We start from the raw sequence: 49,729 nt of genomic DNA on the forward strand, positions 1-49,729 counted from the left end.
ATGATCAGCGTCAAAATGATGAACATCATGCGTTTTTCAATCTGAACGGCTGAGAACCAGGTCTTGTTCTGCTGCGTCCAGTCGCGGATATAGAGGTCGCCAGTCAGCGTTCGCGACAGTTGCCGCGCGACTTCCGGCGCGCGCTGCATGTCCTTCAGCTTCAGGCGCACGCCCGTTGGAGCCGGCAGCCGGAACAGCGCCTGGGCGTCGGCGATGGAAATCAGCGCCAGCGTGGAGTCGTATTCGTAGTGCCCCGACTCGAACACGCCGACCACGGTGAACTGCTTGAGCCGCGGCAGCATGCCCGCCGGCGTGATCGTGCCTTCGGGCGCGACCAGCGTGATCTTGTCGCCGGTGGTCACGCCCAGGTTGGTCGCCAGATCCGCGCCCAGCACAATGCCGAAGCTACCCGGCACGAGATCGGTGAGCTTGCCGCCCCGCATCTCCTTGCCGATATCCGAGACCTGCGGTTCCAGCGATGGCTCGACGCCGCGCAACGCCACGCCGCTGACCGCGCCTTGCCGCGTAAGCAGCGCCTGGGCGTCCACGTAGGGCGCCGCGCCGATCACTTCCGGATTCTTGCGCGCCTCCTGTGCGGTCAGTTGCCAGTTGGGCATGGACCCGGTCGGCGAAAATACTTCGACGTGCGCGAGCACCGACAACATGCGGTCGCGGACCTCTTTCTGGAACCCGTTCATTACCGAGAGCACCACGATCAGCGCCGCGACGCCAAGGGCGATACCCGCCATGGATACCAGCGCGATAAACGAGATGAAACCGTTGCCGGTGGTGCGTTTGCCGGCGCGGGTATAGCGCCAGCCGATCTGCCATTCGTAGGGAAGTTTCAAGCGATTCCTTTTCAGCGTTCTAACGTTCTTCGATCTTTACATCGCACAGGCGGCGCGGCTGTTTGTTTGTTTCAATCCACGCGCCCGTGAAGAGCGCGACCGATGACTTGCGCCATTGTCTAACCCGAGCCAGTCCGCCCGGGTGGCAATCACAACATCTTCTCAATCCTTACCGCATCGATCTGGCGCGAGCGGGACGCGCCGATCCGCACCGATCCGTCTGCGATCAAGCGCGAAGTTTGCCACACAATTCTTAGCCGAACCTTTAGCCGAACCTTTAGCCCGGACGACGCGACCGAGCGAAAAACCACGGCGTGAGCCGCCATGCTGGCCATTCGGCTGACTTCACGCGCCGATCCCGCAGTTCATACTCGCCTGACTCACCCACGCGGCAATATCCCGTCAAAACTCAGCCCCTGCCGCCGCGATGGCTCATGATTGCAACTCTTGACGTATTACGCAAAACGTTATACGATAAACATAATGATCCTAACGTTCCGGTGCAAGGACACTCAAGCACTTTATGAAGGCGAAACACCGAAGCGGTTTCGGGCAATCGCCGATGTCGCAATCAGAAGACTCTCGGCGCTGGACTCTGCGGTGGAAATACGCGATCTGAAGTCGCCGCCCGGCAACCGGCTCGAGTCCGTTGCCGGTGACAGACGGGGTCAGCTCAGCATCCGTATAAATGGCCAGTGGCGCGTTTGTTTCAAATGGACGACGAAGGGTCCTGTCGACGTCGAAATCATTGACTATCACTGAAAAAGGAAAGCACATGTCCAAGAACGGCATGCGTCCGGTTCATCCGGGCGAGATCTTGCGGGAAGACTATCTTGTTCCGCTCGAAATGAGCGTGAATGCTCTGGCGCTGGCGCTTAACGTGCCGGCTACGCGTATGCATGAAATCGTGAAGGAACGGCGCGGCATCACGGCCGACACCGCTTATCGCCTTGCACGCTATTTCGACTCCACGCCCGAGTTCTGGCTGAATCTCCAAGCCATGTATGACCTGAAAACATTGCCAACGCGTAGTGAAATCGATCGGAAGGTCGAGCCGCGCGAGTTGGTGCGCACGTGAAGCCGCACGCGACGCATCAAGCCGGGCATTTGCCGTTGCTCTGGCTTCATATGTCGTTGCACAGCCTTGAGGCAAAACCTTCGAAGAGGGGTTAGCGAATTTTGTTCGCGAGCGATGGAACCCATGCCGACGTGCAACAGGCGTATCTCTAACGCTCCGACGTCGCCCAGCTTTGACGCGCTCAAGGGTTCATTTTCGTATCCGGCAGCTGTCCGGGCGTTACGTAGAGCACACGACGCAAACGGCAAGCCCCCGGAAAAGGTCGGGACCTTTGCCCTACAATGCGCAGCATCATGCCCACGTCCAAGCTCCCAGATCTTCACCTTCTCTTGCCGTTCGCGCTGCCATCGGCTGCGGATGCCGCCACCGCGCTGCACAAGCTGGACCGCCCCGCGCTCGACCGGCTGCTGGCCCGCGCGACGCTCAATGAGCGCGTGGTCGGCGAGGATTTCCAGCGCACGCTGCCGCACGAGCGCTGGATTGCACGGCAGTTCGGCGTGGTGAACGAGACGCCCGGACAAGCCGCCGACGAAGCGCCGCTCGCGCCCTATATGTTGCTTGCCGACGGCGGAACGCCAGGCGACACCATCTGGGCATGCGTCGAACCAGTGCACGTACGGATCGCGCGTGATCATCTGGTCCTGATCGATCCGGCAACGCTCGGAGTGGACGAGCACGAAGCCCGCACGTTATTCGATGTCGCCAAGCCGCTGATAGAAGACCTCGGACTGACCATTCAGGCGCCGCAGCCGGTACGCTGGTACGTCGCTGGACCGAATCTCGGCGCGCTGGCGGGGGCGTCGCCGTTGCGCGCGAGCGGGCGCAACATCGAAATCTGGTTGCCGCACGAAGCGGGCACGGGCGAACGCTCGCGTTCGTGGATGAAGCTTCAGAACGAAGTGCAGATGGCGTGGTTCGAGCATCCGCTTAACGAAGAACGTGAAGCGCGCGGCTTGCCCGCAATCAACTCCATCTGGTTGCATGCGCAAGGCGCGCTTCGCAGCGTGACGAGCCCGTTCGGGCAGGTGATGTCGAACGCGCCGGCCACGCGCGGCCTCGCACTGGTAGCCGATATCGCTCCGCAAGCGCCGCCGGCATCGTTCGCCGCTTTCATGGCTTCAACAACCAAGGCAACCGATGGCCGCACGCTGATCGAACTCGATCCGTTTTCCGCGCCGTTCATCGAACAGGACTGGGCGCGCTGGAACGATGCCCTCGGTACGCTGGAGCGCGACTGGTTTGCGCCCGCTTTGGCTGCATTGGAAAACGGAACGCTCGGCACGTTGCACCTCACGTTGTGCAGCGATACCGGCTCTGTTTCGCTGACCGTCACGCGCGGCGCGCTACGCAAATTCTGGCGGCGGCGTCCGATCGCGGCGCTGCTTATCGAATGAGTGACACACATAATGAAACAAGTAATCACCGGCCTGTCCGCATGACCCGAATCGTCACCCGCGCGCCCTCTCCCGTCGACGCTGCCGTCCTCATGCGGCATGGCGTTCATCCTGTCATCGCGCGTTTGTACGCGTCGCGTGGCGTGTGTTCGCCGGAAGAGATCGAGACCGAACTCAAGAAATTGCACGCGCCCGTCGGGCTGAAAGGTTGCGATGAAGCCGCCATCGTTCTCGCCGATGCGCTCGCCGCCAACCGTCGCATGCTGGTCGTCGCTGACTACGATTGCGACGGCGCCACCGCGTGCGCCGTCGCCGTGCGCGGCTTGCGGATGTTCGGCGCGCAGATCGATTACCTGGTGCCGAACCGGTTCGAATATGGCTATGGCCTGACGCCGGAGATTGTCGGGCTCGCTGCCAGCCGTGCGGGTGGGAAACCGGATCTGCTGATTACCGTCGATAACGGCATTGCCAGCGTGGATGGCGTTGAGGCCGCGAATGCGTTGGGTATCGATGTACTGGTGACCGATCACCATCTACCCGGCGACGATCTGCCGCCCGCGCGCGCGATCGTGAATCCCAACCAGCCAGGCTGTACGTTCGAAAGCAAGTGCATCGCGGGCGTGGGGGTGATTTTTTACGTGCTGCTCGCGTTGCGCGCCGAGTTGCGTCGTCGCAATGCTTTCACCACTGACTTTCCTGAACCGCGTCTGGACGGCCTGCTCGATCTGGTCGCGCTCGGCACCGTCGCCGACGTCGTGAAGCTCGATCCGAACAACCGCATCCTGGTCGCGCAGGGCCTGAAGCGCATTCGCGCGGGACGCATGCAACCGGGCATCGCGGCGCTGTTTCGCGCAGCTGCACGCGACGCGCGCGCCGCGTCGGGCTTCGATCTCGGTTTTGCGCTGGGGCCGCGGCTGAATGCGGCGGGACGCTTATCGGATATGTCGCTCGGAATCGAATGCCTGATCACCGATGACATCGGCCGTGCATGGGAACTGGCGCAGCAACTGGATTCGATCAATCGCGAGCGGCGCGAGATTGAAGCCGGCATGCAGGAACAGGCGCTCGAAGAGTTGGCGAGTATCGATCCGGCGGACTCCGCCACGTTGACGTTGTTCAATCCGGCGTGGCATCAGGGTGTGATCGGGATTGTCGCGGGTCGGCTGAAGGAGAAGTTTCACCGGCCATCGTTCACGTTTGCTCACGCCGATGGCAGCGGGGTTTTATCGAAGGGATCGGGGCGCTCGATTCCAGGATTCCATCTGCGTGACGCCGTCGATCTGATTTCCAAGCGCGAACCCGGAATGATCGTGAAATTCGGCGGCCACGCGATGGCCGCGGGGATGACCATTGTTACCGCCGATATTCCCCGCTTTACCGCGGCGTTCGAAACCGTCGGGCGGGAGTGGTTGACGTCGGACGCGTTGTCACGCGTGGTTGAAACCGATGGCGAACTCGAGGACGCTTATTTCACGCCGCAGTTTGTCGAGTTGATCGATGGCGCGGTGTGGGGGCAAGGTTTTCCGGCGCCGGTGTTTTCCGGGGAGTTCGAAGTGGCGTCCCAGGCGCTGGTCAAGGACAAGCATTTGAAGCTGCAATTGCGGCGCGGGCAGCAACGATTCAACGCCATCTGGTTTAATCACACGGATACGCTGCCAGCGCGCACCGTCGTGGCGTACCGGCTGGTTTCCGATACCTGGAACGGAGTCGCGCGGGTGCAGATGATCGTCGAGCACGCTGTTGGGTGAAGAAACGCCGGACTAGTCAACGCGCTCGCCCCTAACCACGCGCCAATACGCCGCGCCCGCTAAGTTATAATTTCCCTCTTAGCCAAAAAACCTGAAAACGATCAAATGGAAGCGGAACGTCTAAACGCAATCGAGAACCTCCTCGCCGACCTGCGCCGTCGCGCTGGCGAGCTCCGGGGGTATCTTTGACTACGACGACAAGGCCTTGCGTCTTGAAGAAGTCAACCGGGTACTAGAAGACCCGAACGTCTGGAACGACTCGAAAAACGCCCAAGCCCTGGGCCGCGAGAAAAAGCTGCTGGACAACGTCGTCACGACCATCACGGACCTCGATAACGATCTTCGCGACACGCAAGATCTCTTCGACATGGGCCGCGAGGAAAACGACGAAGACACGCTCGTCTCATGCGAAGCAGACGCGGCGGCGCTCGAAAAACGCGTTGAAGACATGGAGTTCCGCCGGATGTTCTCGAACCCGGCCGACCCGAACAACTGCTTCATCGATATCCAGGCCGGCGCCGGCGGCACGGAAGCGTGCGACTGGGCAGCCATGCTGATGCGCCAGTACCTTCGCTACTGCGAACGCAAAGGCTTCAAGACCGAAGTTCTCGAAGAATCCGACGGCGACGTCGCCGGCATCAAGAGCGCGACCATCAAGGTGGAAGGCGAATACGCCTACGGTTTCCTGCGCACCGAAACAGGCGTTCACCGCCTCGTGCGCAAATCGCCCTTCGATTCGTCGGGCGGACGCCATACGTCGTTTTCATCGATCTTCGTGTATCCGGAAGTCGATGATTCCATCGAAATCGATATCAATCCGGCCGACATTCGCACTGACACGTATCGCGCGTCCGGCGCGGGCGGACAGCACATCAACAAGACCGATTCGGCTGTGCGACTGACGCACGCGCCAACCGGGATTGTCGTGCAGTGCCAGAACGACCGCTCGCAGCACAGGAACCGCGCCGAAGCCATGCAGATGCTGAAAGCGAAGCTGTACGAGTTCGAAATGCGCAAGCGTCAGGTTGAGAAAGACAACCTGGAAAACAGCAAGACCGACGTGGGCTGGGGTCATCAGATCCGTTCGTACGTGCTCGACAACAGCCGCATCAAGGATCTGCGCACGAACGTGGAAATCAGCAACACGAAGGCCGTGCTGGATGGCGACCTGGACGACTTCATCGGCGCCAGTCTCAAACAGGGCGTGTAAGCAGACGCGAGCGAACGGCAAGCAAACGGCTCGGCTTTGGCAACAAGCGAGCCACGCCAACCGTCTCGCTTTGTTCGCTTCGTTCGCTTCGTTCGCGGCAATTCATTTCAGTAATGTATTGCAGCATTGCATGGCTAAAAATTAGCGACCCTCCGTGAAGCCTGTGCTTCGACACTCAAGACGCAGCAGCAGGCCCAAGACCCAAGCCGCATTCATCGCATTCAAAGCCAAACACATCATGACCGAACCGACTCAGCCGGACGTCGCTCCCGAACCGGAAGAAAACCAGATCCTCGCCGAGCGTCGCGACAAACTCCGTGCGCTGCGCGAGCAGGGAATTGCGTATCCGAACGATTTCCGGCCGACGCACCAAGCCGCCGCGCTGCAATCCGATTACGCCGATAAAGACAAGGAAACGCTCGAAGCCGAGCCGCTGCAAGTCGCGGTCGCGGGCCGGATGATGTTGAAACGCGTGATGGGCAAAGCGAGTTTTGCGACGGTGCAAGACGGCAGTGGCCAGATCCAGTTCTTCATCACGCCCGCCGACGTCGGCCAGGAAGTCTACGACGCGTTCAAGAAGTGGGACCTGGGCGACATCATCGCGACAAAGGGTGTCTTGTTCCGCACGAACAAGGGCGAACTGTCCGTTCGATGCACGGAACTGCGCCTGCTGACCAAGGCGCTGCGCCCCCTCCCCGATAAATTCCATGGCTTGGCCGATCAGGAAATGCGTTATCGGCAGCGTTATGTCGACCTGATCGTGACGCCGGAAACGCGCCAGACGTTTATTGCGCGCACGAAGGCGTTTGCATCGATCCGCAGTTTCATGGCGAAGGCGGATTTCATGGAAGTGGAAACGCCGATGCTGCATCCGATTCCCGGCGGCGCTGCGGCGAAACCGTTCGTCACGCATCACAACGCGCTCGACATGCAGATGTTCCTGCGTATTGCGCCGGAACTGTATTTGAAGCGGCTGGTGGTCGGCGGCTTCGAACGCGTGTTCGAAATCAACCGCAATTTCCGTAACGAAGGCGTGTCGCCGCGACACAACCCCGAGTTCACGATGATGGAGTTCTACGCCGCGTACACGGATTACACGTGGATGATGGACTTCACCGAAGCGTTGATCCGTCAGGCGGCCGTCGATGCGCGCGGCAATGCGAACATTGTGTATCAGGGGCGTGAACTGGATTTGTCGAAGCCATTCCATCGGCTGACAATCTGCGAAGCGATCCAGAAATACGCGCCGCAATACACGGACGAACAACTCGCCGATATCGCGTTCCTGCGCGTTGAGTTGAAGAAGTTCGGTGTCGATGCATCGCAGCCGCAGTTCCTGAACGCGGGCGTTGGCTCGTTGCAACTTGCGTTGTTCGAAGAAACGGCTGAGTCGCAATTGTGGGAGCCGACGTTTATTGTCGACTATCCGCTGGAAGTCTCGCCGTTGGCGCGGGCATCGGATACGGCTCCAGGCATCACGGAACGCTTCGAGCTGTTCATCGTGGGACGCGAAATCGCGAACGGTTTCTCGGAGTTGAACGATCCGGAAGACCAGGCCGCGCGCTTCCAGAAACAAGTCGACCAGAAAGATGCCGGTGACGAAGAAGCCATGTTCTACGACGCTGACTACATTCGCGCGCTGGAACACGGCATGCCGCCGACCGGTGGCTGTGGCATTGGTATCGACCGGCTGGTCATGCTGCTGACCGATAGCCCAAGTATCCGCGACGTGATCCTCTTCCCGCATCTGCGTCGCGAAGACTGAGCGCACGCGGTTAAGGGAAGTTTGTAAAAAAGGCGCGAAAGCGCCTTTTTTTCGTCCTTAAGAAACGCTGATTTTGTAACTTTCGGTAAAAGCCGCCGGCCAAGGCTACCGCTCGACGCGGGTCTTATCTGGAAAACTCTTACGAAACAAGGCGGCCCGGTTGGTGTTCAAGCCGGTGCGGTTCTTGCATCACATGGATGCCTGGAAACGTTACAAATTGACAAACCTTACGCTTCAGATTGTTCGACACTGCTCCTGTGAACGTGTGAACAAAATCACGTCACGAGCAATGTCAGACCCGTAACGCCACACTCTGCCTAGAGACGGAGGTCCAAAAATGGATAACAGCACCAACAACATGACCACATCGAACTCACCGAATCCTGACGCGCCACGCCAGCGCAAGATCCATCCGCTCGTGGCTACCGCAGCCGGCGCGGTGATCATTGCCAGTCTCGCGGCTACGGCCGCGGTCACTGGTCTGTTCCCGAAAGCGTCGAGTACATCGTCGACCAACGATCAGACCCAGACGGCGCAAGTTGCCATGCAACCGGCCGCGCAATCCGCTGGACCGACCGCTGCCCAGCAACAGCAGGCGCAGCAGGAGCAGCTTGCTCAACAGCAAGCCGAGCAGCGCGCAGCAGCCCAGGCTGCCCAGCAGGCCCAACAGCAGCAACAGCCGGCGCCCCAAGTGGCTCAGCAGCCCGTACCCGTGCAGCAGCCCAACTACGCGCAACAAGCCCCCGCTCAGCCGGCTTATTGCTCGAGCTGCGGCACGGTGGAAGCAATCTCGGCCGTACGGCATGAAGGGCAGGGAACCGGCATTGGTGCGGTTGGCGGCGCGGTGGCGGGTGGTCTTATCGGCAATCAGTTTGGACGTGGGGGTGGTCGTACCGGCATGACGATTCTCGGCGCGCTCGGGGGCGGTCTCGGCGGCAATGCGGTCGAAAAACATCTGCGCAGCAGCACCGACTATTCGGTACGCGTGCATATGGAAAGCGGCAAGACGCGTTACTTCACGTATCACCAGGCGCCGCCATTTAACCAAGGTCAGCGCGTGCGGATCGAAAACGGTACGCTGGTCGCAGGCTAAGTTGTAAGCCGCGTTCAAGCGCACGCATAAAAGCAAAACGGCGATTCCTGTGGAATCGCCGTTTTGCTTTATCTGTCACGTATTTCAATAATCCGCGTCTTCAATCCACGCCGCCTGGATCGCTTCGAGAATTTTCTCGTTGGAACGCTCAGGGTCGTCGTCGAATCCGGGCAGCTCCGTCACCCAGCGATGCAAATCCGTAAATCGCACGAATTGCGGATCGACGTTCTGATGCGCGTCGGTCAGTGCCATCGCGATATCCTGCGTGTCTGTCCACTTCATGGCGAGCGCTCCTGTCTCAATGGTCGCTGATTTAAGTTCAGTGATTCTCTTTGGCATGATTGATGGTGTAGCGCGGGAGCTCGACAACCAGATCCTCGTCTGCGGGCACCATCGCCTGACATGATAACCGCGACGTCGGCTCAAGTCCCCAGGCCTTATCGAGCAAATCGTCCTCGTCTTCTTCCGACGGCACAAGCGCGTTAAAACCCTCGCGAATGATCACGTGACACGTCGTGCATGCGCACGATTTTTCGCACGCATGTTCAATCTCGATGCCGTTGTCCAACAAGTTGTCGCAGATGCTCTTCGACGTATCCGCGTCGATCACCGCACCGTCAGGACACAATTCCACATGGGGTAACACTACGATCTGAGGCATGAATTTCTTTCCGTTCTTTATACGTGAGAGGCTCGGCGCGTCCGTGGCAAGCCGTCAGACTTCATCGAGCCTGCGGCCGGCAAGCGCGCGGCGAATGCTTTTGTTCATGCGGCGGGCGGCGAATTCATCGGTGGCGGCGGCAAGCTCTTTCGTCGCTGTTTCGATTGCATCGACGCTGTCGCCGCCCGTGACTGCCGCGAGCTTCACGATCAGCGCGTCGATGTTGACCCGCTCCGCTTCGTCCAGCAGTTCACCGTCCACGCCGAGCGCGGCCTGCGACGCTTCCACCAGCCGTTGCGCGTCGACCTGCGCCTCGCGCAACGCGCGCGCGCGCATATCGACTTCGGCGGTCGTGAAGCTTTCTTCCAGCATGCGCGCGACGTCGTCATCGGCAAGACCGTAGGATGGCTTCACCACCACCGACGCCTCGACGCCCGACAACTGCTCACGTGCAAACACCGACAACAACCCGTCCGCGTCCACCTGGTACGTCACGCGAATGCGCGCCGCGCCGGCGGCCATCGCGGGAATGCCACGCAATTCGAAACGCGCGAGCGAACGGCAGTCCGAGACCAGCTCACGCTCGCCTTGCACGACGTGGATTGCCATCGCCGTTTGACCGTCTTTGAAGGTCGTGAAATCCTGTGCACGCGCAACCGGAATGGTCGAGTTGCGCGGAATGATCTTCTCGGTCAATCCGCCCATGGTCTCAACGCCGAGCGACAGCGGGATGACATCGAGCAGCAGCCAGTCGTCGCCTTCACCGCGCCGATTTCCAGCCAGCAAATCCGCCTGGATCGCAGCACCGAGCGCGACGACCTGATCCGGATCGAGATTCGTCAATGGCGGCTGGCCGAAGTACGTTTCCACCGCGCGACGGATCACCGGCATGCGGGTCGCGCCGCCAACGAGCACTACGCCCTTGATCTCGGCGGGCGCCACTTTGGCGTCACGCAGAGCCTTGCGTGTGGGCGTCAAGGTTCGAGCAACCAGCGCCTCAGTCAGCGCGGCAAAGTCGGCTTCGGTGATCGTGAAATTGATTTCTCGATCATCGGACAACGTTGCCTGAATGGTTGCCTCAGACGCCTCCGACAGCGCTTCCTTAGCCGTTCGCACGCGGTCGAGCAGCAGGCGTACGTCTTCCGGCGTAGCGGGCGTCAGCTTGGATTTCACCAGCACGTGCCGATACAGCACCGCATCGAAATCGTCGCCGCCGAGCGCTGAATCGCCGCCCGCCGCGAGTACTTCGAATACGCCTTTGGTGAGCTTGAGAATCGATAGGTCGAAGGTCCCGCCGCCCAGGTCATACACGGCGTACAAACCTTCCGACGCGTTGTCCAGTCCGTACGCAATCGCGGCGGCGGTTGGTTCGTTCAACAGGCGCAGCACGTTCAAACCGGCGAGTTTCGCCGCGTCTTTCGTGGCTTGCCGCTGGGCTTCATCGAAGTAAGCCGGCACCGTGATCACCGCGCCGACCAGTTCGTCAGCGAGCGTGTCTTCCGCGCGGTATCGCAGCGTGGCCAAGATTTCCGCCGATACTTCCACCGGACTCTTCACGCCATCGACGGTGCGAATCTGCACCATGCCCGGCGCATCGACGAAATCGTACGGCGCGTTTTCCGCCCCTTCCACTTCGCTCTTGCCGCGGCCCATGAACCGCTTCACCGACACAATCGTATTGCGCGGATCGAGCGCCGCTTCTTCCTTCGCCACGCGGCCGATACGCCGGCCGCCCTTCTCCAGATACCGGACCACCGACGGCAACAGGTAATGGCCGTCTTCGTCGGGCAGCACTTCGGCCACGCTGTTGCGCACGGCGGCAACCAGCGAATTGGTCGTACCAAGGTCGATGCCCACGGCTACCCGCCGCTGATGCGGCGCCGGAGCCATGCCGGGTTCTGAAATTTGCAGTAAAGCCATCGTTGATCTATTGGGGGTTGGTGACGTCTGTTTTGTCTGGAATGCAGCACCTGGGCGCACTCAGTCGAGCTTCTCGATCTGCACGCCGATCTCGCTCGCCACGCGTTCGATAAACATCAGCTGGCGCACGGCTTCGCTCGCCGCCTGATCCGAGTGGCTATCGATCAGCGCCGCCAGTTTTTCAAAGCGGATGCGTTCCTGATCGCGCAGTTCATGAAGCAACGCTTCGAGCGCGCCAAGATTTTTGGCGCCGGCCGCGTCTTCTATATTTTCGCGCCATTCCATTTGCTGCATCAGGAAGGCGGGTTCCATTGCGGTGTTGTTCTCTGCATCGGCCTGCACGCCGCGCAATGACAACATATACGTTGCCCGTTTCAGCGGATCGCGCAGCGTCTGGTACGCCTCGTTTGCCCGCGTGGCCCACTGCATGGCGACCCGCTTTTGCGCGTCGCCAGCGGCCGCGAAACGATCGGGATGGACCTGTGCCTGCACCGTGCGATACGCGTCATCGAGCTTGTTTGCGTCGATAGCGTAGGTCGGCGGGAGGTCGAACAGATCGAAGTGACTGTCGTTGAGCGTTGCCATGGTGGAAGAATGAGCAGGAACAAGAAACGTTGAAAACTGGCGGTGCTAAAGAAAAAGGCGGCACGCGCCGCCTCTTTGCTGTTCTTTTGCGAAGCTATACGCGAAACGATTCGCCGCAACCGCACTCGTCTTTCACGTTCGGGTTATTGAACTTGAAACCTTCGTTCAGCCCCTCGCGCGCGAAATCCAGCTCGGTCCCGTCGATATAAGCCAGACTCTTGGGATCGACAATGATCTTCACGCCGGCCGACTCGAACACCTTGTCTTCCGGTGCGAGCTCGTCCACATATTCGAGCTTGTAAGCGAGGCCCGAGCAGCCGGTCGTGCGCACGCCAACGCGCAGGCCAACGCCCTTGCCGCGTCGAACCAGATACTTCTGCACGTGCTGTGCTGCTTTGTCCGTCATCGTGATTGCCATAGTCTCTCTTCAGCAGCCGCTAGTCCGGAGTCAGTCGTTTCTCCGGTCGCAAACTGCAGCCTTGCTTTGAATCGAAAACCAGAACGCTCGATCAACAACATACTGGAGCGCCCTTCCCGAATAGTGCGATGTTGCCGAAACCCGCGTTTAAGTCGCTTAAGCCGCGTGTTGCTTGGACTCAACCGGAGCAGCTTCCGCCGTGCCCGCACCATGACGTTGCTTGTAATCAGCAACGGCGGCCTTGATTGCGTCTTCAGCCAGGATCGAACAGTGAATCTTCACCGGCGGCAAAGCCAGTTCTTCAGCAATGTGCGTATTCTTGATCGTCAGCGCCTGATCCAGCGTCTTGCCCTTCACCCACTCGGTCACGAGCGAGCTGGATGCAATGGCCGAACCGCAGCCGTACGTCTTGAACTTCGCGTCTTCGATCACGCCATCCGCGCCCACGCGGATCTGCAGCTTCATCACGTCGCCGCATGCCGGTGCGCCGACCATGCCGGTGCCGACGGTGTCGTCGTCCTTGCCGAACGAGCCGACATTGCGCGGGTTTTCGTAGTGGTCCAGAACCTTGTCGCTATAAGCCATGATCAACTCCTTGAATTTCGTATGCGTGTGCGTTCTAACATGAGCGCAAATGAGCCGCCGTCAAAAGCGGCCAGACAAGCGCTTAGTGCGCAGCCCACTGGATCGACGAAATGTCGATGCCGTCTTTATGCATTTCCCACAGCGGCGACAGATCCCGCAATTTCTGAATCTTGCTCTTGAGCAAGTTAATCACGTAATCCACGTCCTGCTCGGTCGTGAAGCGGCCAACCGTGAAACGGATCGAGCTGTGCGCGAGTTCGTCATTACGGCCGAGCGCCCGCAGCACATACGACGGCTCCAGCGAAGCCGATGTACAAGCCGAACCCGACGACACCGCCACGTCCTTCACCGCCATGATCAGCGACTCGCCTTCGACAAAGTTGAAACTGATGTTGAGGTTATGCGGCACACGCGTGTCCATGTCGCCGTTCACATAAACCTCTTCCATCTCCTTCAAGCCGTTCAGCAAGCGATCGCGCAACATTCGGACGCGCTCGTTTTCGACAGCCATTTCTTCACGCGCGATCCGGAAAGCCTCACCCATGCCGACGATCTGATGCGTCGCCAGCGTGCCCGAACGCATGCCGCGCTCGTGACCGCCGCCGTGCATTTGCGCTTCAATGCGAATGCGCGGCTTGCGACGCACGAACAACGCGCCGATACCCTTCGGACCGTACGTCTTGTGCGCCGAAAACGACATCAGGTCGACCTTCTGCTTTTGCAGGTCGATCTCGATCTTGCCGGTCGCTTGCGCTGCATCGACATGAAAAACGATGCCCTTCGCACGCGTGATTTCGCCGATCGCAGCGATGTCTTGGATCACGCCAATTTCGTTGTTCACGCTCATCACGGAAACCAGGATGGTGTCCGGGCGGATAGCAGCCTGGAACTTGTCCAGGTCGAGCAAACCGTCATCCTTCACATCGAGGTACGTGACGTCAAAACCTTCGCGTTCAAGTTCACGGCAGGTATCGAGCACGGCCTTGTGCTCGGTCTTCACCGTGATAATGTGCTTGCCCTTGCTCTTATAGAAATGCGCCGCGCCCTTGATGGCGAGGTTGTCCGATTCGGTGGCGCCCGACGTCCAGATGATCTCGCGCGGATCGCAGTTGACGAGCTTCGCGACGTTCTCACGCGCTTCCTCGACGGCCCGCTCCGCATCCCAGCCGTATTGGTGGCTACGCGATGCCGGATTGCCGAATTGCTCGCGCAAATACGGAATCATCTTGTCCACCACGCGCGGATCGACCGGGGTCGTTGCGCTGTAGTCCATGTAAATGGGCAGGTGGGGAATGGCGTTATTCATCTGTTGCTCCGGGGATTTAACTCAATTGGCTCGTTCAAGGCGAGACGGCCGCGTTATTGACTAGACACTCAATAAAGCGGCAGCCGTCAGCCGGCCAGGTTGAAAACGGAATTCGGTCCTTTTGGCGCTACGCGCACTGGCTCGACGCCCGCCGATTCGGTGCGCCGGTCGCGCAATACTGCTGGCGATCCTTCGCGTGCGCGCTGCTGGTCGACGAGATCTTTCAGCGAGACCGAGTCGAGATACTCGACCATCTTCTGATTGAGCGTGGACCAGAGTTCGTGGGTCATGCAGTGGCCGTCGTGCTGCTTCGTACCTTCGCAGGCACCCTTGCCGCCGCATTGCGTTGCGTCGATAGGCTCGTCCACCGCAATAATGATGTCCGCGACCGTGACGTTCTCGGCACGGCGGGCAAGATTGTAGCCACCGCCCGGACCGCGCACTGATTCGACAATCTCGTGCCGGCGCAACTTGCCGAACAACTGTTCGAGATAGGACAGCGAGATATGCTGGCGCTGGCTGATTCCTGCCAGCGTCACCGGGCCCTGCTCCTGGCGTAAAGCCAGGTCGATCATCGCCGTGACGGCGAAACGGCCTTTCGTGGTGAGTCTCATAATTTGTAAGCTACCGGGGGCTACCGCTAATACTGGATGATTTTGGTCAAGTATAAATAGCCTACGGATTTAGTCAAGTATCTGCAGCCATTTTCTTAGGAATTTGCTGAGAACATTGCGCTGGATGAAACTCGCTTTCGACCGCGCTGTTCGACTCGATCGTTCACGCTACCAATTGCGTGCGAAGCGCTCTCAGCAAGCCTTCGCACGCATCCTCGCACTGATCGAGCACGCGTTCGAAACCTTCTTCGCCGCCGAAGTACGGGTCGACAACCACCCGTGTGTCATCACGCGTCGCGAATTCCATCAGCAGCCGGATCTTGTCGCGATACTCCGGCGGGCACGCTTTGGTCAGCGCGGCGGCGTTGGCATCGTCCATCGCGATCAGCAGATCGAATCGTGCGAAATCTTCGTGGCTGACTTGCCGGCCACGCAGCGGCGACAAGTCGTAGCCACGTTTCCTGGCCGCGCGCTGCGCTCGCTCGTCGGGCGGCTGGCCGATATGCCAATCGCCGGTCCCTGCGGAATCCACCACGATCTTGTCAGACAGCCTGGCCTTGCCCACCTGATGCAGCATCACCGCTTCGGCACTCGGCGAACGGCAGATGTTGCCCAAGCACACGAAACAGACGGCGACAGTGTTCATCAGATCCCAGCATTGATTTAGCTATGGTTTGGCTCGGCCGCGAACCTGCAATTGACTCGCGGCATGCTTGCGGCGCCTCAACCAGACGAGGCCACGCAGAACAGCTCCGAATTATACAAAGGACGGCGTTTGTGCGCCCGAGCGGCCTCGCTGCCCGCGTGGTGGCTGTGACTCCTACCTAATCGCGCTTGCTTAGAACGTCTGCGAAACAGCCGTAGCCGATGTCGCATTAGCCGGTCGATATGCATTGCTGGCGCTATCGGAGTCGACAAGTCCAAGCGAAATTGCACGAGCAAATTCGGCGCTGACGCTGGCGGCACTTTGCGGATGGGGCGCTGCCCCAGAAACCGGGTGGATCGCGTGACAGTAGCCGGCGAGTGCGAGCGGCACGAGCATCGTGATGGGCCAGTAGGTCGATATTGTCTTTTTCATTTTCAAACCCCTTCTCAGGTCCAGTGGGCTGACGGGCCCACTTCCGGACATTTGTAATTTTAAGGGTTTCTCCTAAGTCGATAAAGATGCCCCCGGACAAAGCATTGTTGCAGTCCTGTCAACAGCGTGTGCCGCATCCGCGTTGTGTCTGCTGGCCTGCGAGTAATTCCTGCCACTTTCAGTCTGTAACCGCGGAGATAAAACTTTACAAACTTCTTGCGACATCCGCTCCGCGAAACTGTCAGATACGGTAATCAGTTTAAGGAATGCCTTTCCAGCTCATGATGAAACTCACAATTACAAGCCTGATCCTCGCTTCGTCCGCGCTGGTAGCAGGCTGCGCCGTTTATCCGGACGGCACTCCCGCGTACGCAACTGACGGCGGCTATTCCGCCTATCCCCCGGGCTACTCCGGCTATCCCCCAGGCTATGAAGCCGGTTACGGCTATGGCGGACCGGTAGTTCAGTCGGGCGTGATCATCGGCGGTGGCGACGCCTATTACGGCGGCCCGGGCCCTCGCTATTGGAACGACGGTCCGGGTTATCGGCGCCCGCCGCCACAGGGCGGCTGGGGCGACCGGGGCGGCGGAAATCGCGGAAATCGCGGCGACCAGGGAAACCATGGAGGCGGAGACCGGGGTGGTCATGGCGGACCGCAAGCCGGTGGCCCTCAAGGCGGCAGGCCGCCACAACAGGCAGGCAACCCCGGCAGGCCGCCGGCGCCAGCACCCGCACCGCAGGCGCAGCAGTCGCGCGGGTCGGTGCCTTATATCGGCAAATCTAATTGGGGCAAAGGGTCAGCACAACAGCCTGAGCATAACCACTAGCCCTCTACCCGCTCGCTTGCAGTGACGCCCCCCGAACGCCTTCAAGGTTTCGGGGGGTTTTATTGTCTGCAGAAAATCTGCATTGCCGCGCCGACCATTCCGCAGAGCCTTTCGCACTTTTCACAATACGAGATACAATCATTATTCCGCTGTTTGACGTATCAACTGATTTTCTCCATGAGCGATACAAACCCGGAATCCAGAACGTCCATACAGGTGATCGAGCGCATGATGCGCTTGCTCGACGCGCTCGCCGCGCACACCGATCCCGTCAGCCTGAAAGAACTCTCGCAGAGCACGTCGCTGCATCCATCCACCGCGCATCGCATCCTGAACGACATGGTGACGTGCCGTCTGGTGGACCGGTCGGACCCCGGCACGTATCGGCTCGGCATGCGTCTGCTCGAACTCGGCAATCTGGTCAAAGCGCGGCTTTCGGTGCGTGAAGCCGCCATGCCGCCCATGCGTGAACTGCATCGGCAGACAGGCCAGACGGTCAATCTCTCGGTACGCCAGGGCGATGAAATCGTCTATATAGAACGCGCTTATTCTGAGCGATCCGGCATGCAGGTCGTGCGGGCGATCGGTGGCCGTGCGCCGCTGCATCTGACGTCGGTGGGCAAACTCTTTCTCGCCGCCGACGAATCCGCCCGCGTCCGCGCGTATGCCACGCGAACCGGCCTCTCTGGCCACACGCAGAACAGCATTACGGATATCGGCAAGCTCGAACGTGAATTGTCATTCGTGCGCAGCCAGGCATGCGCCCGCGATAACGAGGAACTGGAGCTGGGAGTTCGCTGCATCGCTGCCGGGATCTATGACGACACCGGACGGCTCGTCGCCGGGCTCTCGCTGTCGGCACCCGCCGACCGGCTGCAAGACTCCTGGTTGAATCAACTGAGCGGCACTGCGCTGGAGATATCGCGCTCGCTTGGTTATCGTCCGGAAGCTAGCGCAGATTCGCAGCAGCGCTGACATTCTCCGCGTGAGTCCTAAGGATTCGCAGCGCTCGTAAGGCGATAAAAAAACCGGCCTTATCGTTCGATAAGGCCGGTTTTTTATTGTTGAGACTGAAACACGATACTCAACTGCTTCAGGTACCGCCGCCGCCCGCATCAGCGCTAGTAATATGCGGCTCGCCCGCACCAGCAGTTTCGCTCTCAAGAAAACCGCGCAAACGGCCGGCATCGGCGAAACGCGAATACTTGCCTGACGAATCGAGCAGCACCATCACGACCGGACGGCCATGAATGGTCGTCTGCATCACCATGCATTCGCCTGCTTCGTTAATGAAACCGGTCTTCTGCAAGCCAATATCCCAGCTCGGATTACGAATCAGCGCATTCGTGCTGTTGTAGGCAATATTGCGCTTGCCGGTAAACACGTCGTAGCTGCGATCCGTCGAGAACCGGCGAATCAGCGGATATTGATACGCCGCGTTCACCATTTTCACGAGATCGCGGGCGCTCGATACATTCTGACTCGTCAACCCGGTCGAGTTTTCGAAGTGCGTGTCGGTCATGCCAAGCATCTTCGCTTTGGCGTTCATTGCAGCGATAAACCCAGGACGCCCATTCGGGTAATAACGCGACAACGCCGCAGCCGCGCGATTTTCCGATGCCATCAGCGCGATATGCAGCATGTCTTCGCGGTTGAGTTCGGAGCCGACCGAAAGACGCGAACCCGTGAATTTCTCGTAATCACGATCTTCGTCGGTGACCGTGATGTCTTCGGTCAATGGCGCTTTCGAGTCGAGCACGACCATGGCCGTCATCAGCTTCGTGATTGAAGCGATAGGCACCACGGCGCGCGAGTTTTTATCGAAGAGGGTTTCTGCTGTGTTCTGGTCCACCACGTACGCAACGCTCGAGCGCAACGCGAGGCTGTCTGGCGTCTCATGCAGTCCGAACGCCTGGCCGACGGTCGGCGGCCGGGGCTGGAACGCCACTGATCGTACAGCGGCACGGCGGCCGCGCGCGTCCATCCGGTAACTCACACGATGCCGGCGCGTGGCGCGCGGCGTCTCGTCGTCCTGAACCGCGGCGACTTGAGCGACCTTCGCGCCCTTGGCGGCGCGTGCGGCAACTTTCGATGACTTGACGGATTTAGCTTGCGGCGCAGCAACTGCGCCCTTGGCCAGCTTCTTGGTGGATTTTGAGGTTGTCGTCTTGGCAAAAGCGTCGACCGGTGCGGCCGCGAAAGACGTCGCGAGCGCCACCGACACGGCAACCGACAGCGCAGTGCGGACTGCAACGCCGTGGATCACCCTGAGCGACGAAAACATTTCGGTTTTCATTAGTGTTCTGTTCTGGACCGGCGGGAGAGTGTCGCCAGTGTAGTAAAGCTTCGAAAAATTAGCAATATTAAGCACTTAACCGCGCTACTTAAACCGGTTTGTAAGACGCGATTTATTGGAGCGAACAAATTCTGAGTTCCGATCGTAAAAAATCATCGCCCATGGTGCAATCGTTTTAACTGCCACACTTCGTTGCCAAACTTAGCTATCAGCCTCTTATCGGCAATAGTCGGTAAAACTTGAGGAAGAATTTTTGATCCCGCCCTCAAGGCAAAAATTTCACTAATGGTGTGGACGGCGACAGAAAAACGAAGCTTTTCGGCAAGCCATGCCGAATCTCAACCGGCATTTCGACTGGTATCGACAGTTTTTGTTCAACAAATTTTGACGAAAACAGGCGATCTCGAATGTTAACGTTGAGTTAACACATTTGGTTTACTGCGTTTCAAACCGTTTCAAATGAAATTTTCCGAACGCAGTGTACCGAGTGCTTTCGAATCGCGCCGAACACCGAATGCGACGGCGGCAAGCTGAATGGTCTGGAGATGAATGTCGACGGTGACGTGAATATTGTGGCCGTAGCCGCCCGCCATGGTTATAGCCACAGGTAAATTTCGGGCGGCAGCGGCGCTGAACACGAGGGAATCGCGCCGCGCGAGGCCATCGACGCTCAGCGCAAGGCGCCCCAGGCGGTCATCGACGTGCGGATCGGCGCCCGCCAGATAAATGAGCATGGCAGGTTCAAAACGCTCGAACATCGTCGACAAAGCCTGCGTCAGCGCTTCTATATAGGCGTTGTCACCGCAGCCGTCGGGCAGCGCGACATCGAGATCGCCCATCTCCTTGCTGAACGGGTAATTCGACGTGCCATGCAGCGACAGCGTGAAAACACTCGGATCGTCCTGGAAGATGGCGGCGGTTCCGTTGCCCTGATGCACGTCGAGGTCGATGATCGCAATGTGCGGCTTAGGCTCATCGCGCTGCAGGGCCTCGGCCTGCAGCGCCCGCGCGGCGACCGCCGCGTCGTTGAACACACAGAACCCCGCGCCGTGCGACGCATATGAATGATGCGTGCCTCCCGCCAGGTTTGCCGCGAAACCATCCAGACGAGCGGCATGACACACGGCGATGGTCGCCCCGACAGAGCGCCGCGCACGTTCCACCATTTCCGGCGACCACGGAAAGCCGATCTCCCGCTGCTCGCGGGCATCCAGCGCGCCAGCCACCACCCGCTCGATGTAATCGACCGCATGAACGCGCGCCAACTCGGAATCGGCTGCGATAGGTGCTTCGTTCAACACGACATCGGGCAGTTCGGCCTGAACACGCTCGCGCAAAAGGTAATATTTCTGCATGGGAAACCGATGCCCGGGCGGCAGCGGCAACACGAATTGATCGCTATAAAAGGCTTTCATTCGAAACGAAATTCCACTTTTCCAGAATCGTGATCCGCGCAACGACAGCGTTTGCGACTTACGCCCCAAGCTGGTGCAACGTATCTCGAAATGTAGTTCCACTACAAAGAAGCGTGCTCGTAAGCCATTGTTTAATAAGCATTCATCCGATGTTGCGTCGCACAAAAAGATGCTTGACATCTTTAGGAATATGCCTAGAATAGGCTCCATGTTGCGACGCACCAATAGCTGATCGCCTCATACGGTTTCCGGATTTCCGGTCTCCGCCAAAACCCACGACCCGCACTGATGATGGGTCGACTCTTTCAGGAGCGTGACATGACCCTTTTGACCCCGGAACAAATCGCCGCTGCAAACAAAGCTCAATTCGACACCCTCTTCGGCCTGACGAACAAGGCATTTGAAGGTCTGGAAAAGCTGCTTGAACTGAATCTGCAAGTTGTGAAGTCGACGCTGGCTGAAAGCCAGGAAAACGCGCAACGCGTGTTGTCGGTGAAGGATGCGCAAGAACTGCTCGCACTGCAAGCCAGCCTGGCTCAGCCGGTCGCGGAAAAGGCGCTGTCGTATGGCCGTCACCTTTATGAAATCGCATCGTCGACGCAAGCTGAATTTGCCCGTGTTGCTGAAGAGCAATACGAAGACCAGAACCGCAAGGTGCAAACACTCGTAGACAACGTCGCGAAGAATGCCCCGGCAGGTTCGGAAACGGCTGTCGCCGTGATGAAGTCGGCCATCACCGCCGCCAACACCACGTACGAAACGATCCACAAGGCTAGCAAGCAAGCTGTCGAGATCGCAGAAAGCAACTTCAACGCAGCCGCTACGGCCGCCACGAAGGCTGCTTCGCAAGCTACGGCTCAAGCTTCGCGCGCTACCAAGAAAGCGGTCTAAGCGAATTCATTCGCACGCGGTGGCGCCGGGAAATACGGTGGTGCCGCGAGACAAGCAAGCTGCATAAGAAACCGTTCCAACGAAAGTTGGGACGGTTTTTTTGTACTTTCTTTTCGTGCTTTTTCACCGTCCGGCTGCCAAATCTAACGAGTCCAACGCGCAAGCCCGCAAAAAACAAAGCGGCGCGTTCCTGACAGAACGCGCCGCTTTTTCAACCAACCAACCGCTCTTTACTTCTTGCGCTGCGGCGGCAAGTCCGTACATACGCCTTCGTACAACTCAGCGGCCATGCCGATCGATTCGCCGAGCGTCGGGTGCGGATGAATCGTCTTGCCGATATCCTCCGCGTCCGCGCCCATCTCGATCGCCAGACATACTTCGCTGATCAGGTCGCCCGCATTCAATCCGACGATCCCGCCGCCGATGATCCGGTGCGTTTCTTCATCGAAAATGAGCTTGGTGAAACCTTCGTCGCGGCCGTTTGCAATCGCCCGGCCCGATGCAGCCCACGGGAACGAGGCCTTGCCGTACTTGATGCCTTCGGCCTTGCACTGGTCTTCAGTCTTGCCGGCCCACGCCACTTCCGGATCGGTGTAAGCGACCGACGGGATCTGCAACGCGTCGAAGTAGGACTTTTCGCCATGCGCCGCTTCTGCCGCAACGTGGCCTTCGTGCACGGCCTTGTGTGCGAGCATCGGCTGGCCGACCAGATCGCCGATGGCAAAAATATGCTCGACGTTCGTACGCAACTGCTTGTCGACGTTGATGAACCCGCGATCCGTCACCGCCACGCCAGCCTTGTCCGCGCCGATCTTGCCACCATTCGGGCTGCGGCCGACAGCCACGAGCACGAGGTCATAACGCTGCGCTTCGGCCGGCGCTTTTTCGCCTTCGAAGCTCACGTAAATGCCGTCGTCCTTCGCTTCCGCCTTGGTCGTTTTCGTCTTGAGCATGACGTTCGCGAACCGCTTGGCGTTGAACTTCTCCCACACCTTCACGAGGTCGCGATCGGCCCCAGCCATCAGGACATCGAGCATTTCGACCACATCGATTTCCGCGCCCAACGACGCATACACCGTTGCCATTTCCAGGCCGATAATGCCCCCGCCGATCACGAGCATGCGCTTCGGGATCTGGCGGAGTTCGAGCGCGCCGGTTGAGTCGACGACGCGCGGATCTTCCGGCATGAACGGCAACTTCACGGCTTGCGAACCTGCCGCGATGATCGAGTTCCTGAACTGCACGACCTTCTTGCCGTCCTTGCCTTCGATCTCCATGTGATTCGGGCCGACGAACTTGCCGACACCCGTCACCACCTGGACCTTGCGCGCCTTCGCCATGCCGGCCAGCCCGCCGGTCAGCTTCTTGACGACGCCCGACTTGAAGTCGCGGAGCTTGTCGAGATCGATCGTTGGTTCACCGAACGAGATGCCGTGGTGCGCAAGTTCCTTCGCGGCGTCAGTGATCGATGCAGCGTGAAGCAAGGCTTTCGACGGAATACAGCCCACGTTCAGGCACACGCCGCCAAGCGTTTCATACCGTTCGACGATAACCGTCTTCATGCCGAGATCCGCTGCGCGGAACGCGGCCGAATAACCGCCGGGACCGGCGCCGAGCACGAGCATGTCGCATTCGATATCGGCGGAACCGGAGAACGAGGCAGGCTTCGGTGCCGGTGCGGCAGTGGCTTTTTCGGCTGGTTGCGGCGCGGCGGCCTTCGGCTTTTCCTCGACCTGGCTGACACCGCCGCCCTGGCCTTCGAGCGTGAGGATGATCGAGCCTTCGGATACGTTATCGCCGATCTTGACCTTGACTTCCTTGACCGTGCCCGCTGCAGGAGACGGCACGTCCATGGTCGCTTTATCGGATTCGAGCGTGACGAGCGATTGCTCCTTCTCGACTGTATCGCCGGCCTTCACGTGAATTTCGATCACCGGGATGTCGGTAAAATCGCCGATGTCCGGCACCTTCACGTCCTGCGATCCACCGCCCGCGGGTTTTTGTTCAGCGGGCTTGGCAGGCGCAGTTGCTTCTTTTGCCGCAGCGGGCTTTTCAGCGGGCGCAGCCGGCTTTTCGCTGCCGGCGTCGGCCGTTTCCACCAATGCGATCACGGTGCCTTGCGAGACTTTGTCGCCGGCTGCGATCTTGACTTCCTTGACCGTACCCACGAGATCGCTGGGCACTTCGATGGAAGCTTTATCCGATTCGAGGGTGAGGACGCCTTGTTCTTTTTCGATGGCGTCGCCGGCTTTGATATTGACTTCGACGACATCGACGTCTTTGAAATCGCCGATATCGGGTACTTTAAGTTCGGTGAGACTCATGGTGTCCCCTAAGAAGGAAGCGGGCAGAACCAAAAAGCAAGAACGCAACGCGTAGCCCTTGGTTCTGCCGTCGGCAGACTTGCCTTTCTTTGCTTACTTTCTTTGGCAATTCAAAGAAAGCAAGTGCCGCCCCGCACAGGGGCGACTCGCAAGATGCAGTGCAAAGCAAGTTCAACGAGGAAACAGGCAAGCCACAAAAAGCGGCCCGCCAAGCAAAACCCTCAAAGACTCACGCGACGAAAATCCGCCAGCACAGCAGAAAGGTAGGCATTGAACCGCGCGGCCTCGGCGCCATCGATAACCCGATGATCGTACGACAGCGATAGCGGCAGAATCAGGCGAGGTACAAACGCCTTGCCGTCCCATACCGGCTTCATCGCGCCGCGCGATAACCCCAAAATGGCCACTTCAGGCGCATTGATGATCGGCGTGAAATGCGTCCCGCCAATGCCACCCAGCGACGAAATCGAGAAACAGCCGCCTTGCATCTGATCGGGCTTGAGCTTGCCTTCGCGCGCCGCCTTCGACAGATCGGCCATCTCCTTGGCGACATCGACGAGGCCCTTCTTGTCCGCATCACGAATCACCGGAACCATCAAACCGTTCGGGGTGTCGGCGGCAAAACCGATGTTGTAATACTGCTTGAAGACGAGGTTATCGCCGTCAAGGCTCGCATTGAACGTCGGGAATTTCTTCAACGCGGCAACGACCGCCTTGATCACGAACGCGAGCATGGTGAACTTCACGCCGGCCTTTTCGTTTTCCTTGTTCAGCGTCACACGCAGCGCTTCGAGGTCGGTGATATCGGCTTCGTCGTTGTTCGTGACGTGCGGAATCATCACCCAGTTGCGATGCAAATTCGCACCCGAAATCTTCTTGATGCGCGACAGCGGCTTCGGATCGACAGGACCGAACTTCGTGAAGTCGACCTTCGGCCACGGCAGCAGATTCAACTCGCCGCCACCAGCCGGCGCTGCGGCAGCTGCCGCCGGCGCTTTACCCTGGCCGCTCATCACGCCCTTCACGAACGCGGTCACGTCAGCTTGGGTGATGCGGTTCTTGGGACCCGAACCCTTGACTGACGCGACATCCACGCCGAGTTCGCGCGCGAATTTGCGCACGGACGGCGATGCATGGCTCGACGTCCGCGAACCTCCGTCGCCTGCCGGAATAGCCGGGGCGAGCGCGAGTGCGGATGGCGCTTCTGCCTCTCTCCGAGCCGGCGCGGACTTCGCCGGTGCATCCGAAGGTGCTTCTGCCTTCGGTGCTTCCTGCTTCGGTGCGGCAGCAGCCGCTGCGGGAGCCGCTCCTTCACCGCCTTCCAGCACAAGAATCAATGTGCCTTCCGAGACGTTGTCGCCGACCTTGACTTTCAGTTCCTTGACCGTGCCCGCTGCGGGCGACGGCACGTCCATGGTGGCTTTATCGGATTCGAGCGTAACGAGCGATTGCTCCTTCTCGACCTTGTCGCCGACCTTCACGTTCACTTCGATGACCGGAATGTCCTTGAAGTCGCCGATATCCGGCACCTTCACTTCAACCGATCCGCCGCCCGACGATGCAGCCGGAGCCTTTTCCTGCGCAGGTGTTTCAGCGGCCTTCGGTGCAGCGGCAGCGCCGCCCGACTCAGCCGCTTCCAGCACGACGATCAACGCACCTTCCGACACATTGTCGCCAACCTTGACCTTCACTTCCTTCACGACGCCGGCCGCCGAACTTGGCACGTCCATGGTCGCTTTATCGGATTCGAGCGTGACGAGCGATTGCTCCTTCTCGACGGTGTCCCCAACTTTTACCAGCACTTCGATCACCGGAATGTCCGTGTAATCGCCGATATCCGGTACTTTGACTTCGATCGCTTGACTCATTGTTTATTGTCTCCTGGGTCGCGACGCGAAAATCGCCCTGCTGACAAGCAAGGCGACTTCGCGCAACAACACTCGGGGGCCGATGCGTTAAACCGTCATCGGGTTGGGTTTAGCAGGGTCGAGCGCGTACTTCTTGATCGCGTCGGCGACAATCTTGCGGTCGATCGTGCCTTCGTCGGCCAGCGCATTGAGCGCCGCGACGGTGACCCAGTAGCGGTCGACTTCGAAGAAATGACGCAGCTTTTCGCGCGTGTCCGAACGGCCGTAACCGTCGGTGCCGAGCACGACAAACTTGTTCGGCACGTAACCGCGAATCTGATCGACGAGTGCACGCACATAATCCGTCGATGCAATCACCGGGCCTTTCGCGTCCTTCAGTAACTTCGTCACGTGCGAGACCTGACGCTCTTCAGCCGGATGCAGCAGGTTCCAGCGCTCCACTTGCGCACCTTCGCGCGCCAGTTCCGTAAAGCTCGGGACGCTCCAGAGATCGGCGGCGACGTTCCAGTCGTTCTTCAGCAGGTCAGCAGCGGCGATCACTTCGTTGAAGATCGTGCCCGCGCCCATCAATTGAACGCGCGGCGTTTTTGCGTCGGCATCCGATTTGCGGAACGAGTACATGCCCTTGATGATGTCGGTCGCTACGCCTTCACCTTGCGGAATCGCCGGGTGCTCGTAGTTCTCGTTCATCACCGTGACGTAGTAGTACACGTCTTCCTGATCCGCCACCATGCGACGCAAACCGTCCTGCATGATGACCGCGAGTTCGTAACCGAAGGTCGGGTCATAGCTCACGCAATTCGGCACCGACGCCGCCCACATCAGCGAATGGCCGTCTTCGTGCTGCAAGCCTTCGCCGTTGAGCGTGGTACGTCCAGCCGTGCCGCCCAGCAAGAAACCGCGCGAACGCATGTCGCCCGCTGCCCACGCCAGGTCGCCAATACGCTGGAAGCCGAACATGGAATAGAAGATGTAGAACGGAATCATGATCTCGCCGTGCGTCGAATACGACGTAGCGGCCGCGATCCAGTCACACATCCCGCCGGCTTCGTTGATCCCTTCCTGCAGGATCTGGCCGGTTTCCGATTCACGATAGAACATCAGCTGGTCGGAATCTTCCGGCACGTACTTCTGGCCGTCCTGATTCCAGATACCGATCTGGCGGAACAAACCTTCCATACCGAACGTACGCGATTCATCCGGCACGATCGGCACGATGCGTTTGCCGAGCGCCTTGTCCTTCAGCAGGATGTTGAGAATCCGCACGAACGCCATGGTCGTGGAGATCTCGCGGCCCGGACCCGTGCCCTTCAGCACCGGCTCGAATGCCGACAGATCCGGCACCGGCAGCGACTCGGCCTTCTGACGACGCGCCGGCAGATAACCACCGAGTTCCTGGCGGCGAGCACGCATGTACTCGAGTTCCTTCGATCCTTCTTCGAACTCCAGATACGGCACGTCGGCGATCTTGTCGTCGGGGATCGGCAGCTTGAACTGATCGCGGAATTTCATCAGCTGATCAGTGTGAAGCTTCTTCTGCTGGTGCGTGATGTTCATCGCCTGACCGGCTTCGCCCATGCCATAACCCTTGATGGTCTTGGCGAGGATGACGGTCGGCTGACCCTTCGTCTTCGATGCTTCCGAATACGCTGCGTAGATCTTGTGCGGATCATGGCCGCCGCGATTCAGGTTCCAGATGTCTTCGTCGGACCATTCCGCCACCATCGCCTTGAGTTCCGGCGTGTTGAAGAAATGCTCGCGCACATAGGCGCCCGACTCAGACTTGTAGGTCTGATATTCGCCGTCGACCACTTCCATCATGCGGCGCATCAGTGCACCGGTTTTATCGCGGGCGAAGAGAGAGTCCCAGCGGCTGCCCCACACCACCTTGATCACGTTCCAGCCGGCGCCGCGAAATTCGCTTTCCAGTTCCTGGATGATCTTGCCGTTGCCGCGCACCGGGCCGTCGAGACGCTGCAAGTTGCAGTTGATCACGAAGACGAGGTTGTCGAGCCGCTCACGGCCGGCCATGCCGATCGCGCCGAGCGATTCCGGTTCGTCCGTTTCGCCGTCGCCGAGGAATGCCCAGACCTTGCGGCTGCCCGCCTTGATGATGCCGCGCGCGTCCATGTACTTCATGAAGCGCGCCTGATAGATCGCCATGATCGGGCCGAGGCCCATGGATACGGTCGGGAACTGCCAGAAATCCGGCATCAGCCACGGATGCGGATACGACGAAATACCTTCGCCGCCCACTTCCTGGCGGAAGTTATCGAGCTGGCTGGCTTTCAGCCGGCCGAGCAAAAACGCGCGCGAGTACACACCCGGCGACGAATGGCCCTGTACGAACACGAGATCGCCGCCATGCTCGGGCGACGGTGCGTGCCAGAAATGGTTGAAACCAACGTCATACAGCGTGGCCGCCGACGCAAACGACGCAATGTGCCCGCCCACGTTCGTTTCCTTGCCGGCGCGCAGCACCATGGCAATGGCGTTCCAGCGCGTGTACGAGCGGATCTTGTGTTCGATGTCCTGGTCGCCGGGAATCTTCGCCTGAGCTGCAACCGGAATGGTGTTGATGTACGGCGTGTTCGCGGAAAACGGCAGATGTTCGCCATGAACGCGCGCGAATTCGATCTGCTTTTCGATCAGGTAATGGGCACGATCCGGGCCTACTGCCGAAATCACGCCGTCGAGGGCTTCCAGCCACTCGCCTGTTTCCTGGGGATCTTCGTCGTCCTTGGCGTTGGCGACATATTTCATTACTTCGTCGGGTACAGCTGACATGCTCGTCTCCTGATTTGAGGAACGCTCTGTGAACAGACGACGCGAGCCTTTAAGCCATCCGCAAGACATAGTTGCGGAAAACAATGAGGGACAAGCGCGCGTGCGGCAATTCTAAAGAGCCTCCGAACTGTAGTGCAAGCAATATTTCGAATCATGAGACTCAATCTCATAATGCGGAAAAATGCTGCAACGCACCGTGGGACAAGGACTTTTTGATGGTCTCGTTGGTGTCCTTGCGATCAATTGCGGGCCTTTTCAAGACTTTTTACGCCATTTAACAGTGTGGCGCTGCGTTACAATTGCGCGCATGTTGACCGAACGGCTTTTCGCACGCTCGGCGCGATCGCGGGGCAAACCCAACGACTCGGCGCCGACCCGCTGGCACCACGGACCGTGGTGGTCGAACTCGTACTTGCTGACCCCACTGATCTCGATCCTGGTGTTCCTCGTCGTGATGAGCCTGATCTTGTGGAGTCTCAACCGGCGCGAACAGCAACAACAGGAAGACACGCTCTACCGTAACGTGGCTTGGGCGCAGCAGCAAATCAGGCTTTCCATGACTGGCGCGCAGGAGCAGATCCAGGCACTGGCTCGCGACATCGCGAGTGGCCACGGAGACCCGGCGTCGTTCCAGAGTTCCACGGGCGACATCATGCAGGGGCATCCCGAGATCCTCTACATGAACTGGTACACGGCGCAACATAAGCCGCGCTGGCCCAATACGCCGCTGCCTATCCTCGGTTCACGGCTTGCCAAGCCCACCGACGCGCAGATGGACGACGCCGTTCAGTCAGCCTTCGATGAAGCCCGCACCAGCCGCCGTCAGGTTTACTCCCCGCTTCTATACGACGATTTAGGCAACGGCTACATCACGTTGCAGACGCCGGTTTATCGCGACCGCGATTTCCTCGGGTCCATTGCGGCGGTGTTCTCCATCGAAGGGATTCTGAAGCACGACATCCCCAGCGAACTCTCCGCGAAGTACAAGATTTCGATCACCGACCTGAACAATCGCGAGCTCGCGACCACTTCCAGCCGGCCGCGTCTGCCGCGCGACATGTTCTACGACCTGCCGCTCGATCCGCCGGGCCAAGGGGTGTCGGTACGCGTTTATTCGTATCCGCAACTCACGAACTTCACCAACAACACGCTTGTCTGGCTCGTCGCCGGTTTGTCATGTTTTGTGTTGTGGAGTTTGTGGAGCCTGTGGAAACACACGCGGCAACGCTTTGAGGCGCAACAAGCGCTCTACGCCGAGGCGTTCTTCCGCCGCGCGATGGAAAACTCCGTGCTGATCGGCATGCGCGTGCTCGACATGCACGGCCGGATCACGCACGTGAATCCCGCGTTTTGCCGGATGACCGGCTGGGACGAAAGCGATCTCGTGTCCAAAGTGGCGCCCTTTCCGTACTGGCCGAAAGACGCGTATCCGGAAATGCAGCGGCAACTGGACATGACCTTGCGCGGCAAGGCGCCCTCGTCCGGCTTCGAATTGCGCGTGCGCCGCAAGGACGGTTCGTTCTTCCACGCGCGGCTTTATGTGTCGCCGCTGATTGATAGTTCGGGCCGCCAGACCGGCTGGATGTCGTCCATGACCGACATCACCGAGCCGCGCCGCGCCCGCGAAGATCTCGCCGCCGCGCACGAACGCTTTACCACCGTGCTCGAAAGTCTCGACGCGGCCGTATCCGTGCTCGCTGCCGACGAAGCCGAACTGCTGTTTGCAAACCGCTATTACCGGCACTTGTTCGGGATTCGCCCGGACGGTCATCTCGAACTGGCTGGTGCGGGATTCGATACCGCGCAGACGTCGTCGGACTCCATCGATATGGTCGATACCTACGCCGGCCTGCCCGCTACCGCGTTGACCGAAAGCACATCGGATGCGCAAGAAGTGTATGTGGAGAGCATCCAGAAGTGGTTCGAAGTTCGCCGCCAATACATTCAGTGGGTGGACGGTCACCTCGCACAGATGCAGATCGCCACCGACATCACCACGCGCAAGCAGGCGCAGGAACTCGCCGATCAGCAGGAAGAAAAGCTGCAGTTCACCAGCCGTTTGATGACGATGGGCGAAATGGCCTCGTCGCTGGCGCACGAGCTGAACCAGCCTTTGGCCGCAATCAACAACTATTGTTCGGGGTGCGTCGCGCTGGTCAAATCGGGCCGCATGACGCAGGAAGCGTTATTGCCGGTGCTTGAAAAAACGGCGCAGCAAGCGGTGCGCGCTGGCATGATCATCAAGCGCATCCGCGAATTCGTGAAACGCAGCGAACCGAAACGGCAGCCTACTCGCGTGGCGGATATCGTTGCGGACGCCGTTGGCCTGGCGGAAATCGAAGCGCGTAAACGCAAGATTCGCATTCTCACCGAGATCCGCTCGCGCATGCCCGTGATCCATGTGGATCCGGTTCTGATCGAGCAAGTGCTCGTGAACTTGCTGAAAAACGCCGCGGAAGCCATGCACGATGCCAAGCCGAACGCCGTCGATCCCGTGATCCGCGTGGTCGTGCAGCGCGTGGACGGCGGGTTTGTCTGCGTGAGCGTGGTGGACCAGGGGCCGGGTGTGGACGAAGCCACGGCGGAACGCCTGTTTGAACCCTTCTACAGCACCAAGTCCGATGGCATGGGCATGGGCTTGAACATTTGCCGATCGATCATTGAATCGCATCGTGGACGTCTTTGGGTGGTGAACAATATCGATGCCTCGGGCAACGTTACGGGCGCCACATTCCATTGCAGTTTGCCAATCGGAGAAGCCGATGGTCCAGGCAGTAGCGGATCGGAAGCTCTCAGTCATCAACCCACACAACAAACTGTTACGGGAGAGCTATGAGCACAGTCACCACTCAGGAAACCGTCTTTGTCGTCGACGACGATGAAGCCGTGCGTGATTCTTTGCGCTGGCTGCTTGAAGCCAATGGCTACCGCGTCTCGTGCTTTGCGAGCGCTGAAGCGTACCTCGATGCGTACCTCCCGATCGCCCATTCAGGCGCGATCTCGTGCCTGATCCTGGACGTTCGGATGTCGGGCATGAGCGGTCTCGAGTTGCAGGAACGGCTGATCGCGGAAAATTCGCTGCTGCCGATCATCTTCGTGACGGGTCACGGCGACGTGCCCATGGCCGTCTCGACCATGAAGAAGGGCGCGATGGATTTCATCGAAAAGCCATTCGATGAAGCCGAGTTGCGCAAGCTGGTTGAACGCATGCTGAACAAGGCGCGTACCGAGAGTTCCAGCGTGCAGCAGCAGCGTGCTGCGGCTGAGCGGCTGGGCAAGCTGACGGCGCGTGAGCATCAGGTTCTGGAGCGCATTATCGCGGGCCGCCTGAACAAGCAGATCGCCGACGATCTTGGTATCAGTATCAAGACGGTTGAAGCGCACCGCGCGAATATCATGGAGAAGCTTTCCGTGAACACGGTTGCGGATTTGCTCAGGCTGGCACTGTCCAACAAGCCGCAGGCGCAAGCTCAGTAAGATCTCATCGTTTTTTCTCTGCGCCGGGGGCATAGTTTGTCCCTCGGCCGTACGTGTTTTCGTTTCGGCCGTACGAGCGCGGAGTCATGGCTCATCCGCAACGCTTCTTTGCCGCTCGGCCGCAAGCTGAACCGGTTATTCCTCCAAGTACCTCCCCCGCTCGTCCGCGCCAGCAAAAATCCCCGTCCGGTATAATTAAAAACCGACCGCAACGCCGCGCCACGCTGGCGCAACAGGCCTCCTGCGACCCTGCGCCCTCAAGAAAATCAGCGGATTTCTCCTCCGCCCAGACCTCCTATGACTGCCCAAATCATCGACGGCAATGCCCTCTCCAAGACCCTTCGCGCCGATGTCGCCACGCGTGCCGCCGCCCTGACCGCACGTGGCCAGCAACCCGGCCTGGCAGTCATTCTCGTGGGCGAAAATCCGGCCAGCGAGGTTTACGTCCGCAATAAGGTAAAAGCCTGTCAGGACAACGGTTTGCATTCGGTATTCGATCGTTTCCCGTCCACGCTGACCGAAAGCGAATTGCTGACGCGGCTCGACGACCTGAACAACGACCCGAACGTACACGGCATCCTGGTGCAACTTCCGTTACCGAAACATATCGATAGCCACAAGGTGATCGAAGCCATTGCTCCCGCCAAGGACGTCGATGGTTTCAACGTCGAAAACGCCGGTGCGCTGATGACCGGAAAACCGCTGTTCCGCCCGTGCACGCCCTACGGCGTCATGAAGATGTTCGAAGCGCATAAGATCCCGCTGGAAGGCGCGAATGCTGTCGTGATCGGGCGCTCGAACATCGTCGGCAAGCCAATGGCCATGCTGCTGCTCGAAGCCGGCGCCACCGTCACCATCACGCACAGCAAAACGCGCGATCTGGCCGCGCTGACGCGCAACGCGGATGTAGTCGTCGCGGCAACCGGCCGGCGCAATATCCTGACCGCCAACATGGTCAAACCCGGTGCAACCGTGATCGACGTCGGCATGAATCGCGACGAGAACGGCAAACTCTGTGGCGATGTGGATTTCGCGGGCGTGAAAGAAGTGGCCGGTTTCATCACACCCGTGCCGGGCGGCGTCGGGCCGATGACCATTACCATGCTGCTGGTGAATACCATCGAAGCGGCTGAACGCGCGATGCAGCAAGATCGGGATTAAAACCGTCGGGCGAACACGCCGATCGGGTAAATCACCGCCTTAGCCAGAATCGATTTGAGAATCGGCAAAGGCGTCCCCACAATAGAGAAAGCGCATTCGTTGAAATCGCGCGCTGCGTCAGACGCTATGTCGGGCGCGGCGTTACATTCATCGTCGCATCCACTTTTATCCGAGACCGGGAGAGTCATGTCCAGTTCGACACCATCGAATACCGCGAATCCAGCGAATCAGGCTCAGACCCAAGCCACAGGCAACCCCCTGCTCGACTTCTCCGACTTGCCCCGTTTCAACGACATCAAGCCGGAACACGTCACGCCCGCGCTCGACGTCCTGCTCGCCGATGCAAAAGCCGCCGTCGATCACGCCAGCGCACCCGAAACGCCGGCTACGTGGCGAGACATTGTGGAAAGCGTGGAACGCGCGAGCGAGCGGCTGTCGCGTGCGTGGGGCGTGATCGGCCACCTGAATGCCGTCGCCGACACCCCCGAATTGCGCGCCGCGCACGCCGAAAATTTGCCGCGCGTGACGGAGTTCTCCGCGAGCGTCGGGCAGAATCTGGCGCTCTATGAGAAATACAAGGCGATTGCTGCGGGTGAAGAGCACGCGTCGCTGTCCGTCGAGCAGAAGAAAATGCTCAGCAACGAGTTGCGCGGTTTCCGTCTGTCGGGCGCCGAGTTGCCCGAAGATAAAAAACCCCGTTTTGCGCGCGTTCAGGAAGAACAGGCGGCGTTATCGAAGGCATTCTCCGATCACGTCCTCGATGCCACCAACGCGTTTTCGTACGTCGTCACCAAGGAAAGCGAACTTGCGGGGTTGCCGGAAGACGTAATCGAAGCGGCACGCGAATCCGCGCAGAAAGAAGGCGTTGAGGGCTGGAAGTTCACGCTGCATTTCCCTTCGTATTTCCCGGTCATGCAGTACGCGGAGCATCGGCCGCTGCGTGAAGCGATGTATCGCGCGTATGTGACGCGCGCGTCCGAACTGGGCGCGAACTACGGCAACGGCAAGGCCGAATGGGACAACACGGCGAACGTCGTCGAACAGTTGAAACTGCGTGCCGAAGAAGCGCATGCGCTCGGGTATCAGAACTTTGCTGAAGTATCGCTTGCGCCGAAGATGGCCGAATCGCCGGCGCAAGTGGTCGCGTTCCTCGAGGACCTCGCCCTGCGCGCGCGCCCGCACGCGGAAAAAGACTGGATGGAATTGCGTGCGTTCGCCGCGACTGAGCTTGGCATGCCGGAATTGCAGCCGTGGGATTCGACGTTCGCCGCCGAACGCCTGCGCCAGCAGCGATATTCGTTCTCGGAAAACGAAGTGAAGCAGTATTTCCCGCAAGAGGCCGTGCTGAAGGGTTTGTTCAAGGTCACGGAGACGCTGTTTGGCGTGAGCATCCGTCGCGATGAAGCAGCGGTCTGGAATCCGGAAGTACGTTTTTTCCGCGTCGAAAACAAGGACGGTTCGCTTGTCGCGCAGTTCTATCTGGACCTGTACGCGCGCGAAGGCAAACGCGGCGGCGCCTGGATGGACGACGCTCGTTCACGCCACAAACGCCGTGAAGGCGGTGTACAGACGCCCGTCGCGTATCTGACGTGCAACTTTTCTGCACCCGTTGGCGGCAAGCCCGCGTGCTTTACGCACGACGAAGTCATCACGCTGTTCCATGAGTTCGGCCACGGCCTGCATCACATGTTGACGCGCGTCGATGAACTCGGAGTGTCGGGAATTAACGGCGTGGAGTGGGATGCCGTTGAACTGCCGTCGCAGTTCATGGAGAACTTCTGCTGGGAGTGGGACGTACTCACCGACATGTCCGGGCACGTGGACACGGGCGCCACGCTGCCGCGCGAACTCTTCGACAAGATGCTGGCCGCGAAGAACTTTCAGAGCGGTCTGGGCACGTTGCGCCAGATCGTGCTTTCCATGTTCGATATCCAGCTTCACAGCGACTACGATCCGGCCGGCGCGACTAACGTCAACGACTTTGCTCGTGAAATCAACGAGCGCTTCCACGTTGTGCCGCAAGCGCCCTTCTCCCGTTGGACCAATACCTTCACGCATATTTTCGCGGGTGGGTATGCCGCCGGGTATTACAGCTACAAATGGGCGGAAGTGTTGTCGGCGGATGCGTACGCGGCATTCGAAGAGGCCGCGAAGCTTACCGGTGGATCGGTGCTCGATGCGACAACGGGCATTCGGTATCGTCGGGAAATTCTCGAGGTGGGCGGCAGCCGGCCAGCGATGGACTCGTTCAAGGCATTCCGCGGACGGGAACCGAATATCGATGCGCTGCTGCGGCATAACGGCATGTCGCCAGAGACTGCACATTGAGGTCAGGATGGCGGCGACGCTGTTTGCATGATTGAAGAAGACCGTTCCAGCGCGAGTTGGAACGGTTTTTTTATGCGGCTATCTTGCGGTCTTATCAGGCCGCTCTTTACCGATCCAGCCGAAAATTCACTTCCTCCGGCCGCCCTTGCAGGCTGAGTTTCGCCCGCATGGCAGGCGCGCGGCTAACTACCTTGCCTCGACGAAGCACAGCCGTACGCGCTGCACGCAATCGAATGGCTTCCACAGGATCACGGGCATCCAGCAGCACGCAATCCGCATTGTTGCCCACGGCAATTCCGTACCCTTCGATACCCAGGATCTTCGCCGGCGTTGTCGTGACCGCCTCGAACGCGGCGCGCATTGCGTCAATGCCCGTCATTTGCGCGACGTGCAATCCCATGTGCGCCACTTCCAGCATGTCGCCGGAGCCTAGGCTATACCACGGGTCCATCACGCAGTCGTGGCCGAACGCAACGTCCACGCCTGCAGCGATTAACTCCGGCACGCGCGTCATGCCTCGACGTTTTGGGTAGGTATCGGCGCGACCTTGAAGCGTGATGTTGATCAGCGGATTCGCGACCGCGGCCACGCCGGAATCGCGAATCAACGGGATCAGCTTGCTCACGTAGTAGTTGTCCATTGAATGCATCGACGTGAGATGCGAACCCGTGACGCGTCCCTGTAAACCCAAGCGATGCGTCTCCGCCGCCAACGTTTCTATATGACGCGACATCGGGTCATCTGACTCGTCGCAATGCATATCCACGCGCAGCCCCTTCTCCGCCGCGAACTCGCAAAGGATACGCACGGACTCGGCGCCATCGGACATCGTGCGTTCGAAGTGCGGAATTCCGCCGACAACATCCACGCCCATCGAGATAGCACGCTTAAGGTTCTCAAAAGCGCCCTTGCTGCGCAAAACACCGTCCTGCGGGAACGCAACGAGTTGCAAGTCCAGATACGGCTTCACGCGCCGCTTCACTTCCAGCAACGCTTCGACGGCAAGCAGACGCGGATCGCACACATCCACGTGCGAGCGGATCGCGAGCAGGCCACGCGCGACGGCCCAGTCGCAATACTGCATCGCCCGATCGATCAGTGCTTCCTGCGTCAGCTCGGGCTTCAGTTCACCCCATAACGCGATTCCCTCCAGCAGCGTGCCCGACGCGTTCACGCGCGGCAATCCGTAGGACAGCGTGGCATCCATGTGGAAATGCGCATCGACGAACGGCGCGGTGACAAGACAGCCCGCTGCATCAATTTCCTCCGGAGCGCTCGCCGCGAGCTGCGGCTCAATGGCAGCAAAACGGTCTCCTTCAATTCCGATGTCCACCAGATCGCGGGAATGCGCAAGCGCTGCGCGTCGAATGATCAGGTCCATGGGGTTGTCCTCTTTCCAAGTGTTTCGATGATTGTAGCGGGACAGAAAGCACGATTTTCGGTGTGCTGGCGACGTTAGCCATTTGGTCGACTGCACCAAGCTTCGCCGATCGATCACAGTTGACACTCCATTCGACCGAAGGACTGCGTGTATTGCACCGTTCGAGTCTCTCCGATGCTGAGTTGCGCGTGACCCAGTTCGAGTCAGATCAAATCAACCCGCTCCATTGATGTCTTGAGTTTTCGTATCCAATAGGATACAGTTCATCAAGGCATCCCATTTAACGCTCTTTGGGATCCACACGCATGACGAACACAATCAATCAAACGCACGACTTTTCGGTCTGGCTGTTGGGCGTGACTGATGTGTTGGCAAGAGCCGCCATCCTGGTTCGGATCAAACGCGCCGCGTTGGGAAATTTCGGCGATTGTCATGACGTCGGCGGCAGTGTGTGGGAAATGCGAATACACACCGGCGCGGGCTATCGTGTCTATTACGTGCGTGACGGCTTGACGGTTTATCTACTGTTGGCCGGAGGAAGCAAGCAAGGGCAGGCATTGGATATCGCCCGAGCGAAGGCCATGTGGCAACGAATCAGACAGGAACGGAAATGAACCCGACTCACATTTCAGCTTTCGACGCATCCGACTATCTCGATAGCGAAGAGGCCATCGCGGCCTATCTGAACGAGGCGCTCGCCACGGGCGACCCCGACATTCTCCTGGCGGCTTTTGCCGATATCGTGAAAGCGCGCGGCATGTCCAAAGTTGCCTCCGAAGCCGGCGTGCAACGCGAGAGCCTGTACAAGTCGCTGGCTGAAGGCGCGAAGCCCCGATTTGAAACCATCCAAAAAGTTGCCGCTGCGTTGGGAGTGAAACTGGTCGCCGTACCTGTGCATCAATGACGCCCTTCGCGTTGCGGGCTCATGATCTGCGGCTCAGGTAAGCTTCGCCCAAGCCTTAATTAATCGGGCCTCGGCTTATAGCGCTGAAAGGCCAACAACCGGCTACAGATCCACGCCTATGGCTCATCACTGACGAGAGTCAATCTCTGCACTAATCAAATGAAAATTGCCACTTGGAACGTCAACTCTCTCAAGGTCCGCCAACAGCATGTCATCGACTGGCTGGCAACGAGCGGCGTCGACGTGCTGTGCTTGCAGGAACTCAAGCTCACCGACGACAAATTCCCCGTCGCTGAACTCGCGGCCGTTGGCTACAAAAGCTGGTTCGCCGGGCAGAAGACCTATAACGGCGTCGGCATTCTCGTACGTGACAGCCTGGCGGTCGACGAAACCACGATCGTTCGCAACATTCCGGCATTCGAGGATCCGCAGCAACGCGTGATTGCCGTGACCGTCGGAGGCGTGCGAATCATCTCGGCCTATTTCCCCAACGGCCAGGCGCCGGGAACCGAAAAGTTCGCCTACAAGATGCGATGGCTGGAAGCACTTCGGGACTGGATCGAAGGCGAGATGAAGACGTATCCGCAACTCGCGCTTCTAGGCGACTACAACATTGCACCGGAAGATCGCGACGTCCACGACCCGAAAGCGTGGGAAGGCCAGAACCTCGTCTCGCCTGACGAGCGCGCGCATTTCGTGCAGTTGATCGAACTCGGTCTCACTGACACCTTCCGTATGTTCGAGCAGCCTGAGAAGCTTTACACGTGGTGGGATTATCGGATGCTCGGGTTCCGGCGTAACGCGGGACTGCGCATCGATCACATTCTGGTCACGGCGGAACTCGCCGCGCGGTGCACAGCGTGCGAAGTGGACAAAGTGCCGAGAAAGTGGGAACAGCCGTCGGATCACGCGCCAGTGATCGCAACGATTAACTGAGGAGTCGGGAACGGCGAGTGATCGCGGAAACTATGCCAAGCGCGTAGGCGACTGCGTTATGCCTTGCCTGCAACTTGGGGCTTGAGGCTGCTGTCTGGAAGAACCGTTGCGAGGGCGTCGTCAGACGCCCTCCGCTACTCACCTCAAGCGTCCAGATGCAGCTCCTGAATCTTGCGCGTGATCGTATTGCGCCCGATCCCCAGCCGCTCGGCCGCTTCCACCTTCCGGCCCCGCGTGAAGTCCAGCGCCTCGCGAATCACGGCAGCTTCAAAGCGGCGCGCGAGTTCGTCCATGACATCGGCGGTATTCTCGCGCAGTAATCGTGCGACTTCGGTCCGCAAGCCATTTTCCCAAACGCTCGCGGGAACGCCCGCAGGCGGCGTACCAAGCGAAGCCGGCAAACCGCCGACACCACCCGAAAGCGCCGAATTCGACCCGCCGCCGTTTTCCGCCGCAGACGCCGTCAACGCAGTGCTTTCGCCAGCGTATTCCTGAGTTGGTGTGAGATCCGGCGGCAAATCCTTTTGCTCAATCGTTTGCGCCGGCGCCATCACAGTCAGCCAGTTACACAGGTTTTCGAGTTGCCGCACGTTGCCGGGAAACGGCAGCGATGCCAAAAACCCAAGCGCATCTTCCGATACACGCTTCGGCTCCACGCCTAGATCACGTGCGCTTTTCTGCAGGAAATGTCGCGTGAGTAGCGGAATGTCTTCACTGCGCTCGCGCAACGCGGGTAAGCGCAAGCGAATCACGTTAAGCCGGTGATACAAGTCCTCTCGAAACAGCCCTTGCCGCACGCGCGATTCAAGGTTCTGATGCGTCGCCGCGATCACGCGAACATTCGCTTTCAACGGGTTGTGGCCGCCTACGCGATAAAACTGCCCATCGGATAACACGCGTAACAGACGCGTCTGCAGATCGAACGGCATGTCGCCGATTTCATCGAGAAACAAGGTTCCGTTTTCAGCTTGCTCGAAGCGCCCCTGCCGCATTGCCTGCGCACCCGTGAACGCGCCGCGCTCGTGACCGAACAGCTCGGACTCAAGCAGATCCTTTGGGATCGCGGCGGTGTTCAATGCTATGAACGGGCCGTTCGCGCGCGGGCTATGTCGGTGCAGCGCGCGCGCAACAAGCTCCTTTCCGGTGCCTGATTCGCCCGTGATGAGCACAGTGGCGGCGGAATGTGACAGACGGCCAATTGCGCGAAACATGTCCTGCATCGCTGGCGCCTGCCCGAGCATTTCAGGTGTTTCGGTGACGCTATTGTCGTAGGCCGCTTCACCGCGCATGCTTTCATCGACGGCGCGGCGGATCAGTTCAACCGCCTTGTCGACGTCGAACGGCTTCGCCAGATACTCAAACGCGCCGCCTTGGAACGCAGCCACGGCGCTGTCGAGATCGGAGAACGCCGTCATGATGATGACCGGCAAACCGGGCAACTTGTCGCGCACGGTTTGCAGCAATTCGAGTCCGGAACCGCCTGGCATGCGGATGTCGGACACAAGTACTTGCGGACTCTCCTGTTCGAGCGCAGTCAGCGCGTCCCGGACGCCGGAAAAACTGCGCGTAGCGAAGTTCTCTCTTGCGAGCGCTTTTTCAAGCACCCAGCGGATGGATTGGTCGTCGTCTACTATCCAGATCGGCTTCATATAGTTCGGCGAGATGTCTTCGTGTGGTTCGGTTTAAGCCCGTCGAAACGGTCAGGCGCTCTAGCGCTTTTCAAAATGTCGATGAACCCTCGTAATCGATCCTTAACTCCATGCTTCGGTGCGTCGATCGTTCATCGGTGTCCGGTCAGCCTTCGAACGGCAACAAGATGGTGAACTCGGTGCAACCGGGCTTGCTTTCCACTTCGATCAACCCATCGTGCTGCTGCACGAAAGTCTGAGCGAGCGTAAGACCCAGTCCACTTCCATCTTCCCGCCCGGACACGAGCGGATAAAAAATCCGGTCGCGTATCTCTTCCGGGATGCCGGGACCGTTGTCAGTGATATGCAAGTCCAGTGCCAGTTTGTGCAGGCGCTTGCCGATTGTCACTTTGCGCGCAATGCGCGTACGTAGTTCGATACGCGCATCGCCTTGTGAAATGCGTTCGCGCAACGCTTCCGCCGCATTACGCACGATGTTTAGCAATGCCTGGATGAGCTGCTCTTTGTCGCCTCGCAAGTCGGGCACGCTCACGTCGTAATCGCGATCAAGCGTAAGGCCACGCGGAAACTCCGCGAGAATCACAGCGCGCACGCGTTCGCATACTTCGTGAATGTTCACGTCACCAACAATATGCGGATGCCGATGCGGCTCAAGCAATCGGTCCACCAGTGTTTGCAGCCGATCCGATTCCTTGATGATCACCTGCGTGTACTCGCGCAACTCGTCGCGTTCACGCGCGCCTAACTCAAACTCGAGTAGTTGCGCTGCGCCTCGAATGCCGCCAAGCGGATTTTTGATCTCATGCGCGAGGTTGCGAATCAGTTGCTTGTTGACCGCGGTGAGATCATGAATACGCTCTTCGCGGTCGGTCTTCAAATGCCGCTCGTTCTCGAATAGCTCGAGCAGCACGTAATTCGGTGCAACTTCCAGATACGCGACTATCGCGTGAACATGCAGCGGCTCGCGGCCGGGACGTTCGAGCACGGCGTCAAGATGCGTTGCGTTGAAACGATGATCGGCAATCGACGCAATGGTCGTCACCAGTTCGTCTGCATTGGCGAACAGTTCGGGCCATGAGGTTTGAGCCAGTTGCTTGCGCGAGCGCTCGAGCATGGCTTCGGCCGACGGATTCGCGAATGCGATCTTGAGGCTCGACTTGTCGAGCACAAGTACGACCGTGGGCAGTGCTTCCATGCCCGGCAGCAAATGCGTAGCGACGAGCGTGGCGTCGTCGGACAACGAATTGTCGGGAGGACTCTTTCTCGCCTTGATGAGATTCTTGAGAACCATCGTGCAGTGAGACCCCGTCTTGAAACTTGTCAGGAGAAGTGCCGGCGATTAAAAAAAGGGACGGCACGCCGTCCCTTTTTGATCATCCGATACTCCTGCTTCGCGTCACGCAACGCACTTCTCCGTAAGACAGCGAACGAAGAAGCACGTGCGCCATGCAACGCGCTTTACAGCGAGTAGTACATTTCGAACTCGATCGGATGCACAGCCTGGCGATAGCGCTGCAATTCATTCGTCTTCAGTTCGATATACGCGTCGAGCATGGAGTCGGTGAACACGCCGCCGACCGTCAGGAACTCACGATCAGCGTTGAGCGCGTCCAGCGCTTCGTCGAGGCCGGCACACACGGTCGGGATCTTTGCATCCTCTTCCGGCGGCAGGTCGTACAGGTTTTTATCGGCAGCTTCGCCCGGATGGATCTTGTTCTGCACGCCATCCAGCCCGGCCATCATCAGTGCCGAGAAGCACAGGTACGGGTTCGCCATCGGATCCGGGAAACGCGTTTCGATACGGCGGCCCTTCGGGTTGGACACGTGCGGAATGCGGATCGAAGCCGAACGGTTTTTCGCCGAGTAGGCGAGCTTCACCGGTGCTTCGAAGTGCGGCACGAGACGCTTGTACGAGTTCGTCGACGGGTTCGTGATTGCGTTCAGCGCGCGAGCATGCTTGATGATGCCGCCGATGTAGAACAACGCGAATTCCGACAGGCCTGCATATCCGTCGCCGGCAAACAGGTTCTTGCCGTCCTTCCAGATCGACTGGTGAACGTGCATACCCGAACCGTTGTCGCCCACGACCGGCTTCGGCATGAACGTAGCCGTCTTGCCGTACGTGTGCGCCACGTTATGGACGATGTACTTGAGTTGCTGCGTCCAGTCGGCGCGTTGAACCAGCGTCGAGAACTTCGTGCCGATTTCGTTCTGGCCCTGGCCCGCCACTTCGTGGTGGTGCACTTCGACCGGAATGCCAATTTGCTCAAGCAACAGGCACATTTCCGAACGGATGTCCTGGAACGTGTCAACCGGGGCAACCGGGAAATAACCGCCCTTCGTGCCCGGACGATGACCCGTGTTGCCGCCTTCGAATTCCATCGACGAAGACCACGGTGCTTCTTCCGAACCGATCTTGACGAAGCAACCCGACTGATCTGCACTCCAGCGAACCGAGTCGAAAATGAAGAATTCAGGTTCCGGACCGAAGAAAGCGGCGTCGCCCAGACCCGAGCTCTTCAGATAGGCTTCAGCGCGCTTTGCCAGCGAACGCGGATCGCGTTCGTAGCCTTTGCCATCCGCCGGTTCCACCACGTCGCAGGACATCACGAGCGTCGACTCTTCATAGAACGGGTCGATGAACGCGGTATCCGCATCCGGGATCAGCAGCATGTCCGACGCTTCGATGCCCTTCCAGCCGGCGATAGACGAACCATCGAAAGCGTGGCCGCTTTCAAACTTGTCTTCGTCGAATGCCGAAACCGGCACCGAAACGTGTTGTTCTTTACCGCGCGTGTCGGTGAAACGGAAGTCGACAAACTTGACGTCCTCGTCCTTGACGAGTTGCATGACGTCGGCCACGGATTTGCTCATTACCTATCTCCTGATTAACAAAAGTCGACGAACTCAATTCGCCGCCTAACCGATTCGAAACCATCGGTAGAGTCAAAAGCAGCTTCCATGCCAAGTGCACCAGTATTGCGCTAAGCAGTTGAAGCTGCGCGCTTTTTCGGGGAAGCACCACCACCCTTCAAGGGGCTTACTCGATCAAAACCGCATTGTCATGCACATATTCGGTGCATCGGAAACTGAGACCCGTAACGTTAGCACCGATTCGGGGCAATTCAAATGCCTCGCACCAGTCCGATGCGTTCTATCACCCAGCCGACCACGCATGATCGAAGCGCCAACAGCACGCTAGAATGCCTGATTAAAATGTCCGATTGGAGACCTCGTCCATGAGCACGCTCGAGCAGTTGTACGCCCAGGCCACGCAACGCGCCGTTCAAGACCAGTTGCCCTACGCGGGCGCCATTCTGCCCGCGGAGGCTTTCGAACTTCTTCAGCTCGATCCTTCCGTTCGCCTGGTCGATGTGCGCACGCGTGCCGAGCTCGATTGGGTTGGCCGTCCGGCCATTGACACCGCCCAGTACTCGCACGTTGAGTGGATCCAATACCCCGGCTCTGTCCCAAACGCAGCGTTTATGGAGCAGTTGCGCGAAGTGACCTCGCCCGACACCCCCGTCCTGTTCCTCTGCCGTAGCGCCGCGCGGTCGAAACTCGCCGCAGTCCTGGCTCACAAGGAGGGTTTTACCAAAGCTTTCGACCTGCTCGAAGGCTTTGAGGGCGACAAGGACGGCCAGGGACATCGCAAAACCGTATCCGGCTGGTGCTTTCGTGGCCTGCCCTGGATCGGCGCTTGAATCCTCTGAATGCCGGGGCGACTCCGTGACTTGAGTGGCTTAAGCCGCTGCGCCCGGTTCAATCCCCACTATCTCGCCGCCGAGCGCCGCCACACCCTCACGTAACCGGGCAAACGCGGCGTTCGCCGCTTCCGGCTCACCTTTGACACCCAGATCAATGTGAGCACGCCCGTAAATCTCCCCGCGCGTCGCGTCACCGACGCTTGGCAAGCTGAACACGCGCACCCCCTCGAAATCGCGCTCGATTGACTCCATCAACGGCGTGATGCGTGATTCCGGTAGACCGAACACCAATACTGAACGCTCTACATAAGGCGTTGCGTGGTGAAGGTCCGCGAATTTCGTGTCCAGCACCCATTCAATCATTGGCCATGCCATGACAGGAAAGCCAGGGACGAAATGAATGTTCCCGACCGAGAAACCAGGGATCCGGTTATAGCTGTTCGGGATAATGCTCGCGCCCTTCGGGAACGTGCCCATGTTCAACCGATGCAGGTTCTCCGGCAAATTGAGATCCGCCGGTTTGTCACCCGCTGTTTCCCTGATCCGCGCCCGAATCAGTTCGGCTGCTTCCGGATGCAACTCAAGCGGCACGCCAAGCGCTGCGGCCGCGCATTGACGCGTGTGGTCGTCGGGCGTCGCACCAATCCCACCCGTTGAAAACACGACATCGCCCGATGCGAACGCGCGCTTGAGCGTAGCCGTGATGCGTTCACGGTCGTCGCCAATATATTCGGCCCACGCCAGCGACAATCCCCTCGCCGACAATAATTCGATAACTTTTGGCAGATGCTTGTCGGTCCTTCGACCGGACAATATCTCGTCGCCAATGATGATCATGCCAAAGCCCATGAATGCTCCCTGATCTTGAAATTAGCCGGAAATTCGGAACGTGGCCGCCGCGCCCGAACCGTTCAATGGAGGCGGCGCAGCGGTAGTTTCCGTCCGCAGGCGCTCCAGCGCATGCAGGCAATAGTGCGCGAACCAAAGCGCCGAAAAAACGAGAATGAATGCGTAGATCCAGATGGTTGCCGCCGCGATGACCGGAAACAAGGGCAGCAGCCACACCGACCACGCCCACAGCATGGTTGGCAACGAACCCAGCAGCCCGCTGATCACGCCGATCCCGAACAACGGCCAGCGCGCACGACGCACGATAGCCCGGCGCTCCTCTGCGCTGGCATGCAACGCGAGTGCGTCGTAAGTCATGACGCGATAAGTCAGCCAGCCCCACAAAACAGGCGGAATGATCGCGAAAAAAGGCGGGATCAGCCACAGCGGCAACGTCACAACCAGCAGAACAAGACATACGCCCGTGGTGATCACTGAATGCCCAAGACTCCCGTACCAGGAACCCCCGCGCCTCATTTCAAGCGACGCGTACTGACGCCGCGTCAGCAGCTTGATCACAGAAGGCATTGAAAGCGTCGCGATGAGCAGCAAAATGGTCACGACAATCAACGGAATCGCCATGATCACAATAAAAAACGGTGCAATCACCGCGTGCAGCGCCGAAAACCCGATCGAATCGAACAAGCGGTACATGGCGGAAGTGAGCGCCCAGCCATCAAGCCAGTTACGCGCGGCGCCTGTCAGCGTTTGCCAGAAAAACCACAGGAGAGCGCCCCATGCAACGGTCGCCACAGCGAACGGCATGAATGTCAGCCACAGCATTCTCGGGTGAAAAGCGTTCGCGAGCGCGCGCACGAACGAACGCAGCAAGTCATTCATGCAAAGGTCGTCTGAAAGGGAAAGAAGACAGGATAAACCACTGAGCGCATGGCGCGCTGCTCGTCCGTTTGGCTAACGCTGCCAGTCAAAACAACTTCGCCGGCTGGAAGCCGGCGAAGTTGTTTTGACGAGGACGGAGACGCAAAAAACTGAGCAGGTTCCAACAAAACACACCCGCTCAGACAGGAGCGCCTGAACGAGCCGGTTTTGATCAAGTATGGCTGCTTAAACGGCGGCTGTGTCCGAATCCGAACCCGGTGCGCTGGTTGCCCGATGTGACGCGATGCGCTCGCCAATGCGCTTGAACGCTAGCCAGTGCTGCTCGAAGAAGCCATCGCCGTAATTGCGTCCGGGTTTGTCGGCAACCGACAGTTGATCGCGAATGCCGGTCGGCTCAAGCTCCCGATTCCACGACACGCTTCTGAACATCATGTCCCACCACGGTAGCAGGACGCCAAAGTTGCATCCGTACGTGGTGCCCTCGTGACCATAGCCAATTGCATGGTGCCGCCGATGGAACGTCGGGCTGACAAGCAAGCGCTCGCCAAGCCAGCCGAAGTGCATCCGAATATTCGCGTGCTGCACGCTTTGCATCAGATTAGTGATGGCGACCAGCACCACGAACTGCGACGGTTGTACACCGATCACCAACGCCACAGCGGCGAAAAAGCCTGCTTGCATGATGTTGTCGAGCAGATGATTCCGGTCGTCAGTCCACAGCGACATCTTTTGCTGGCTGTGATGGACCGCGTGCAATTCCCACCAGATGCCAATCCGGTGTTCCATACGGTGATACCAATACCCGGCGAAATCGAGCACGACCAGGTAAATAGCGAACGCGATGATCGGCTGGGAAGTCACGCCCGGCCAAAGATTGTCGAGTTCGATATTGGCGATGTTGTGCAACCGCAGCCAACTTTGAAAGCCATCGAAGAATGGCTGGAACGTGAAGAAAAAGAACAGGTTCAGAATGCCCAGTTTGACGATCCATGTATATAGCGCGTCCACTCGCACGCCTTTCCTGTTCTGCCACTTTTCGGCAGGCCGCAAGGCTTCAAGCGGTCGCAGGATCGCGTACATGACCAGCACTTCGAGCACGCCCACGATCACCCAGTAAAGCGCGTCATAGGTGTCTTCGTCGTAACCCATCAGGCCGGCCTTGAACAGAAAAGGCTGCACGATGTCGATGTACAGCCACGTCTGCAGCGTTGAGACGAACGTGTCGAACAGGGAAAAAATGGAATGAAACATGGTGCTCCGTTACTGTTACCAGGTGCCGCCGTTTCCCTTGCGGCACCTCAACCTTCAATTCAAGCGCTTCTTCGTCCGTCGATCTCAGCCGCCATTCGGGCCTGTCACCGGCGCGCGGTCGAAAAAGTAGATGCCATGCGGAGAACGGCCCACAGCGATTGTCTGGATAAGCTTGCGATTTGTCAGATCAATAATGCCAATCTTCTTCGCAAACCGGAACGTAACCCAAAGATAACGCTTGTCAGCGGAAAGTTCCATATCGTCCGGACCGGGCAGCAAACCCGTGATGTCGCCGACATTCGTCAACGAGTCTTGATCGATGATGCTGATCGTACTCGCAACCCGGTTTGACACCACGACGTGTTTACTGTCCGCCAGCGAGCGGAAGTTGTGCGCGCCATTGCCCGTCTTGATCGTCTTCACGATCTTCTGGTTACGCCAGTCCACCACCGCGACGTAGTCAGCGCCCGTCATGCCCACCAGCAGGTATTTGTCACCCGGGGTCATCCACAGGCCGGCAGGCACTGGCCCGACCTTCATCTTCCATTTCACCGTTTGAGTTGCCAGGTCGATCGCCGCAACTTCGCCGGATACCTGCAGCGAGATGAGCGCCGTCTTGCTGTCATTCGTGAATGCAATGTGGCTAGGCATGACCGCCAGCGGTATGCGCTTGGCGATCGAGATATTCGCGCCGTCGTAACGGTAGATATCCAGCCTGTCGAGTCGCAAGCCGGTCGACACGAACCACTTCTTGTCTGGCGAAAATCCGACTTGATACGGATCCTCGATGTTTTCAACCCAGCGTTGCGGCTTGCCCGTCTTCGGGTCGATGAACATCAGATTGTTCGACACCGAATTCGCCACGATCAGCGACCCGTTGTCGGGCGTCGCCATCAAATGGTGCGGTTCCTTGCCGGTCGGAATGGTCGACACAACCTGGCGAGTCGCTTCGTCGATGAGGCTCAGGGTCGCCTCGCCGGAATTCAGCACGATCACGTTGTTGGCGTAAACCGGTGCGGTGACAGAAAAAGCAACGATTGATGCAGCGGTGGCAGCAGTGGCGCGCGAGAAACAAGTACGGAGAGAATTGCTCATGAAAACCCAGGTCGGAAAACAGCCGTCATTGTAGAACGTTTGCACTGGCCAGAGTGTTGATCCAGAACGGGTTTTTGGCATTTTTCGACATTGACGCCGCAAATGCCCCGGAAGCCGGTCCGAAGCATTTATCGAAGCTGTGTTCCCGGTCCTTCTTGACACAGAATCACATACAAATGGAGCGCGCTGGAATGGAAAAAATACGCGACAAAAAATGACCGTTTTTTAGTTTACTTTGCAATCCAAATTATATTTTCTTCACTGCGATCACTTTAGGAAAGATCGTGTATTTCGAAAACACGATAACCGCGATCATCCCGACCTTCTGAGTCCGGACGTAGCAATGCAGGAAGGCTGTCCGACGCCCGAGCGGGCCAGAACTTACGAGGCGGGAGATCCTCGTTCCAAGGAACGATCGCGTCCAAATGCCTCCCTTTACAGCAGGCAGGCATTCACGTGATCGAATCCACCGATCAACCCGACATGTATTTGTCAAATTGTTAGACATCCTTCTTTCATGAATAGAATCTTTAAAGCAGTCTGGAACGAATCTACAGGCACGTGGGTCGCGGCTTCCGAAACGTCGAAGTCGAAGACCAAGCGGTCGTCGGCGCGCAAGCTTGCGATAGTGCAGGCGTTGATAATTGGAGTTGGCAGCCTTGCTGTTGCGTCTGGCGCTCATGCTGCTGACGACTGGGCAGCTGAGGGCACAGGTGCTAACTCCACCATCGTTGGACCTAATGCCTCCACGAATCCGGACAATGCTTCGGGCGAAAATTCGGTCGCGATTGGCTACGCCACGCGCGCGAAAGCTACTGGCGCGACAGCCACCGGTTCCTTCGCTAACGCAAATACGGGCGCCAGCGCGTACGGCATGGGGGCAAATGCGTCGGCAAATGCATCCACGGCTTTGGGTGGCGGAACCTACGCGAGTGGCGACAGCAGTGCCGCAATAGGGACAAAGGCAACAGCAGGCGGCGCCCGGTCCGTCGCGGTTGGTGCAGAATCGACGGCCGCCGGAAACAGCGCAACAGCGCTCGGCGACACGGCTTCGGCCGTCGGCGAACAATCGACCGGTATTGGCGCAAACGCGGTTGCAACAGGTGATGGTTCAAATGCCATCGGTGCATCCTCACAGGCGCAGGGAAGCAATGCTATTGCTTTCGGCACGGGTGCAAACGCACAGGCCACTGATTCGGTCGCTATTGGCACCGGTTCTGCTTCAGCGGCAGCAAACGCGGTAGCGCTCGGCGCATTGGCTACTGCTTCGGCAGCCGATGCAATTGCCATTGGCACGTCTGCACAAGCACAGGGCGCAAACTCGATTGCTGCCGGTTACAAGGCTGACGCTCAAGGCGAAAGCGCAGTCGCAGTTGGCAACTCCTCCACGGCGTCCGGCGC

The 49,729-nt window shown here is 59.0% G+C and carries 43 protein-coding genes (1 of these 43 only partly in view); 19 read left to right on the top strand and 24 right to left on the bottom strand.

All coding sequences use genetic code 11. The annotated features are described in order from the left end of the window. Positions 1-848 carry the 5' portion of a lipoprotein-releasing ABC transporter permease subunit gene (locus ACSQ83_RS25755; protein WP_436230073.1) on the bottom strand. 406 nt of this gene lie to the left of the window's left edge, so the window shows 848 of its 1,254 coding nt (coding positions 1-848); the start codon lies at positions 846-848; its stop codon lies off the left edge, out of view. Positions 849-1,331: 483 nt separating this feature from the next. Here ACSQ83_RS25755 and ACSQ83_RS25760 point away from each other — a divergent pair, with 483 nt between their 5' ends. The 7 genes from ACSQ83_RS25760 to ACSQ83_RS25790 all read left to right on the top strand — a co-directional run bounded on the left by ACSQ83_RS25760 (position 1,332) and on the right by ACSQ83_RS25790 (position 9,136). Continuing rightward, positions 1,332-1,610 (top strand): type II toxin-antitoxin system RelE/ParE family toxin, encoded by a 279-nt coding sequence (locus ACSQ83_RS25760; protein ID WP_436230095.1) that lies wholly within the window; start codon positions 1,332-1,334, stop codon positions 1,608-1,610. Positions 1,611-1,623: 13 nt separating this feature from the next. Then, on the top strand, positions 1,624-1,926 hold the full coding sequence (locus ACSQ83_RS25765) for a HigA family addiction module antitoxin (RefSeq protein ID WP_436230074.1): 303 nt from the start codon (positions 1,624-1,626) through the stop codon (positions 1,924-1,926). A gap of 281 nt (positions 1,927-2,207) precedes the next feature. Continuing rightward, positions 2,208-3,320, top strand: a complete 1,113-nt coding sequence (locus ACSQ83_RS25770) for a regulator (protein ID WP_436230075.1) — start codon at positions 2,208-2,210, stop codon at positions 3,318-3,320. A gap of 41 nt (positions 3,321-3,361) precedes the next feature. Then, positions 3,362-5,068 (top strand): single-stranded-DNA-specific exonuclease RecJ, encoded by a 1,707-nt coding sequence (recJ, locus tag ACSQ83_RS25775; RefSeq protein WP_414948182.1) that lies wholly within the window; start codon positions 3,362-3,364, stop codon positions 5,066-5,068. 105 nt (positions 5,069-5,173) lie between these two features. Further along, positions 5,174-6,278 (top strand): peptide chain release factor 2 gene (gene prfB / locus ACSQ83_RS25780; protein ID WP_414948181.1). Its coding sequence is split into 2 segments (ribosomal slippage): positions 5,174-5,254 and positions 5,256-6,278, totalling 1,104 coding nucleotides; the frame shifts between segments, so codons are not numbered across the junction. Positions 6,279-6,516: 238 nt separating this feature from the next. Beyond that, positions 6,517-8,043: a lysine--tRNA ligase gene (gene lysS, locus ACSQ83_RS25785; protein WP_414966928.1), complete on the top strand. Its 1,527-nt coding sequence runs from the start codon at positions 6,517-6,519 to the stop codon at positions 8,041-8,043. A 337-nt stretch (positions 8,044-8,380) separates the two neighbouring features. Beyond that, entirely contained in the window at positions 8,381-9,136 is a 756-nt protein-coding gene (locus ACSQ83_RS25790; protein ID WP_436230076.1) for a glycine zipper 2TM domain-containing protein, read from the top strand. Positions 9,137-9,220: 84 nt separating this feature from the next. On the opposite strand, the gene iscX is transcribed toward ACSQ83_RS25790, so the two are convergent. The 10 genes from iscX to ACSQ83_RS25840 form a co-directional block, all read right to left on the bottom strand. After that, complete coding sequence (gene iscX, locus ACSQ83_RS25795) at positions 9,221-9,418, bottom strand: Fe-S cluster assembly protein IscX (RefSeq protein WP_031363898.1); 198 nt, start codon at positions 9,416-9,418, stop codon at positions 9,221-9,223. Between the two features lie 37 nt (positions 9,419-9,455). Continuing rightward, positions 9,456-9,797 (bottom strand): ISC system 2Fe-2S type ferredoxin, encoded by a 342-nt coding sequence (fdx, locus tag ACSQ83_RS25800; RefSeq protein ID WP_031363897.1) that lies wholly within the window; start codon positions 9,795-9,797, stop codon positions 9,456-9,458. A 54-nt stretch (positions 9,798-9,851) separates the two neighbouring features. Beyond that, entirely contained in the window at positions 9,852-11,717 is a 1,866-nt protein-coding gene (gene hscA, locus ACSQ83_RS25805) for a Fe-S protein assembly chaperone HscA (protein ID WP_414948177.1), read from the bottom strand. Between the two features lie 60 nt (positions 11,718-11,777). Continuing rightward, the gene (gene hscB / locus ACSQ83_RS25810; protein ID WP_414948176.1) at positions 11,778-12,302 is read right to left on the bottom strand and encodes a Fe-S protein assembly co-chaperone HscB; all 525 of its coding nucleotides are present in this window, start codon (positions 12,300-12,302) and stop codon (positions 11,778-11,780) included. A gap of 94 nt (positions 12,303-12,396) precedes the next feature. Then, positions 12,397-12,720 (bottom strand): iron-sulfur cluster assembly protein IscA, encoded by a 324-nt coding sequence (gene iscA, locus ACSQ83_RS25815; protein ID WP_299714671.1) that lies wholly within the window; start codon positions 12,718-12,720, stop codon positions 12,397-12,399. 156 nt (positions 12,721-12,876) lie between these two features. Next, positions 12,877-13,305, bottom strand: coding sequence for a Fe-S cluster assembly scaffold IscU (gene iscU / locus ACSQ83_RS25820; RefSeq protein WP_436230077.1), 429 nt, complete (start codon positions 13,303-13,305; stop codon positions 12,877-12,879). Between the two features lie 82 nt (positions 13,306-13,387). Continuing rightward, the gene (locus ACSQ83_RS25825) at positions 13,388-14,611 is read right to left on the bottom strand and encodes an IscS subfamily cysteine desulfurase (RefSeq protein WP_436230078.1); all 1,224 of its coding nucleotides are present in this window, start codon (positions 14,609-14,611) and stop codon (positions 13,388-13,390) included. An 86-nt stretch (positions 14,612-14,697) separates the two neighbouring features. Next, the gene (gene iscR / locus ACSQ83_RS25830) at positions 14,698-15,225 is read right to left on the bottom strand and encodes a Fe-S cluster assembly transcriptional regulator IscR (protein WP_213763320.1); all 528 of its coding nucleotides are present in this window, start codon (positions 15,223-15,225) and stop codon (positions 14,698-14,700) included. Positions 15,226-15,388: 163 nt separating this feature from the next. After that, on the bottom strand, positions 15,389-15,871 hold the full coding sequence (locus ACSQ83_RS25835; RefSeq protein WP_414948174.1) for a low molecular weight protein-tyrosine-phosphatase: 483 nt from the start codon (positions 15,869-15,871) through the stop codon (positions 15,389-15,391). Between the two features lie 192 nt (positions 15,872-16,063). Further along, positions 16,064-16,303, bottom strand: coding sequence for a hypothetical protein (locus tag ACSQ83_RS25840; protein ID WP_414948173.1), 240 nt, complete (start codon positions 16,301-16,303; stop codon positions 16,064-16,066). Between the two features lie 281 nt (positions 16,304-16,584). Here ACSQ83_RS25840 and ACSQ83_RS25845 point away from each other — a divergent pair, with 281 nt between their 5' ends. Together ACSQ83_RS25845 and ACSQ83_RS25850 are read left to right on the top strand one after the other, a co-directional pair. Then, positions 16,585-17,130, top strand: coding sequence for a hypothetical protein (locus ACSQ83_RS25845; protein WP_436230079.1), 546 nt, complete (start codon positions 16,585-16,587; stop codon positions 17,128-17,130). 177 nt (positions 17,131-17,307) lie between these two features. Then, positions 17,308-18,105, top strand: coding sequence for an IclR family transcriptional regulator (locus ACSQ83_RS25850; RefSeq protein WP_299708754.1), 798 nt, complete (start codon positions 17,308-17,310; stop codon positions 18,103-18,105). Positions 18,106-18,223: 118 nt separating this feature from the next. Here ACSQ83_RS25850 and pbpG read toward each other — a convergent pair whose 3' ends face one another. Both pbpG and ACSQ83_RS25860 read right to left on the bottom strand, forming a co-directional pair. Next, positions 18,224-19,426 (bottom strand): D-alanyl-D-alanine endopeptidase, encoded by a 1,203-nt coding sequence (gene pbpG, locus ACSQ83_RS25855; protein WP_414948170.1) that lies wholly within the window; start codon positions 19,424-19,426, stop codon positions 18,224-18,226. Positions 19,427-19,881: 455 nt separating this feature from the next. Continuing rightward, on the bottom strand, positions 19,882-20,841 hold the full coding sequence (locus ACSQ83_RS25860) for a histone deacetylase family protein (RefSeq protein ID WP_436230080.1): 960 nt from the start codon (positions 20,839-20,841) through the stop codon (positions 19,882-19,884). 318 nt (positions 20,842-21,159) lie between these two features. Between ACSQ83_RS25860 and ACSQ83_RS25865 the strand changes: the two genes are divergently transcribed. Continuing rightward, the gene (locus ACSQ83_RS25865) at positions 21,160-21,732 is read left to right on the top strand and encodes a phasin family protein (RefSeq protein WP_414948168.1); all 573 of its coding nucleotides are present in this window, start codon (positions 21,160-21,162) and stop codon (positions 21,730-21,732) included. 230 nt (positions 21,733-21,962) lie between these two features. Here the strand turns inward: ACSQ83_RS25865 and lpdA are convergent, their stop codons facing one another. From lpdA to aceE, 3 genes are all read right to left on the bottom strand, one after another. Next, positions 21,963-24,056: a dihydrolipoyl dehydrogenase gene (gene lpdA / locus ACSQ83_RS25870; protein ID WP_436230081.1), complete on the bottom strand. Its 2,094-nt coding sequence runs from the start codon at positions 24,054-24,056 to the stop codon at positions 21,963-21,965. Positions 24,057-24,277: 221 nt separating this feature from the next. Continuing rightward, positions 24,278-25,924 carry a dihydrolipoyllysine-residue acetyltransferase gene (gene aceF / locus ACSQ83_RS25875; RefSeq protein WP_436230082.1) on the bottom strand — a complete coding sequence of 549 codons (1,647 nt, stop codon included), beginning with the start codon at positions 25,922-25,924 and terminating at the stop codon, positions 24,278-24,280. An 87-nt stretch (positions 25,925-26,011) separates the two neighbouring features. Further along, entirely contained in the window at positions 26,012-28,711 is a 2,700-nt protein-coding gene (aceE, locus tag ACSQ83_RS25880; RefSeq protein WP_414948166.1) for a pyruvate dehydrogenase (acetyl-transferring), homodimeric type, read from the bottom strand. Positions 28,712-29,018: 307 nt separating this feature from the next. Here aceE and fixL point away from each other — a divergent pair, with 307 nt between their 5' ends. From fixL to ACSQ83_RS25900, 4 genes are all read left to right on the top strand, one after another. Continuing rightward, positions 29,019-31,547 (top strand): oxygen sensor histidine kinase FixL, encoded by a 2,529-nt coding sequence (gene fixL / locus ACSQ83_RS25885; RefSeq protein ID WP_414948165.1) that lies wholly within the window; start codon positions 29,019-29,021, stop codon positions 31,545-31,547. After that, positions 31,544-32,188 carry an oxygen response regulator transcription factor FixJ gene (fixJ, locus tag ACSQ83_RS25890; protein WP_414948164.1) on the top strand — a complete coding sequence of 215 codons (645 nt, stop codon included), beginning with the start codon at positions 31,544-31,546 and terminating at the stop codon, positions 32,186-32,188. The genes fixL and fixJ overlap by 4 nt, the downstream gene beginning before the upstream one ends. A gap of 297 nt (positions 32,189-32,485) precedes the next feature. Continuing rightward, positions 32,486-33,349: a bifunctional methylenetetrahydrofolate dehydrogenase/methenyltetrahydrofolate cyclohydrolase FolD gene (gene folD, locus ACSQ83_RS25895; RefSeq protein WP_436230083.1), complete on the top strand. Its 864-nt coding sequence runs from the start codon at positions 32,486-32,488 to the stop codon at positions 33,347-33,349. Positions 33,350-33,535: 186 nt separating this feature from the next. Further along, complete coding sequence (locus ACSQ83_RS25900) at positions 33,536-35,677, top strand: M3 family metallopeptidase (protein ID WP_436230084.1); 2,142 nt, start codon at positions 33,536-33,538, stop codon at positions 35,675-35,677. Between the two features lie 106 nt (positions 35,678-35,783). Here the strand turns inward: ACSQ83_RS25900 and ACSQ83_RS25905 are convergent, their stop codons facing one another. Then, positions 35,784-37,058 carry an amidohydrolase family protein gene (locus ACSQ83_RS25905; protein ID WP_436230085.1) on the bottom strand — a complete coding sequence of 425 codons (1,275 nt, stop codon included), beginning with the start codon at positions 37,056-37,058 and terminating at the stop codon, positions 35,784-35,786. A 305-nt stretch (positions 37,059-37,363) separates the two neighbouring features. Here ACSQ83_RS25905 and ACSQ83_RS25910 point away from each other — a divergent pair, with 305 nt between their 5' ends. The 3 genes from ACSQ83_RS25910 (at position 37,364) to xth (ending at position 38,898) form a co-directional block, all read left to right on the top strand. Beyond that, the gene (locus ACSQ83_RS25910; RefSeq protein WP_436230086.1) at positions 37,364-37,672 is read left to right on the top strand and encodes a type II toxin-antitoxin system RelE/ParE family toxin; all 309 of its coding nucleotides are present in this window, start codon (positions 37,364-37,366) and stop codon (positions 37,670-37,672) included. Beyond that, positions 37,669-37,962, top strand: coding sequence for an addiction module antidote protein (locus ACSQ83_RS25915; protein ID WP_414948160.1), 294 nt, complete (start codon positions 37,669-37,671; stop codon positions 37,960-37,962). Before ACSQ83_RS25910 ends, ACSQ83_RS25915 begins: the two co-directional genes overlap by 4 nt. A 159-nt stretch (positions 37,963-38,121) precedes the next feature. Beyond that, complete coding sequence (gene xth, locus ACSQ83_RS25920) at positions 38,122-38,898, top strand: exodeoxyribonuclease III (RefSeq protein ID WP_436230087.1); 777 nt, start codon at positions 38,122-38,124, stop codon at positions 38,896-38,898. A gap of 143 nt (positions 38,899-39,041) precedes the next feature. Here xth and ntrC read toward each other — a convergent pair whose 3' ends face one another. The 3 genes from ntrC to glnA form a co-directional block, all read right to left on the bottom strand. Beyond that, on the bottom strand, positions 39,042-40,547 hold the full coding sequence (gene ntrC / locus ACSQ83_RS25925; protein ID WP_414948158.1) for a nitrogen regulation protein NR(I): 1,506 nt from the start codon (positions 40,545-40,547) through the stop codon (positions 39,042-39,044). 145 nt (positions 40,548-40,692) lie between these two features. After that, positions 40,693-41,838 carry a nitrogen regulation protein NR(II) gene (glnL, locus tag ACSQ83_RS25930; RefSeq protein WP_414948157.1) on the bottom strand — a complete coding sequence of 382 codons (1,146 nt, stop codon included), beginning with the start codon at positions 41,836-41,838 and terminating at the stop codon, positions 40,693-40,695. 167 nt (positions 41,839-42,005) lie between these two features. Then, a complete protein-coding gene (gene glnA, locus ACSQ83_RS25935; RefSeq protein WP_213763361.1) occupies positions 42,006-43,421 on the bottom strand; it encodes a type I glutamate--ammonia ligase in 1,416 nt (471 codons plus the stop codon). A gap of 365 nt (positions 43,422-43,786) precedes the next feature. Here glnA and ACSQ83_RS25940 point away from each other — a divergent pair, with 365 nt between their 5' ends. Beyond that, entirely contained in the window at positions 43,787-44,251 is a 465-nt protein-coding gene (locus tag ACSQ83_RS25940; protein WP_414948156.1) for a rhodanese-like domain-containing protein, read from the top strand. A gap of 39 nt (positions 44,252-44,290) precedes the next feature. On the opposite strand, the gene ACSQ83_RS25945 is transcribed toward ACSQ83_RS25940, so the two are convergent. From ACSQ83_RS25945 to ACSQ83_RS25960, 4 genes are all read right to left on the bottom strand, one after another. Then, positions 44,291-45,103 carry a competence/damage-inducible protein A gene (locus tag ACSQ83_RS25945; protein WP_436230088.1) on the bottom strand — a complete coding sequence of 271 codons (813 nt, stop codon included), beginning with the start codon at positions 45,101-45,103 and terminating at the stop codon, positions 44,291-44,293. 21 nt (positions 45,104-45,124) lie between these two features. Continuing rightward, on the bottom strand, positions 45,125-45,982 hold the full coding sequence (locus ACSQ83_RS25950; RefSeq protein ID WP_436230089.1) for an EI24 domain-containing protein: 858 nt from the start codon (positions 45,980-45,982) through the stop codon (positions 45,125-45,127). 225 nt (positions 45,983-46,207) lie between these two features. Next, on the bottom strand, positions 46,208-47,233 hold the full coding sequence (locus ACSQ83_RS25955; RefSeq protein WP_436230090.1) for a sterol desaturase family protein: 1,026 nt from the start codon (positions 47,231-47,233) through the stop codon (positions 46,208-46,210). Between the two features lie 84 nt (positions 47,234-47,317). Continuing rightward, complete coding sequence (locus tag ACSQ83_RS25960) at positions 47,318-48,328, bottom strand: beta-propeller fold lactonase family protein (RefSeq protein WP_436230091.1); 1,011 nt, start codon at positions 48,326-48,328, stop codon at positions 47,318-47,320. 517 nt (positions 48,329-48,845) lie between these two features. On the opposite strand from ACSQ83_RS25960, the gene ACSQ83_RS25965 reads away from it, so the two are divergent. Continuing rightward, positions 48,846-49,729: ESPR-type extended signal peptide-containing protein (locus ACSQ83_RS25965; RefSeq protein WP_436230092.1), on the top strand; the 884-nt coding region annotated here is incomplete at its 3' end.

Origin of the sequence: Caballeronia sp. LjRoot29 (assembly GCF_964252755.1) — a bacterium.
Classification (GTDB): domain Bacteria; phylum Pseudomonadota; class Gammaproteobacteria; order Burkholderiales; family Burkholderiaceae; genus Caballeronia.

Coding starts and splice junctions, on each gene's coding strand:
- ACSQ83_RS25865 (WP_414948168.1), top strand. CDS start 21,160: ATGACCCTTTTGACCCCGGAACAAATCGCCGCTGCAAACAAAGCTCAA.
- aceE (WP_414948166.1), bottom strand. CDS start 28,711: ATGTCAGCTGTACCCGACGAAGTAATGAAATATGTCGCCAACGCCAAG.
- fixJ (WP_414948164.1), top strand. CDS start 31,544: ATGAGCACAGTCACCACTCAGGAAACCGTCTTTGTCGTCGACGACGAT.
- ACSQ83_RS25905 (WP_436230085.1), bottom strand. CDS start 37,058: ATGGACCTGATCATTCGACGCGCAGCGCTTGCGCATTCCCGCGATCTG.
- fixL (WP_414948165.1), top strand. CDS start 29,019: ATGTTGACCGAACGGCTTTTCGCACGCTCGGCGCGATCGCGGGGCAAA.
- folD (WP_436230083.1), top strand. CDS start 32,486: ATGACTGCCCAAATCATCGACGGCAATGCCCTCTCCAAGACCCTTCGC.
- ACSQ83_RS25940 (WP_414948156.1), top strand. CDS start 43,787: ATGAGCACGCTCGAGCAGTTGTACGCCCAGGCCACGCAACGCGCCGTT.
- ACSQ83_RS25765 (WP_436230074.1), top strand. CDS start 1,624: ATGTCCAAGAACGGCATGCGTCCGGTTCATCCGGGCGAGATCTTGCGG.
- ACSQ83_RS25900 (WP_436230084.1), top strand. CDS start 33,536: ATGTCCAGTTCGACACCATCGAATACCGCGAATCCAGCGAATCAGGCT.
- fdx (WP_031363897.1), bottom strand. CDS start 9,797: ATGCCTCAGATCGTAGTGTTACCCCATGTGGAATTGTGTCCTGACGGT.
- lysS (WP_414966928.1), top strand. CDS start 6,517: ATGACCGAACCGACTCAGCCGGACGTCGCTCCCGAACCGGAAGAAAAC.
- lpdA (WP_436230081.1), bottom strand. CDS start 24,056: ATGAGTCTCACCGAACTTAAAGTACCCGATATCGGCGATTTCAAAGAC.
- ACSQ83_RS25860 (WP_436230080.1), bottom strand. CDS start 20,841: ATGAAAGCCTTTTATAGCGATCAATTCGTGTTGCCGCTGCCGCCCGGG.
- pbpG (WP_414948170.1), bottom strand. CDS start 19,426: ATGAAAACCGAAATGTTTTCGTCGCTCAGGGTGATCCACGGCGTTGCA.
- iscU (WP_436230077.1), bottom strand. CDS start 13,305: ATGGCTTATAGCGACAAGGTTCTGGACCACTACGAAAACCCGCGCAAT.
- glnL (WP_414948157.1), bottom strand. CDS start 41,838: ATGGTTCTCAAGAATCTCATCAAGGCGAGAAAGAGTCCTCCCGACAAT.
- iscX (WP_031363898.1), bottom strand. CDS start 9,418: ATGAAGTGGACAGACACGCAGGATATCGCGATGGCACTGACCGACGCG.
- ACSQ83_RS25790 (WP_436230076.1), top strand. CDS start 8,381: ATGGATAACAGCACCAACAACATGACCACATCGAACTCACCGAATCCT.
- ACSQ83_RS25910 (WP_436230086.1), top strand. CDS start 37,364: ATGACGAACACAATCAATCAAACGCACGACTTTTCGGTCTGGCTGTTG.
- ACSQ83_RS25840 (WP_414948173.1), bottom strand. CDS start 16,303: ATGAAAAAGACAATATCGACCTACTGGCCCATCACGATGCTCGTGCCG.
- ACSQ83_RS25960 (WP_436230091.1), bottom strand. CDS start 48,328: ATGAGCAATTCTCTCCGTACTTGTTTCTCGCGCGCCACTGCTGCCACC.
- ACSQ83_RS25955 (WP_436230090.1), bottom strand. CDS start 47,233: ATGTTTCATTCCATTTTTTCCCTGTTCGACACGTTCGTCTCAACGCTG.
- ACSQ83_RS25835 (WP_414948174.1), bottom strand. CDS start 15,871: ATGAACACTGTCGCCGTCTGTTTCGTGTGCTTGGGCAACATCTGCCGT.
- hscB (WP_414948176.1), bottom strand. CDS start 12,302: ATGGCAACGCTCAACGACAGTCACTTCGATCTGTTCGACCTCCCGCCG.
- hscA (WP_414948177.1), bottom strand. CDS start 11,717: ATGGCTTTACTGCAAATTTCAGAACCCGGCATGGCTCCGGCGCCGCAT.
- ACSQ83_RS25945 (WP_436230088.1), bottom strand. CDS start 45,103: ATGGGCTTTGGCATGATCATCATTGGCGACGAGATATTGTCCGGTCGA.
- aceF (WP_436230082.1), bottom strand. CDS start 25,924: ATGAGTCAAGCGATCGAAGTCAAAGTACCGGATATCGGCGATTACACG.
- recJ (WP_414948182.1), top strand. CDS start 3,362: ATGACCCGAATCGTCACCCGCGCGCCCTCTCCCGTCGACGCTGCCGTC.
- ACSQ83_RS25770 (WP_436230075.1), top strand. CDS start 2,208: ATGCGCAGCATCATGCCCACGTCCAAGCTCCCAGATCTTCACCTTCTC.
- ACSQ83_RS25850 (WP_299708754.1), top strand. CDS start 17,308: ATGAGCGATACAAACCCGGAATCCAGAACGTCCATACAGGTGATCGAG.
- ntrC (WP_414948158.1), bottom strand. CDS start 40,547: ATGAAGCCGATCTGGATAGTAGACGACGACCAATCCATCCGCTGGGTG.
- xth (WP_436230087.1), top strand. CDS start 38,122: ATGAAAATTGCCACTTGGAACGTCAACTCTCTCAAGGTCCGCCAACAG.
- glnA (WP_213763361.1), bottom strand. CDS start 43,421: ATGAGCAAATCCGTGGCCGACGTCATGCAACTCGTCAAGGACGAGGAC.
- ACSQ83_RS25915 (WP_414948160.1), top strand. CDS start 37,669: ATGAACCCGACTCACATTTCAGCTTTCGACGCATCCGACTATCTCGAT.
- ACSQ83_RS25950 (WP_436230089.1), bottom strand. CDS start 45,982: ATGAATGACTTGCTGCGTTCGTTCGTGCGCGCGCTCGCGAACGCTTTT.
- ACSQ83_RS25845 (WP_436230079.1), top strand. CDS start 16,585: ATGATGAAACTCACAATTACAAGCCTGATCCTCGCTTCGTCCGCGCTG.
- iscR (WP_213763320.1), bottom strand. CDS start 15,225: ATGAGACTCACCACGAAAGGCCGTTTCGCCGTCACGGCGATGATCGAC.
- ACSQ83_RS25760 (WP_436230095.1), top strand. CDS start 1,332: ATGATCCTAACGTTCCGGTGCAAGGACACTCAAGCACTTTATGAAGGC.
- ACSQ83_RS25825 (WP_436230078.1), bottom strand. CDS start 14,611: ATGAATAACGCCATTCCCCACCTGCCCATTTACATGGACTACAGCGCA.
- iscA (WP_299714671.1), bottom strand. CDS start 12,720: ATGGCAATCACGATGACGGACAAAGCAGCACAGCACGTGCAGAAGTAT.